This is a genomic window from Streptomyces sp. NPDC028368, from assembly GCF_055565615.1.
On the sequence record NZ_JBVHTY010000017.1, the window covers coordinates 112,182 to 166,921 of the forward strand.

General features: G+C 69.2%; 54 protein-coding genes and 4 pseudogenes (1 of these 58 only partly in view). 24 read left to right on the plus strand and 34 right to left on the minus strand.

Annotated elements, in window-relative coordinates:
- Positions 1 to 45: 45 nt before the first annotated feature.
- Both ACZ4S3_RS32210 and ACZ4S3_RS32215 read right to left on the minus strand, forming a co-directional pair.
- A complete protein-coding gene (locus ACZ4S3_RS32210) occupies positions 46 to 240 on the minus strand; it encodes a hypothetical protein (RefSeq protein ID WP_467940631.1) in 195 nt (64 codons plus the stop codon).
- Positions 241 to 743: 503 nt separating this feature from the next.
- On the minus strand, positions 744 to 1,715 hold the full coding sequence (locus tag ACZ4S3_RS32215; RefSeq protein ID WP_467940633.1) for a LysR family transcriptional regulator: 972 nt from the start codon (positions 1,713 to 1,715) through the stop codon (positions 744 to 746).
- Positions 1,716 to 1,791: 76 nt separating this feature from the next.
- Here ACZ4S3_RS32215 and ACZ4S3_RS32220 point away from each other — a divergent pair, with 76 nt between their 5' ends.
- Complete coding sequence (locus ACZ4S3_RS32220; protein ID WP_467940635.1) at positions 1,792 to 2,535, plus strand: CTP synthase C-terminal region-related (seleno)protein; 744 nt, start codon at positions 1,792 to 1,794, stop codon at positions 2,533 to 2,535.
- Between the two features lie 144 nt (positions 2,536 to 2,679).
- Here the strand turns inward: ACZ4S3_RS32220 and ACZ4S3_RS32225 are convergent, their stop codons facing one another.
- From ACZ4S3_RS32225 to cseB, 4 genes are all read right to left on the minus strand, one after another.
- Positions 2,680 to 5,217, minus strand: a complete 2,538-nt coding sequence (locus ACZ4S3_RS32225) for an ABC transporter permease (protein ID WP_467940637.1) — start codon at positions 5,215 to 5,217, stop codon at positions 2,680 to 2,682.
- A gap of 69 nt (positions 5,218 to 5,286) precedes the next feature.
- Positions 5,287 to 6,030, minus strand: coding sequence for an ABC transporter ATP-binding protein (locus tag ACZ4S3_RS32230; protein WP_467940786.1), 744 nt, complete (start codon positions 6,028 to 6,030; stop codon positions 5,287 to 5,289).
- A gap of 193 nt (positions 6,031 to 6,223) precedes the next feature.
- Positions 6,224 to 7,462 carry a sensor histidine kinase gene (locus tag ACZ4S3_RS32235; RefSeq protein ID WP_467940639.1) on the minus strand — a complete coding sequence of 413 codons (1,239 nt, stop codon included), beginning with the start codon at positions 7,460 to 7,462 and terminating at the stop codon, positions 6,224 to 6,226.
- A gap of 38 nt (positions 7,463 to 7,500) precedes the next feature.
- Positions 7,501 to 8,211 (minus strand): two-component system response regulator CseB, encoded by a 711-nt coding sequence (gene cseB, locus ACZ4S3_RS32240; protein WP_467940641.1) that lies wholly within the window; start codon positions 8,209 to 8,211, stop codon positions 7,501 to 7,503.
- A 505-nt stretch (positions 8,212 to 8,716) separates the two neighbouring features.
- Between cseB and ACZ4S3_RS32245 the strand changes: the two are divergent.
- Positions 8,717 to 8,845, plus strand: a pseudogene (locus tag ACZ4S3_RS32245) (IS5/IS1182 family transposase); the annotation flags it as partial.
- A gap of 193 nt (positions 8,846 to 9,038) precedes the next feature.
- Here ACZ4S3_RS32245 and ACZ4S3_RS32250 read toward each other — a convergent pair.
- The 3 genes from ACZ4S3_RS32250 to ACZ4S3_RS32260 all read right to left on the minus strand — a co-directional run bounded on the left by ACZ4S3_RS32250 (position 9,039) and on the right by ACZ4S3_RS32260 (position 11,627).
- Complete coding sequence (locus ACZ4S3_RS32250) at positions 9,039 to 9,794, minus strand: PE-PPE domain-containing protein (protein ID WP_467940643.1); 756 nt, start codon at positions 9,792 to 9,794, stop codon at positions 9,039 to 9,041.
- 423 nt (positions 9,795 to 10,217) lie between these two features.
- Entirely contained in the window at positions 10,218 to 10,496 is a 279-nt protein-coding gene (locus ACZ4S3_RS32255) for a hypothetical protein (protein ID WP_467940644.1), read from the minus strand.
- A 144-nt stretch (positions 10,497 to 10,640) separates the two neighbouring features.
- Positions 10,641 to 11,627, minus strand: a complete 987-nt coding sequence (locus tag ACZ4S3_RS32260; RefSeq protein ID WP_467940646.1) for an LLM class flavin-dependent oxidoreductase — start codon at positions 11,625 to 11,627, stop codon at positions 10,641 to 10,643.
- A gap of 360 nt (positions 11,628 to 11,987) precedes the next feature.
- Here ACZ4S3_RS32260 and ACZ4S3_RS32265 point away from each other — a divergent pair, with 360 nt between their 5' ends.
- Positions 11,988 to 12,305: a hypothetical protein gene (locus ACZ4S3_RS32265; protein WP_467940648.1), complete on the plus strand. Its 318-nt coding sequence runs from the start codon at positions 11,988 to 11,990 to the stop codon at positions 12,303 to 12,305.
- A gap of 89 nt (positions 12,306 to 12,394) precedes the next feature.
- Positions 12,395 to 12,751 carry a putative quinol monooxygenase gene (locus tag ACZ4S3_RS32270; protein WP_467940650.1) on the plus strand — a complete coding sequence of 119 codons (357 nt, stop codon included), beginning with the start codon at positions 12,395 to 12,397 and terminating at the stop codon, positions 12,749 to 12,751.
- 211 nt (positions 12,752 to 12,962) lie between these two features.
- Here ACZ4S3_RS32270 and ACZ4S3_RS32275 read toward each other — a convergent pair whose 3' ends face one another.
- The 4 genes from ACZ4S3_RS32275 to ACZ4S3_RS32290 all read right to left on the minus strand — a co-directional run bounded on the left by ACZ4S3_RS32275 (position 12,963) and on the right by ACZ4S3_RS32290 (position 16,242).
- Complete coding sequence (locus tag ACZ4S3_RS32275; protein ID WP_467940652.1) at positions 12,963 to 14,087, minus strand: tetratricopeptide repeat protein; 1,125 nt, start codon at positions 14,085 to 14,087, stop codon at positions 12,963 to 12,965.
- Positions 14,084 to 15,472 carry an ATP-binding protein gene (locus tag ACZ4S3_RS32280; RefSeq protein WP_467940654.1) on the minus strand — a complete coding sequence of 463 codons (1,389 nt, stop codon included), beginning with the start codon at positions 15,470 to 15,472 and terminating at the stop codon, positions 14,084 to 14,086. The genes ACZ4S3_RS32275 and ACZ4S3_RS32280 overlap by 4 nt, the downstream gene beginning before the upstream one ends.
- A 97-nt stretch (positions 15,473 to 15,569) precedes the next feature.
- Positions 15,570 to 15,776, minus strand: a complete 207-nt coding sequence (locus tag ACZ4S3_RS32285) for a hypothetical protein (RefSeq protein WP_467940656.1) — start codon at positions 15,774 to 15,776, stop codon at positions 15,570 to 15,572.
- Between the two features lie 136 nt (positions 15,777 to 15,912).
- Positions 15,913 to 16,242: a DUF6234 family protein gene (locus tag ACZ4S3_RS32290; RefSeq protein ID WP_467940658.1), complete on the minus strand. Its 330-nt coding sequence runs from the start codon at positions 16,240 to 16,242 to the stop codon at positions 15,913 to 15,915.
- A gap of 452 nt (positions 16,243 to 16,694) precedes the next feature.
- Here ACZ4S3_RS32290 and ACZ4S3_RS32295 point away from each other — a divergent pair, with 452 nt between their 5' ends.
- The gene (locus ACZ4S3_RS32295; protein ID WP_467940660.1) at positions 16,695 to 17,549 is read left to right on the plus strand and encodes an alpha/beta fold hydrolase; all 855 of its coding nucleotides are present in this window, start codon (positions 16,695 to 16,697) and stop codon (positions 17,547 to 17,549) included.
- Between the two features lie 537 nt (positions 17,550 to 18,086).
- Here ACZ4S3_RS32295 and ACZ4S3_RS32300 read toward each other — a convergent pair.
- Both ACZ4S3_RS32300 and ACZ4S3_RS32305 read right to left on the minus strand, forming a co-directional pair.
- Entirely contained in the window at positions 18,087 to 19,025 is a 939-nt protein-coding gene (locus tag ACZ4S3_RS32300) for an AraC family transcriptional regulator (protein WP_467940662.1), read from the minus strand.
- A 37-nt stretch (positions 19,026 to 19,062) separates the two neighbouring features.
- On the minus strand, positions 19,063 to 19,986 hold the full coding sequence (locus tag ACZ4S3_RS32305; protein ID WP_467940664.1) for an NADP-dependent oxidoreductase: 924 nt from the start codon (positions 19,984 to 19,986) through the stop codon (positions 19,063 to 19,065).
- Positions 19,987 to 20,565: 579 nt separating this feature from the next.
- Here ACZ4S3_RS32305 and ACZ4S3_RS32310 point away from each other — a divergent pair.
- The 4 genes from ACZ4S3_RS32310 (at position 20,566) to ACZ4S3_RS32325 (ending at position 24,063) form a co-directional block, all read left to right on the plus strand.
- Positions 20,566 to 21,378, plus strand: a complete 813-nt coding sequence (locus tag ACZ4S3_RS32310; protein WP_467940666.1) for an amidohydrolase family protein — start codon at positions 20,566 to 20,568, stop codon at positions 21,376 to 21,378.
- Between the two features lie 176 nt (positions 21,379 to 21,554).
- Complete coding sequence (locus tag ACZ4S3_RS32315) at positions 21,555 to 21,755, plus strand: hypothetical protein (protein WP_467940668.1); 201 nt, start codon at positions 21,555 to 21,557, stop codon at positions 21,753 to 21,755.
- A 17-nt stretch (positions 21,756 to 21,772) separates the two neighbouring features.
- Positions 21,773 to 21,946, plus strand: a complete 174-nt coding sequence (locus tag ACZ4S3_RS32320; protein ID WP_467940670.1) for a hypothetical protein — start codon at positions 21,773 to 21,775, stop codon at positions 21,944 to 21,946.
- Positions 21,947 to 22,353: 407 nt separating this feature from the next.
- On the plus strand, positions 22,354 to 24,063 hold the full coding sequence (locus tag ACZ4S3_RS32325; protein ID WP_467940672.1) for an amidase family protein: 1,710 nt from the start codon (positions 22,354 to 22,356) through the stop codon (positions 24,061 to 24,063).
- Between the two features lie 119 nt (positions 24,064 to 24,182).
- Here ACZ4S3_RS32325 and ACZ4S3_RS32330 read toward each other — a convergent pair whose 3' ends face one another.
- Entirely contained in the window at positions 24,183 to 24,608 is a 426-nt protein-coding gene (locus tag ACZ4S3_RS32330; protein WP_467940674.1) for a VOC family protein, read from the minus strand.
- Between the two features lie 139 nt (positions 24,609 to 24,747).
- A pseudogene (locus ACZ4S3_RS32335) lies at positions 24,748 to 24,920 on the minus strand (IS5/IS1182 family transposase); the annotation flags it as partial.
- A gap of 26 nt (positions 24,921 to 24,946) precedes the next feature.
- Here ACZ4S3_RS32335 and ACZ4S3_RS32340 point away from each other — a divergent pair.
- The 3 genes from ACZ4S3_RS32340 (at position 24,947) to ACZ4S3_RS32350 (ending at position 27,341) form a co-directional block, all read left to right on the plus strand.
- Positions 24,947 to 25,555, plus strand: a complete 609-nt coding sequence (locus ACZ4S3_RS32340; protein ID WP_467940676.1) for a GDSL-type esterase/lipase family protein — start codon at positions 24,947 to 24,949, stop codon at positions 25,553 to 25,555.
- Positions 25,556 to 25,842: 287 nt separating this feature from the next.
- Positions 25,843 to 26,829, plus strand: coding sequence for an alpha/beta fold hydrolase (locus ACZ4S3_RS32345; RefSeq protein WP_467940678.1), 987 nt, complete (start codon positions 25,843 to 25,845; stop codon positions 26,827 to 26,829).
- A gap of 218 nt (positions 26,830 to 27,047) precedes the next feature.
- Positions 27,048 to 27,341: a hypothetical protein gene (locus tag ACZ4S3_RS32350; RefSeq protein WP_467940680.1), complete on the plus strand. Its 294-nt coding sequence runs from the start codon at positions 27,048 to 27,050 to the stop codon at positions 27,339 to 27,341.
- A 125-nt stretch (positions 27,342 to 27,466) separates the two neighbouring features.
- On the opposite strand, the gene ACZ4S3_RS32355 is transcribed toward ACZ4S3_RS32350, so the two are convergent.
- A complete protein-coding gene (locus ACZ4S3_RS32355; RefSeq protein WP_467940682.1) occupies positions 27,467 to 28,459 on the minus strand; it encodes a quinone oxidoreductase family protein in 993 nt (330 codons plus the stop codon).
- 939 nt (positions 28,460 to 29,398) lie between these two features.
- Positions 29,399 to 30,070, minus strand: a complete 672-nt coding sequence (locus ACZ4S3_RS32360) for a VC0807 family protein (protein WP_467940684.1) — start codon at positions 30,068 to 30,070, stop codon at positions 29,399 to 29,401.
- A 536-nt stretch (positions 30,071 to 30,606) separates the two neighbouring features.
- On the opposite strand from ACZ4S3_RS32360, the gene ACZ4S3_RS32365 reads away from it, so the two are divergent.
- The 5 genes from ACZ4S3_RS32365 (at position 30,607) to ACZ4S3_RS32385 (ending at position 34,234) form a co-directional block, all read left to right on the plus strand.
- Positions 30,607 to 31,326: a response regulator transcription factor gene (locus tag ACZ4S3_RS32365; protein WP_467940686.1), complete on the plus strand. Its 720-nt coding sequence runs from the start codon at positions 30,607 to 30,609 to the stop codon at positions 31,324 to 31,326.
- Complete coding sequence (locus tag ACZ4S3_RS32370; RefSeq protein ID WP_467940688.1) at positions 31,323 to 32,813, plus strand: sensor histidine kinase; 1,491 nt, start codon at positions 31,323 to 31,325, stop codon at positions 32,811 to 32,813. The genes ACZ4S3_RS32365 and ACZ4S3_RS32370 overlap by 4 nt, the downstream gene beginning before the upstream one ends.
- Before the next feature lie 53 nt (positions 32,814 to 32,866).
- Entirely contained in the window at positions 32,867 to 33,385 is a 519-nt protein-coding gene (locus ACZ4S3_RS32375; protein ID WP_467940690.1) for a hypothetical protein, read from the plus strand.
- Positions 33,386 to 33,530: 145 nt separating this feature from the next.
- Positions 33,531 to 34,004, plus strand: a complete 474-nt coding sequence (locus ACZ4S3_RS32380) for a hypothetical protein (protein ID WP_467940692.1) — start codon at positions 33,531 to 33,533, stop codon at positions 34,002 to 34,004.
- Positions 34,001 to 34,234, plus strand: a complete 234-nt coding sequence (locus tag ACZ4S3_RS32385; protein ID WP_467940694.1) for a hypothetical protein — start codon at positions 34,001 to 34,003, stop codon at positions 34,232 to 34,234. Before ACZ4S3_RS32380 ends, ACZ4S3_RS32385 begins: the two co-directional genes overlap by 4 nt.
- Positions 34,235 to 34,553: 319 nt before the next feature.
- On the opposite strand, the gene ACZ4S3_RS32390 is transcribed toward ACZ4S3_RS32385, so the two are convergent.
- Positions 34,554 to 35,531, minus strand: coding sequence for an aminoglycoside phosphotransferase family protein (locus ACZ4S3_RS32390; protein ID WP_467940696.1), 978 nt, complete (start codon positions 35,529 to 35,531; stop codon positions 34,554 to 34,556).
- Positions 35,532 to 35,610: 79 nt separating this feature from the next.
- Positions 35,611 to 36,078, minus strand: coding sequence for a GNAT family N-acetyltransferase (locus tag ACZ4S3_RS32395; protein ID WP_467940698.1), 468 nt, complete (start codon positions 36,076 to 36,078; stop codon positions 35,611 to 35,613).
- A 36-nt stretch (positions 36,079 to 36,114) separates the two neighbouring features.
- On the opposite strand from ACZ4S3_RS32395, the gene ACZ4S3_RS32400 reads away from it, so the two are divergent.
- Positions 36,115 to 36,465 (plus strand): hypothetical protein, encoded by a 351-nt coding sequence (locus ACZ4S3_RS32400; protein ID WP_467940792.1) that lies wholly within the window; start codon positions 36,115 to 36,117, stop codon positions 36,463 to 36,465.
- A gap of 97 nt (positions 36,466 to 36,562) precedes the next feature.
- Here ACZ4S3_RS32400 and ACZ4S3_RS32405 read toward each other — a convergent pair.
- Positions 36,563 to 36,748, minus strand: a pseudogene (locus ACZ4S3_RS32405) (hypothetical protein); the annotation flags it as partial.
- The gene (gene ggt, locus ACZ4S3_RS32410; RefSeq protein ID WP_467940700.1) at positions 36,744 to 38,633 is read right to left on the minus strand and encodes a gamma-glutamyltransferase; all 1,890 of its coding nucleotides are present in this window, start codon (positions 38,631 to 38,633) and stop codon (positions 36,744 to 36,746) included. The pseudogene ACZ4S3_RS32405 and the gene ggt, both read right to left, overlap by 5 nt.
- A gap of 228 nt (positions 38,634 to 38,861) precedes the next feature.
- Here ggt and ACZ4S3_RS32415 point away from each other — a divergent pair, with 228 nt between their 5' ends.
- Positions 38,862 to 39,341: a diadenosine tetraphosphate hydrolase gene (locus ACZ4S3_RS32415; protein WP_467940702.1), complete on the plus strand. Its 480-nt coding sequence runs from the start codon at positions 38,862 to 38,864 to the stop codon at positions 39,339 to 39,341.
- Positions 39,342 to 39,389: 48 nt separating this feature from the next.
- On the opposite strand, the gene ACZ4S3_RS32420 is transcribed toward ACZ4S3_RS32415, so the two are convergent.
- A complete protein-coding gene (locus tag ACZ4S3_RS32420) occupies positions 39,390 to 39,848 on the minus strand; it encodes a hypothetical protein (protein ID WP_467940704.1) in 459 nt (152 codons plus the stop codon).
- Between ACZ4S3_RS32420 and ACZ4S3_RS32425 the strand changes: the two genes are divergently transcribed.
- Complete coding sequence (locus tag ACZ4S3_RS32425; protein ID WP_467940706.1) at positions 39,847 to 40,296, plus strand: hypothetical protein; 450 nt, start codon at positions 39,847 to 39,849, stop codon at positions 40,294 to 40,296. The genes ACZ4S3_RS32420 and ACZ4S3_RS32425 overlap by 2 nt on opposite strands.
- 177 nt (positions 40,297 to 40,473) lie before the next feature.
- Here the strand turns inward: ACZ4S3_RS32425 and ACZ4S3_RS32430 are convergent, their stop codons facing one another.
- Positions 40,474 to 41,262 carry an amidohydrolase family protein gene (locus tag ACZ4S3_RS32430; RefSeq protein WP_467940708.1) on the minus strand — a complete coding sequence of 263 codons (789 nt, stop codon included), beginning with the start codon at positions 41,260 to 41,262 and terminating at the stop codon, positions 40,474 to 40,476.
- A 101-nt stretch (positions 41,263 to 41,363) separates the two neighbouring features.
- Here ACZ4S3_RS32430 and ACZ4S3_RS32435 point away from each other — a divergent pair, with 101 nt between their 5' ends.
- Positions 41,364 to 41,759, plus strand: a complete 396-nt coding sequence (locus tag ACZ4S3_RS32435; protein WP_467940710.1) for a MerR family transcriptional regulator — start codon at positions 41,364 to 41,366, stop codon at positions 41,757 to 41,759.
- 157 nt (positions 41,760 to 41,916) lie between these two features.
- Here the strand turns inward: ACZ4S3_RS32435 and ACZ4S3_RS32440 are convergent, their stop codons facing one another.
- On the minus strand, positions 41,917 to 42,147 hold the full coding sequence (locus ACZ4S3_RS32440; RefSeq protein WP_467940712.1) for a chaplin: 231 nt from the start codon (positions 42,145 to 42,147) through the stop codon (positions 41,917 to 41,919).
- Positions 42,148 to 42,790: 643 nt separating this feature from the next.
- On the opposite strand from ACZ4S3_RS32440, the gene ACZ4S3_RS32445 reads away from it, so the two are divergent.
- On the plus strand, positions 42,791 to 43,510 hold the full coding sequence (locus ACZ4S3_RS32445) for a hypothetical protein (RefSeq protein WP_467940714.1): 720 nt from the start codon (positions 42,791 to 42,793) through the stop codon (positions 43,508 to 43,510).
- Between the two features lie 427 nt (positions 43,511 to 43,937).
- Here the strand turns inward: ACZ4S3_RS32445 and argG are convergent, their stop codons facing one another.
- The 3 genes and pseudogenes from argG to ACZ4S3_RS32460 form a co-directional block, all read right to left on the minus strand.
- On the minus strand, positions 43,938 to 45,383 hold the full coding sequence (gene argG / locus ACZ4S3_RS32450; protein WP_467940716.1) for an argininosuccinate synthase: 1,446 nt from the start codon (positions 45,381 to 45,383) through the stop codon (positions 43,938 to 43,940).
- A gap of 246 nt (positions 45,384 to 45,629) precedes the next feature.
- Positions 45,630 to 45,719, minus strand: a pseudogene (locus ACZ4S3_RS32455) (GNAT family N-acetyltransferase); the annotation flags it as partial.
- A gap of 65 nt (positions 45,720 to 45,784) precedes the next feature.
- Positions 45,785 to 46,825 carry a GntR family transcriptional regulator gene (locus ACZ4S3_RS32460; RefSeq protein ID WP_467940718.1) on the minus strand — a complete coding sequence of 347 codons (1,041 nt, stop codon included), beginning with the start codon at positions 46,823 to 46,825 and terminating at the stop codon, positions 45,785 to 45,787.
- A gap of 186 nt (positions 46,826 to 47,011) precedes the next feature.
- On the opposite strand from ACZ4S3_RS32460, the gene ACZ4S3_RS32465 reads away from it, so the two are divergent.
- Positions 47,012 to 48,154: an FAD-dependent monooxygenase gene (locus tag ACZ4S3_RS32465; protein ID WP_467940720.1), complete on the plus strand. Its 1,143-nt coding sequence runs from the start codon at positions 47,012 to 47,014 to the stop codon at positions 48,152 to 48,154.
- Positions 48,155 to 48,268: 114 nt separating this feature from the next.
- Here the strand turns inward: ACZ4S3_RS32465 and ACZ4S3_RS32470 are convergent, their stop codons facing one another.
- From ACZ4S3_RS32470 to ACZ4S3_RS32485, 4 genes are all read right to left on the minus strand, one after another.
- Positions 48,269 to 49,348: a CPBP family glutamic-type intramembrane protease gene (locus tag ACZ4S3_RS32470; protein WP_467940722.1), complete on the minus strand. Its 1,080-nt coding sequence runs from the start codon at positions 49,346 to 49,348 to the stop codon at positions 48,269 to 48,271.
- A 229-nt stretch (positions 49,349 to 49,577) separates the two neighbouring features.
- Positions 49,578 to 50,015 (minus strand): Fe-S cluster assembly sulfur transfer protein SufU, encoded by a 438-nt coding sequence (sufU, locus tag ACZ4S3_RS32475; RefSeq protein ID WP_467940724.1) that lies wholly within the window; start codon positions 50,013 to 50,015, stop codon positions 49,578 to 49,580.
- Positions 50,006 to 51,349, minus strand: a complete 1,344-nt coding sequence (locus ACZ4S3_RS32480) for a cysteine desulfurase (RefSeq protein WP_467940726.1) — start codon at positions 51,347 to 51,349, stop codon at positions 50,006 to 50,008. The genes sufU and ACZ4S3_RS32480 overlap by 10 nt, the downstream gene beginning before the upstream one ends.
- Positions 51,346 to 52,257, minus strand: a complete 912-nt coding sequence (locus tag ACZ4S3_RS32485) for a hypothetical protein (protein ID WP_467940728.1) — start codon at positions 52,255 to 52,257, stop codon at positions 51,346 to 51,348. The genes ACZ4S3_RS32480 and ACZ4S3_RS32485 overlap by 4 nt, the downstream gene beginning before the upstream one ends.
- Before the next feature lie 244 nt (positions 52,258 to 52,501).
- On the opposite strand from ACZ4S3_RS32485, the gene ACZ4S3_RS32490 reads away from it, so the two are divergent.
- Positions 52,502 to 53,113: an HD domain-containing protein gene (locus tag ACZ4S3_RS32490; protein ID WP_467940730.1), complete on the plus strand. Its 612-nt coding sequence runs from the start codon at positions 52,502 to 52,504 to the stop codon at positions 53,111 to 53,113.
- 675 nt (positions 53,114 to 53,788) lie between these two features.
- Here the strand turns inward: ACZ4S3_RS32490 and ACZ4S3_RS32495 are convergent.
- Positions 53,789 to 54,740: the 3' portion of a hypothetical protein gene (locus ACZ4S3_RS32495; RefSeq protein WP_467940732.1), read on the minus strand. 863 nt of this gene lie beyond the right edge of the window; 952 of the gene's 1,815 nt are visible here — the last part of the coding sequence; its start codon lies off the right edge, out of view — the gene reads right to left on this strand; the stop codon is at positions 53,789 to 53,791.

Below are 54,740 nucleotides of genomic sequence, written 5' to 3' on the forward strand. Positions count from 1 at the left end.
GCAGTCTGGCTGCGTGCTGCAGGGTGCTTACGGGCTGAGCCGGCCTCAGACGACGCCGAGATGGCTCAACATGGAGGGAATCAACCCGGAGTCCTCGGCATCGCTGGGGTCGTCGCCTGTGGGCATGTTGGCGGGGGCGTTGGTGGGCGCGGGGATGGGAGCAGCGACTGCGGCGCCTGCACCTCCAAGGATGGCGGTTGCGGCGAGCGCGGTGGCAGCGAGTGCGGTACGGATTCGCATGGTGTTCTCCCGGTGCGAGGGAATGGTCGCTCGGAGTATCCCTCGACGCCAAGTGACAAAAACGCCTTTAACTCGTAGGTAGCAACAAAAGCGCTCTCAGGTGCTTTCAGGTCGGTTTATCCGACCGCTGCCGCTGTTGTCCCAATTGGCGAGCACTGGGACGTCCAGGACTTGACCGGTCGATGGTCGATCATGTTCGAAGCCAGAATGTGAGGGCTGCGGCGGTGCGCCAGACGCATGCTGTTCTCGACCACCTCGTGCCACTCACCGACCTCCCGCGCCGGCTCGTGCTCGTGGAACGCAAAGACCAGGTGCACATCGCCGTGCTGGTCATGCGTCTCGACCTTCGCGGCGCGCCCCTTGCGCGTCACATCGATCCGAATGAACCGCGTGCTCCCCTTCTTCGGGTATCCGCCTTCCTGGGTTGGGGTCTGCTGACAACGGGTTTGGGACGTAAGCGAGTTCGGGACATGGCTGAACGTCTCCCGGAGGTGTCTCGACTTCTACAGTGCCGCAGGCACGCACACCGTTGCTGTGACCGTGGAGGTGGAGGGGGAGGTGGAGGGGGAGGTGTGGGATTGGCCGCGCGTTGATTGGGCCGAGAGGGCTGCTGCGAGGAGGGCAGGGGGACTGTCCCGTGCGGTGCTGTGCAGGGCCTCGGTGCGGTGCACCAGTCGTGGTGCGCAGACGGGGACTGCGATGACGCCGGGAATGTGGTCGATCACTGGCTGGGGCAGGAGTGCGAGCCCGTGTCCTTGGGCGGTGAGGGTGATGAGACCGCGCACGTCGGTTCCTTCGTAGCGCAGGGAGGCGCGGTAGCTGTCGGTTCCGCTCGCGGTGCGCAGCTGCGCGAGCGGGATGGCGGTGTCGGGGGCGTCGATCCATCGGGCTTCGGCGAGGTCGGCCAGGCGGAGGCCGGTCCGGCCTGCCAGCGGGTGGTGAACGGGCAGTGCCACGGCCAGCGGTTGCTCAGCGATGGCCGTCCCCGTAGGCGGGCCGACATCGGGCAGGTGGAGCGGGTCGTGGGGAGCGGCCATGCCGTCGACGAGGCCGAGGTCCAGGGTCGCGGTCGCGACGCCTCGTATGAGGGGCTCGCGGCCGAGGACGCGCACCGTCACGTCCAAACGGGGCTGTTGTCGGCGCATGTCGGCAAGCGTCCCGGCCAGCTGGGACGTCATGGCCAACGGTGAGACTCCGATGACGAGGCGGGTGGCGGGTGCTGCGGTCAGGCGGGTGATGTCCGCACGGGCGGCGTCCAGCCTCAGCAGCAGCGGCGCGGCGTGCTCGAGCAGCCGGACTCCGACCTCCGTCGCAGAGACCGGGCGTCGTTGCAGGAGGACCGCTCCGAGGTCGCTTTCGAGTGCGGCGATGTGCTGGGAGACCGCCGACTGGGTGTAGCCCAGTTCACGGGCCGCCTCGGAGAACGAACCGCAGCGGGCCACAGCCACGAATGTCCGGAGAAGGTGCGGATCCATGGGTATCAGTATCGCTAATGGAAGGGTCATAGATCATCGTTGGTGCTGGACTCGGTTGCCGGGTCAGGATGTCGACATGACTGAGCCTTCGACGTTCTCGACAGCCCGGGTCGCGCTGGTGGGCGACCGATCGCCCAGCGTCCGGGCCCACGCCCGTATCCCCGCTCTGCTCGACGCGCTGGCCCACCGCGACCAGTTGGTCCTGGATGCGTACTGGATCCCGACCCAGGACGCAGAATCCGCCGGCTTCCTCACCGGATTCGATGGCATCTGGTTGGTGCCCGGCAGCCCGTATCGCAGCGAAGCCGGGGCCATCGCGGCGGCCCGCACCGCACGTGAGCAGGGGATCCCGTTTCTGGGCACCTGCGGCGGATTCCAGCACGCACTCCTGGAGTACGCGCGCAACGTGTGCGGACTCTCCGGTGTTGACCACGCCGAGAACCAACCGGAGGCGGAGGACCTGCTGATCGTCCCGCTGGCATGCTCCCTGGTCGGTCACGAAGGCGTGGTCAGGGTAGCGGCGGGATCGTTGGCCGAGCGCGTCCTGGGAGCGGAGCGGACCGTCGAGCGCTACCACTGCTCGTATGGCCCCAGTCCGGCCTATCTGGAGGCGCTACGGGCTCACGGACTGCGCTTCAGCGGCGTCGATGAGTCGGGCGACGTGCGCATGGCCGAGCTGCCGGATCACCCGTTCTTCCTCGCCACCTTGTTCCAGCCCGAGCTCGCGGGAGACGGAACCCGTACCCATCCGGTCATCCGGGCACTGGCCGCCGCAGCGGCCGAACATGCCTCGGGGAGGGCCGCGGAGACGCTCACCTGACCCGAGCCCGATGACGGACCGCGCAGGGACATGGAGCCGTCGCGGCGCCGGCTGACGTCAGCGGCGTCGTCGGACGGTCCTCTGGCGGTGGCCGCACCTGGCTTCGGGCGAGGGGAGATCCGGCTGTGCGTTTCGGGCGAGTGGTTACTGGGCCGTCGTCGCGGCGGGAATGTCGATGCGGGCGGCCCTGCGCGCCGGCCAGAGCGAGGCGATCAGCGCGCCTGCCAGGGCGATGAGCACGCCGAGAGCGAGGCGCCCCCAGGGAAGGACCAACGTGTAGCCCGCGACGCTTTCCTGGAGGGTGCGCCCGAGCGCCCAGCCCAGGAAGACGCCCAGGGCCGTGCCGAGGGTCGCGCCGAGCCCGCCGAGGAGCAGGGCCTCCAGGCGGATCATCCGGGTCACACCGGCGCGGTCCACGCCGAGGGCGCGCAGCGTGCCGATCTCCTTGCGTCGTTCGAGGACGGACATCGCGAGGGTGTTGGCGATACCCAGTGCGGCGATCGCCAGGGCCATGCTCAACAGGGCGTAGAAGACGTTGAGTTGGTCGCCGATGTCCCCGCTGTCCTGGGTGCGAATGCCTGCCTGGTCGAGGACGGCCAGGGCGGGGTTGTCGCCGAGGGCGTGGGTGACGCTGCCGAGCGCGGCCCGGCTGGGTCCGCCGTCCGTGGCGACGAGGATTCCGGCGGTGTTCGGTGTGGAGTCGTAGCGGGCGACGAGGGAGTCGGGTGCGGTGATGCTGGGCAGCAGGTTGCTTTGCTCGTCCGCCTGGTAGATGGCGCCGATGGTGACGCTGCCGTGCTGCTTGTCCTGACGCTGCAGGGGGAGGCTCTGGCCGACATGCCAGCCGGCTTCCTTGGCCTTGAAATCGGCCACGGCGATCTGGCCCTTGGCGAGGCAGTCGAGAGAGCCCTCGACCATGTCGTACCGCAGCAGCCGGCCGATGGTGGTGGGGTCGACGCCGGTCAGGACGGAGGAGGCGCCCGCCAGGCGGTATTCGGTGGACTGGTTGAGCGGGCTGAGTGTGGCGCCGGGCAGCTTCTTGAGGGGCGCCGTGGTGGCGGGGGTCATCCGCATGGCGCCCTCGGCGGGCTTCACCAGGTAGTCGGCGGTGAAGTGGTGGGTGGTCGCGCGGTCGAGGTACTGGGCGGCGGAGGCCCCGAGGACGGACAGGCCCGAGGCGAGGGCGAGGGCGATGGCGAGCGCGGCGGCGGTGGCGCCGGTGCGACGCGGGTCGCGCACGGTGTTGCGGGCGGCGAGGTTGCCGTGCACCGGGTAGAGGCGGGTCAGCAGCGGCTGGAGCAGGGCGACGAACGGCCGGGACAGCAGCGGGATGAAGCCGATCGCCCCGGTCAGGGTGAGCGCCGCACCGAGGCCGATGACGGTCCGGGCGTCCTTGCCCGTGGTGAGGGCTCCGTACACCACGGCGGCGGTGCCGACGAGCACCAGCGCGGCGCTGAGGCCGTTGCGGAGGGAGCCGGCGCGCGCGGGCGCCGCGGGCTCGGCCGCGCTGAGCGCGGCGACGGGCGGGATGGCCATGGCCCGGCGGATCGGGAGCCATGCGGCGACCATGGGCAGAGCGGTGCCGACCAGCATGGACGTGATCACGGTGCCCGGGGTGAGGACCAGCGGGTCGGCCGGGGTGTCGGCGGGGGCGAAGAGTGTCTGAAGCAGGGCGGCGACCCCGGTGCCGACGGCGAGGCCGGCCGCGGAGGCGACCGCACCGACGAGGAGGGACTCGGTCAGCAGGATGCGGCGCACTTGCTTGCGCGAGGCGCCGACGGCCCGCATCAGGGCCAGCTCCCGGGTGCGTCGGGCGACAAGCATGGTGAAGGTGTTGGAGATGAGGAAGGTGGCGACGAACAGGGCGACCGCGGCGAAACCCACCAGGATCTGGCTCATGGTGTCGCTGTCGCTGGTGGCGAGGTCCGTCTTGATCTGGGCGAGCCGGGCCCCGGTGACCGCGCCGGTGCCCTGGGGCAGCACCGATTCGACGCGGCTGAGGAGCTGCTGCACGTCGGCGTCGGGTGCGGCCGTGAGCTCGACGTTCTGGTAGCGGCCGGGCTGGAGGAAGAGCCGCTGGGCGGCGGCGTTGGTGAACAGCGTCAGGCTGCCCCCGGAGGGGAGCTTGGTCCCGTCGGTGCGGAAGACCCCGCTGAGGGTGTAGGCGGCGGCGCCCTTGTTCGTGCCGACGCGCACGGTGTCACCGATGCGGTAGCCGCCCTTCGCGGCGGTGGTCTCGTCGAGGGCGATCGTGTCGTTGCCGGTCGGCCCGGAACCCTGGGTGAAGCGGTAGGCCGGGTCGGTGCCATCCGGTCCCGGGGCGAAGTTGGCGCCCTGGTGGGACGGGCCGTGGCCGATCAGCTGGCCGTCGCGGTCGGCGACGGCGGCGAAGCCGTCGACTCGCCCCGCGGCGACGGCGACGCCGGGGAGCTTGGCCAGGGTGGTCACGGTGTGGGCGTCGATGCCGGCCGGCCGGCCGCCGCCGGCGGGGGCGCCATCAGGGGCGACGTTGACGGCGATGCGCTCGTAGCCGTCGGTCGCTCGGGCGGTGGCGGCACGGTTCAGGCTGTCGCCGAAGACGAGGCTGCCGGAGATGAAGGTGACGCCGAGCATGACCGCGAATGCGGTCATCAGCAGGCGGGCTTTGTGCGCGAACACGTTGCGCAGGGCGGTACGGAACATGGGATGCGGATCCTGGGAGGCGGGCTCGGCGGAGGCGAGCGGGTGGCTGGTTCGGTGCCGGCGGGCGGGTCAGCTTGTGCGTGAGCGGGTGTCGAACGCCTTCAACCGGTCCAGGACCCGGTCCGGGGTGGGATGCGTCATCTCGTCGACCAGGCAGCCGTCGGCGAGGAAGACCACGCGGTCGGCGTAGCCGGCGGCGACGGGGTCGTGGGTGACCATGACCACGGTCTGGCCCAGTTCGCGCACGGAGTCGCGCAGGAAGCCGAGGACCTCTCCCCCGGCGCGGGAGTCGAGGTTGCCGGTGGGCTCGTCGCCGAAGATGATCGCGGGGCGGGAGACCAGGGCGCGGGCCACCGCGACGCGCTGCTGCTGCCCGCCGGACAGCTGTCCGGGACGGTGGCCAAGGCGCTGGGAGAGGCCGACCATGGAGACCACGCGGTCCAGCCACTGCCGATCGGGCCGGCGGCCGGCGATGGTCAGCGGCAGCGTGATGTTCTCCAGCGCGGTCAGCGTCGGCAGCAGGTTGAACGCCTGGAAGATGAAGCCGATCCGGTCGCGGCGCAGCGCGGTGAGCTGCCGGTCGTTGAGCGTGCCCAGTTCGGTGGTGCCGATGCGGACGGAGCCGGAGCTGAGCGAGTCGAGCCCGGCGGCGCAGTGCATCAGGGTGGACTTGCCGCTTCCGGAGGGGCCCATGATCGCGGTGAACTCGCCCTCCCGGAAGGAGACGCTGACACGGTCCAGGGCGACGACACGGGTGTCGCCGCTGCCGTAGACCTTCGACAGGTCGGTGACGGCGGCCGCGGTCCCGGTCATCGGGTGTGGCGTGAGCGTGTCAAGGGGTTCGGCGGTCACGGGGACTCCACTTCGGGTGCGGTCTTCGGATGCGGAAGGGTGCACACCAAAAGGTGTCCGGGGGACGTATCAGGACCTCAGCCGCCGTGTATCGGCGTCCGCTCCGCTTCGTAGCAGTTCTGTATTCGTAGGAGGTTCTGTAGGGGCCGGGCGGTCAGGTCGGCAGGCGCAGGGTGGCGACGGCGCCGCCGTCCGGGGCGTTGTCCAGGCGCAGTTCGGCGCCGAGGAGCCGGGCCTGGCCCAGGGCGATGGTCAGGCCCAGGCCGTGGCCCGAGCCGCGCTCCTTCGCGCCCGTGTGGAAGCGGCGCGGGCCGTCGCGCAGCAGGTCCGGGGGGAAGCCGGGGCCATGGTCGCGGACGACGACGGTACGGCCCTCGACGGTGACCCGCACCGGGGTGTCCCCGTGCCGGTGGGCGTTGACGACAAGATTGCCGACGATCCGTTCGAGGCGGCGCGGGTCGGTCTCCACGGTCTGCGCGGGCTGGGCGGGCTCTTCGTGTGTCGCGTCGGTGACGGTGACCTCGGTGTCGAGGCCGGTGCGCGTCACGGCCTCGGAGACGACCGCGTCGAGCGGCACACGGGCGCGGACCGGATGTTCGGCGCCGGCGTCCAGCCGGGAGATCTCCAGCAGGTCCTCGACCAGGCCGCGCAGATCGCGCACCCGGGCCCGGAGCAGATCCTCCGTCTCACCGGGCGGCAGCAGGTCGGCGGCGGCCAGCAGACCGCCGACGGGGGTGCGCAGCTCGTGGGCCACGTCCGCGGTGAACTGGCGCTCGGTGCGCAGCCGTCGGCTGAGACTGTCGGCCATGAGGTCGACGGTGGCGGCGATGTCGGCCACCTCGTCGCGGCCCTTGGTGGGCCCGGTCCGGGCATCCAGGTCCCCGGTCGAGATCCGGCCCGCGGTCTCGGAGACCCGCCGCAGCCGGCGGCCGAGCAGCCCGGCCCCGTAGACCGCCAGGGGCGTGGCCGCCGCGAGTGCGATCAGCGAGGCCACCACCATGATCACGTCGAGCCGGTGCAGCCCGTACAGCTCTGGGCTCATGTTGACCCGAAAGGCAAGCACCCTGCTGCCCGCGCCGTCGACCCGCTGGGCGGCCCAGACGCTCGGGCCCACATTCCCGTCGACGCGCCCGTCGTAGGCGGTATGCCGGTTGCCGTCGGCCGGGTGCCGCAGTGCGGCGGGCAGCTCGGCCGGATCGAGTTCGGCGCCGTCCGTGAGGGTTCCGGTGCGCCGGTAGACGTCCATGGCCGAGTACAGACTGTTGAAGGCCCGCATTTCGGCTCGGTCCCGGATGTCCTGCGCGGTCCATACGTGCACGAGCACGCCCACCGCCGCCGCGACCAGGCAAGCCGTGGACGCGGCCAGCGCGGCGATCTTCCAGCGCAGGGGCACACGGGCCGACCGCGGCCGGTGGAAAGGGCGCACCGGCCTCAGCGCCTGAGCTTGTAGCCGAAGCCGCGGACCGTCTCGATCCGATCCCGCCCGAGCTTGCTGCGCAGCCGCTGCACACACAGGTCCACGACCCGGCTGTCGCCGTCCCAGCCGTACTCCCACACGTCCCGGAGCAGGGTGTGCCGCTCCAGCACGATGCCTGGGTGTGCGGCGAACTCCAGCAGCAGCTTCAGTTCGGTCGGGGTCAGCGCCACCGGGCTTCCGGAGACGAACACCTCCAGGCCGCCGGTGTCGATGGTCAGGTCCCCGAAGGCCAGAACCGTCCCCTCGGACGGCGGCGGCCCTTCGCCTGGCGTTGGCTCGCCTGGCGTTGGCTCGGTTCCCGGGGCGGGCGCGTAGGTCGCCCGCCGCAGCAGCGAACGGATGCGTGCCACGAGCACGTAGGTGTCCACGGGCTTGACCACGTAGTCGTCCGCCCCGGCCTCCAAACCGGCGACGATGTCGAGCCCGTCGCCGCGAGCGGACATCATCAAGACGGGCACCAAGCTGGTCTCCCGGACTCTGCGGCACAGGCCGATGCCGTCAAGACCGGGCAGCATCACATCCAGAATCAGCAGGTCGAAGCTTTCGTCGCGGAAGATCTCCAGCCCCGCCAGCCCGTCGGCCGCGGTCTTCATCTGGTAGCCGTAGCGCTCGAGGGCGACGGTGAAGGACCGGCGCATCAGGTCGTCGTCCTCCACCAGCAGCACGCGAACAGGTCGCGGAGAGGCCGGAGCCGGGGCGGACGAGGACACGGGCAGATGACTCCTGTTCGGACGGTCGTGCGGCACAGGCCCCGTGTGCACTGTGTGTCCTCACGCGCAGACGGCGGCCTGAAAGGAACGATAAGGCAGACATCGGTCGTGGCGACTGCGCAGCACAGCGGACGCGCGTCACACCCCGCACGGCGCCTTCTCTCCGTGAATACCCAGGTCAGACCAGGTCAGATCGGATGGCACGGCTCGGGCACCCGCCGGGTCCAAGGCACTCCGGCTCCCTGTGGCACCCCTTCGCCATGGCCCGGCGCACTGATTCGATGGACAACCAAGCGCTGCCTGATACCCGCCTGATACAAAACCCGCCCAGGGCGGCACGTCGCTCCGAGATCAGGGCACCGGTCGGGCGCGAGAGGAACGCGGCACCAGTGCGCTGGCATACCGGCTTTCCCCGACGTGAGGGCCCGCCTGCACGTTCCTCGTCGCCGCGGTGACCTTCGACCAGAAGGCGAACCGGCCGCGACGCGGCAGCCGACGCGACAGCCGAGGCGGCAGGCCACCCGCTTTCGACCGCGAGGCAGACAAACAACGCAACACCGTCGAGCGGCGCATCAACCGCTGGCGGCGCGCGTCATCTCCCTGCCATTCCCACATCTCCCTTGTCGCCCTCGTCTCCCTCATCCCAGGCGTTCGGCCCCAAGCGCCACGACACAGGCGACGGGACACCGGACCGCGAGCGCCACGCCCATCGGCCCGGCCGTACTTCGCCGGCCGGGCCAATGGGTCCGCCGCCTCCCCCGCGGGCGGCGGACGTCGTCAGGTCAGGAGTCCAGCCAGGTGATCCCGTTGCCGCCGTCGTTGGCGATGGTCCGGGTCATGACGTTGCCGTCCTTGGGGTAGTTCCCATGCTTGGTGAAGTACCCGGCGATGGACTCGAGCGAGGTGGCGTCGCACACCCCGTCGCCGCGAATGCAGAACCGCTCGACCGGAACGCCCGGGAATTCCTCCGGCCCGGCACCGGGAGAGGTGAACCCGAGCGCGCTCCAGCCCTTCGGCACGCGGGCCGCGGCACCGGTGCCGGGCTGCATCGGGTCGGCGTAAAGCATGCCGTTGACCTGCGAACGCGGGACGGCGGTCTCGTTGTTGGCGATCTTCTGGAGCACCACGTCCGCGACCTGCGCACCTTGGGAGTAGCCGACGATCGTCAGGCGGGCGCTCGGGTCGCGGCGGTAGGTGTCCTCGGCGGCGGCCAGCAGATTCTTGTACCCCTCGTTCACGCTGGCGTCGTAGCTCGGTGCGCTCGGGTCCGGTTGGAACGCCTTGCTGCCCACCCACGGTCCGGCGCTCGCCGGGTAGCAGACCGGAACGACCTGGTCGCCCTCGTCCAGGTGCTGGTTCGCGAATCCGTAGCTCGTGGTGCACCCGGGCGCGTCCGCCGAGGCGCCTGTGCCACCCACCTCGAGGTAGTAGTGGTGGACGTCGTCGGCCTGCGCGACGGTGGGTGCTACGACGGCGGCGCCGGCCACCATTGCCGCCGTCATGGCGGCGGTCCCCACCGCCCGTGTCAGCCTGCTCATCTTCGCCATTTCCTGGGTCTCCCCCTTGGGTTGAGCCGTGCCTGCATCGAACGGCGTTGACGTTAGCCACAGCCGTTGAAATTGCGATGACACGGCAATGACTGCGCTGGTGGGGCGGCCGAGGGACGGAACTGTGGCGAGGGGGACCTCGTGCGGCCCATGCCCTGGAACACCAGCCGTCCTGATGCCGCCTGCGTCCCGGATGCCGGGTCCGGCGCTCGACCCATTGGCTCGCCCGCCCCGGGCTCCAGGCGCACTACGTCCAGCACCGCCGTCCACGATGTACGGCCAGTCCCCAGCGCGGCCACGTCGAGTACGGCCCGCCAGGCGCCATTTGGTGCATGCAAACCCGACGCTTCCGTGGATCCTCATACCGGCGATCACGTTCGAGGCGTCATCCGAGATCAGCCACGCAGTGCAGACTCAGAAGGGAACGGTCAGTCCGGCCTCTCTCAGTCGATGCAGTGCCCTGCCCATGCACTCGGCAACCGAGGCCCCGTCAGCCCTCAGTCCACCACCTGGCAACGCTCCCCCGCCGGCGGCGAAAGTCCACGCCGGCCGGCCCTCCCGCAGGCGCTCCGCGTCGACCCGGATCATGGCCCCTACGCCCTGCTCGCCGAGCCATTCCAGGATGAGCAGCGTCGCATCCTCGACGCCGCTGTCCAGGTCCAGCTTGGGCCACCGCCCCCGTGCCTTGGTCATGGCCACAACCCTACTCAGCGTCCCATGGGGCCCAATTGCACATTGCCGAAGCCGGACGACCGCAACCGGGAAGCTGTGGCCGTGGTTGTTACGGAGCTCGCGGCGGGAGAGGGCAGCAGCACCAACTTCATTTCTGCGTGGTTCCTACGGTGCTGTCGTGGTCTCGGAGTACTTCTTGATGAGTTCGTAGGAACGGATGCGGTCGCGGAGGTCGTAGACGGGTGTGGTCAGCATCAGTTCGTCTGCTCCGGTCTCACCGGCCAGTTGCGTGAGCCGGTCTACGACGGTCTTGGGGGTCCCGACGGCTTGCTGTGCACGGAAGCCGGCCAGCGCCTGTCGCTCCTTCGCCGTGAAGGAGTGGGCGGCCGCATCCGCAGGTGTGGGGAACGGGATCTCGCTCAAGCCTTTGAGGAGTCCGGCTTTGACGACGTCCATCGGTCCCACTCGCCACGCGGCCTCTTCTTCCGTCTCGGCACACACCGCCTCCACGCACAACAGCACCCGGGGTTGCTCGCACCAACGGGACGGGGTGAACGCCGCCCGGTAACGCTCCAACACCGCAAGGGTGTTGTCCGGCCGGATGTGGTGTGCGACGGCGATCGGCAGGCCGAGTCTTGCGGCGAGAGCGGCACCTGCGGTGCTGGAGGCCAGCAGCCATGGCTCCGGCAACGGGCCGAGTGCGACTTCGTCGACGAGAAAGGACAGGATCGCGGCCACGTCGCCCTCGTACTCCGCATCCGTCGCCGGTCCGGCTCCGCGGCGAAGTGCCTGTGCGGTGGCTTCGTCGAAGGTGCCAGGGCCGCGGCCAATACCCAGGTCAATGCGGTCCGGGTGCAAGGCGGCCAGCGTTCCGAACTGCTCCGCCAGCGTGAGGGGTGCGTGGTTGGGGGCCAGTACGCCGCCCGAACCGAGGCGGATGGCCGAGGTCAAAGCGGCGGCGTGCGCGGTCAACACGACTGGTGGGAAGGCGCCGATCGCGGGCGAGTGGTGATGCTCGGCGTACCAGATCCGGCGGTAGCCCAGCGCTTCCAGTCCCTGTGCGAAGGCCGCGGTGTCGCGCAGGGTGTCCACGGCTCGGGTGCCCGTTTGGACCATCGCGACTTCCAGCGCTGAAAGAGGTATATCGATCATGTCGTCAGCATAGGGATCGAGCGTTCGACGAGGGTGCGGTGATCTCCACCTTCTCACCTTGTTGCTCACCTATTGGGTCCCTGCGCTTCGGAGCAAGGCGGCGGATCGCATACTGGGGTGGTGGCCTCGTTATCCTCGTCGTCCTCCTCGTCCTCCTCGCCTCGGTTTCGGGACCCTCAGCACACGAAGGAATCGTTCGTCTACGCCGTCCTTGTGCAGTGTCCGAAGTGTGCCAAGGTCGCCCACGTAGTCCCGGCTTCCCGAGATCTCGGCAGTGGGCCGCCGTCAATCTTCGATCAGCGGAATCTCGTCTGCCGCAGCTGTGGCCTGTGCCGGCAGTCGGGGAGGGAGAAGTCGGGGGTGGTGCTGAGATTCTCCTGGGGTCCGGGGCCGATCACCGACCCTTATTTCCAGGTGCCGCTGTGGTTGCAGACCGAGACGCGGCACGGCCGCATCTGGGCCTACAACCCGGAACACCTGGAGATGATCAGGCAGTTCGTACAGGCACCGTTGCGGGAGCGGGCACCTTGGTACGAGTCAGGGAAGAAGATGACGTTCATCGCCCGGTTGCCGGCGTGGATGAAGCGGGCGAAGAACCGCACCGAGGTCTTGCGCGCCATCGACCGCACTCGGGCCTCGCTGGTGAACCAGCAGTCACTGGTCCGCTTCCCCGGCTGAGGTGGAGTCAGCCGACCGCCGGAGTCTGCCCTCGTGGTGATCGAACGAAGTCAGCCCAGCTCTGGGCACTGAGCTGCTGTAATGCAGGCATGAGTATCTTTGTGCGCGCGCGATTCGATGTCCGTGACCAACGACAGGCGGGGGACTTCGAGGAGTTGGCACTCGCTTTGCGTAAGCAGGCGTCCAAGGAACCCGGCACCCACAACTACCGTTGGTTCTCGGCCGGTGCCGGCAGCTACCTGGTACTGGAGGAGTACGCCGACGAAGCTGCGGCCCTCGAGCACAACGAACGTGCGGCACAACTGCTGGCACGTGTGGACGAGTGCGCGGAGATGGTCCACGCAGAGATCTATGGCCCCATCGGGCCCGGGATCCGTGCATGGGTTCGGTCACGTCCTCAGGTCACTACGTTTGCGGACTTCCCCGATCACGGCGTCGAAGACTGAAGCACGATCCGTCGGCCTCCCCGCGCCGCCAACTGCGGTTCGTGTGTTGCGGCGTGGGATCCGTACTCTCCCGTGCTCTTCCGTACTCTCCCGTGCGCTGCACTCCGGCGGCAGGCGTTCCTGAAGCGACAGCCGCCGGAAGGCGCTGCCCGCTACGGACGGATGGTGAGGAGTGACCAGCGGCCCAGACGCACGCGGCTCGAGTCGCTGGTCACCGGGTCTTCGTCCGGTCGAACCAGATTGTGGCGAACGTCGGCGCGAGTCCTGCCCAGAACAGCACCTGCGGCAACAACCGGTCCGTCCAAGGCACTTGAGAGATCAGCAGAGCACACAGCATGGCCCAGGCCGCCTGGGCCACCACGACGCGGGCCCACCGGCGGCGGCGTATCAGTGACTGCACATTGAGCTGAACGCCGGCGCGCCGCCGCCGGTAGCGCAGAAGGCCGCCGGCCAGCCAGATGGCAGTCGTCGGCACGAGGTACCACAGGCGCTGGCCGAGCGGCAGCGGCAACTCCCGCTGCGCCTCACCCTCGACGGCGAACAGGTCCATCATCGTCCCGGCGAAGCCGACGCAGAGCAGGGCGAGCCATCGCACCCCGCGCAGCATGCGGTATGTGGCCTGGTCGAGACCGCGCTGCATCTCGGTGGAGTCCGGTGCGGCGGCCAGCCCGGTGGCGTAGAGGTCGGCGGCTCGGGCGGCCTTGACGCCCGGGGCCTCGGCGGCCCTCCGCGTCTGTTGGGCCAGGGCCTCGGCATGGGTGGGGTCGAGCCGGAGGATGGCGCGTTCGACCTGGTCGGCGCGGGTGGCGTCGCCCGACCAGCTGGCGATCCTCAGGGCGACTTCGTGGGCGTAGATCTCCTCGGGGTCCAGCCGCAGTGCCTCCATGACCAGATCGGATGCCTCGCGCAGGACGGGGCTGAGGTCATGGTTCTGGAGGTCGGTGATGCCGGCGCCCGCGGCGTATCGGAGCACCGACGTGCGGGCTACGGCGTCGGCGAGCATCGCATAGCCCTTCCACTGGTCCGGGGCGACGCGGACCGCCTCGCGCAGTATGGGCTCGACCTCGCGCCAACCGCTGGGCCCGCTGGTCATCGCCAGGGCGCGCAGAATGAGTACGACGTAGTTCCCGGGAGCCAGCTTGAGTGCCTCGTCAGCCGCGTGAAGGGCTTGTTCCGGCTGCTCTGTGTTCAGGTGGCAGTAGCCGATCTCGACCCAGGCGCGTAGGTCACCGGGGTCTTCGGCCAGGCGCTGCGACAGCAGGACCCGTGCCTGGTCATAGCGTTTGACATCGATGAGGGCTCGGGCCTGTTCGACGGCCGGGTGCAGTTCGGTCACAGCTTCCGCTTCTTCTTCAGATAGGCCACCAGGTCGTCGTACATCCCGCCGTCGTTCGCGTACATCGCCACATTGCGGGCGGCCGCGAACCATGGCTCCGTCGAGGGCGCGATCTGCCCCGCCGCGGCCATCAAATCCTTCATGCCGATCAGGCGAACGGTCCCGGTACGGGCCGAGTCCAGCAGCGCATGCTCGGCCGCGGCCTCGCAGACATGGGCCAGATCGGCGCCGGACAGGCCGTCGGTGGCCTTCACCAGCTTGCCGAGGTCGACGTTCTCGATGGGCCGCTCCCGCAGGTGATAGCGGAGAATCGCCTCCCGGGCCGGTGCGTCGGGCGGCAGCACCAGCAAGGTCCGGTCCAACCGGCCGGGGCGGCGCAGGGCGATGTCCACGTCCCAGGGGACATTGGTGGCGGCGAGCACGAACACGCCCTCGTTGGCCTCCGCCTCGACGCCGTCCAGCTCGGTCAGCAACTGGTTGACGGTGTTGCGCATACCGCTGCTCTGGCTGCGGCTGCGCTTTCCGCCGAGCGCGTCCAGTTCGTCCAGGAAAACCACGCACGGGGCCTGGCGGCGGGCGGTCTGGAAGAGCTCGTGCATGTTGCGCTCGGAGTTGCCGATCCACATGTCGAGCACGTCGTTGACCGACACGGACAGGAAGTTGGCCCCGAGTTCGCCCGCGACGGCCCGCGCGATGAAAGTCTTGCCGCAGCCGGGCGGCCCGTACAGCAAGAGCCCCCCGCGCAGGCTCTTGCCGTACAGGCGGCGCAGTTCCGGGTTACGCAACGGCGCCAGAAAGGCGGCCTCCAGTCGCTCCTTGACCTCCTGCATGCCGCCCACATCGGCGAGGCGGATGGCGCCCGGCCGTTCCACATCCCAGGCGGCGGCATCCCCAGGATCGCCGCTGCCGTCGACGGTGAGCGGCGCCTGAACGAACCGGGGCGGGACGGCATCGCCGACCTGATCCTCGGCTGCCCTCCAGTCGAAACCCGGGCCCGAGGTGGGGGCGAGCGTCGGAGGGTGCCCGGCCGCGGGTTCCTGCGGCGGCACGGCTGCGGAGACCGGAGATTGCTCGGGCGCCGGGGCCTGCGGCTGCGCGGCGGCGGGGACGGGAGGCTCGCCGGGCGCCGGGGCCTGCGGTGGCACGGGAAGCGCGGCGTCGCCGGGCGGGGTTGCCGGAGCACCTGTCAGGGCCCGGACCATCAACTCGCGTGCGTGGACATCACCGGGCGCATGCTGCAACGCCACAGCAACCTCCCCCACCGCGGCGTCGCCGTGCCCCGCGGTCAGCAGCAACTCAGCGAGGTGCAGCCGCAGGGGTACGTCATCCGGGGCCGTCGCAACGGCCGTACGCATGCTCTGTATCAGGGGGGATTCCGCCAGCATGACCCCCACTTTACGGAGCCGACGCGGGTCACTTGCAGGTGCCCTTGATGCACTCTGCGCCCAACCTGCTGCGGGGACGGGAACGGGAATGGGTGGTTCAGGCACAGGAGACAGCTTCGGCCCAGGCGTCGCTCTGCGCGACCACGGCCGGGGAGTGCCCGTACAGCATTGGTCGGGCCTTCGGATCGTCCGCTTCCACGGGCACCGAGGCGTCCAACTCACCGGCTTGCACCAGGTCCAGTAGTTCCTCGGCACGTCTGATCGCGTTGTCCCGGCGGTCCTGTTCTGCCTTTTGGACAGCCACCCACGCGCCCAGGGCTATCTGCTCGCGTCGTCCGGGCTCTTCCGCGATTCATGGGGCCAGAGGGGCCGGAATCCTTGCTCTGTCCTCAGGCGCTCGGTATCCGCCAGGAAGTGAGTGGAACCGCCCGGCCAAAGGGTCACCGAACGGGCGGCGGGTCGCCGTCGCAGATCATGCCCGCATGGCAGGCATCCCGGTAGGAGTGCTCGTAAGCGCGGTCTCCGGGAGCTCTCACGCCGAGCATGATCCCGCAGATGACGACGAAGACCACGGCCTGCCCAATGGCGACCGCGCGTACGCGCCGGACCGCGGCCACAACCGTCGCCACCAGGGCCACAATCGGCACGACCGCAGCCTTCTCCAAGTAGGGGCCCGGCGGGTCGCCATAGTGCTGCGGATCCCACGACCAGTAGGACGAAGCCCAGGACAGGCCAATCACGGCAAGGACCACCAGCTCGATGACGGCCAAGGCCACCGCTATGCCCCTACCGGTGCGTTGTGCGTTCCCCTTCACCAGGGGACCATCCCCCGGACCGATGCACGGTGTCGTGAGTACCCGTACTCAAACCCGGCCGGGGCATCTCCCCACCTTCAGGATGGCCAGATTGGCTTATGCATCGGCTTCTTATGCATTGGCTTATGCATTGGCTTATGCATTGGCTTATGCATGAGTAACGAAGCCATGCAGATCTTCGTCATTGGCTCAGGCGGCATCGGCGACTGCCGTAAGCGGCTCGTCGGGCTGTGGATCCGCGTGTAGAACGCCGCCTGGGCGTGACGCTGCAGCGTGGCCGCGACGACTGAACCGGCCACCGCACCACGCCGCCCAGTGGCCGACGGGCCGCTAGTGCGGACTTGGCGTTCGACGAAGATCCTTAATCCGGTATTCGAAATGCCGTGTGCCTCTTACAGTGACGTCTAATGACACTCCTACATGCTCATGACTACGGGGGCGATGGCCCTCAACTGGTTCTCCTGCACGGTTACGGTCGGTCGCTCGCCGACTGGGACGCCTCGGCCGCCCTCCTCACCGCCGGGCACCGTGTCCTCGCCGTCGACCTTCCCGGGCACGGTCGCTCTCCCAGCAGCTCCCCCTGGACCATTCCCACCGTGGTGCAGGACATCGCGGACACGCTCGACGCGCATGGCGTGCCGGAGGCCGTTGTGGTGGGCCATTCCCTCGGCGGAATGGTCGCGGTCGAGTACGCCCGAGCGAACCCGGGCCGTGCCCGTGCCTCCGTGAATCTCGACGGCTTCTGGTGGCGACGCGAGTACCCCGGCGCTGACCGGGTGAGTGAGGGGCTGCTGGCGTCGGTCGGGACCATCGCGCCACCCGAGTACATCGAGGAGAAGGTCACCTACTCCGCCCGGCTCGGGATTCCCGCCGACCGTGCGGAGGCCGCTGCCCGCGCGGCCGCACGCCCGTTGCCCGACGGCAAGTGGCAGACACTGCCGGAACGGGTGGAGGCGCTGGAGATCTTCGACGAACTCCACAGGATCTTCGCGCTCGGTGTCACCACATGGCTGGACGGGGTCGACTGCCCGCTGCTGCTTGTACAGGCCGGCCGACAGATACCGCCTGCGCCTGGCATGGAGTGGTTCGCCGAGTTCAGCGCCCGGTTCGCAGGAGAGGTCTCCGACGAGCTGGCCGCGCTCTCCCGCACCCGGCCGACGATCAGCGTCAACCGGATTGACGCCACCCACCCCATGAACCTGGAGACTCCAGAAGAGGTGGCGACGCTGGTCACCGAGTTCGTTCGAGGACTGCCCGACTAAGAATCCGGCACAGCTCACGAACGCCGTTTTCGCCCGTTTTCCCGCCGCTCGAATGCGGACTTGAAGCAGCCCCGTTGACCTGTTTGCGCAGATCAACGGGGCTGTCTGCCGTGAACTCGTTGTCTATGGAGGGGGGTTCGCGGGCCTTGGAACCCCCAAAATCTGAGCTGCCATACGCTTGCGACCCCCGACCAAGGTCATGCGGGTATCCCCCCAGGGCGGAGGCTTGAAGGGGGCGGAGGCTTGAAGGGGGCGGAGGCTGCGGGCTTCTGCACGTCGGCCGACTCACCGCCCGACGTGCTGTGTGCGCCTCGCTCGCTTTCTTGCGCGCATGGTGCCAACGTCACAGCGGCTGAGGATTGATGGAGTTCCATCGAGTGGCGGTAGCTACCGGTCGAGTTGACTGGGTTCCGGTTGTGTGGGGATCCGCCGTTGGGCGTCGCTCTGCTTGTTGTCGGTACAGAGTTCGGCCCTGGAGGCTTCGGAGAGGTAGCGGCGGTGTCCAGGGGCGCACGCGATTGGCTTTGCGGACCCCCTCTAGGCCGTCCTGGCCTGGCGCCGGTAGCTGCCTGGGGCCAGGCCGTATTCCCGCTTGAAAGCCTTGGCGAAGGCGAACTCCGAGCCGTATCCCGTGCGGCCGGCGACCGTCACCAGCGGGGCATCGGACTCGCGTAGCAGACGGGCGGCGGTCGTCATGCGCCAGCGGGTCAGATACGCCATCGGCGGTTCGCCCACCAGCGCGGCGAACCGCCGGGCGAAGGCGGCGCGGGACAGCCCCGCCCGCTCGGCCAGCGAGGCGACGGTCCACTGGACCGAGGGGTCGTCGTGAATGGCCGACAGGGCGGGCGCCACTGCCGAGTCGCTCAGGGCCGCGGCCCAGCCCTGGGCGGCGGCCGGGGGCTGATCGTCGAGCCAGGCCCGCAGGATGTAGAGGAGCAGCGAGTCGATCAAGGCGGGCACGATGCCGTCCGAGCCGATGCGCGGGTTCTCCAGCTCGGAGCCGAGGAGTTGGACGGCGGCGCTCAGCTCCGGATGGCGGCCGTGCCGCGTCGGCAGATGGATCATCTCGGGCAGCTGGCGCACGAGGGGGTGTGGGCGGCCCTGGTCCAAGTGGTAGTTGCCGCACAGCAGGCTGGTCTCGGGACCCTCGCCACCGATCGTGATTGAGCCGATCGGTGAACCCCCTTCGTACTGCTCGTCCTTGATCTCCTCGGCCACGGTGGAGGGATGGTCGGCGAGGATATGTCCCCGCCCGTCGCGCAGGAAGATCACATCGCCGGGGCTCAGCGGCACCGGCTGCAGATGTGGTGGTGCGTCTTCGAGGGGGACCAGCCAGCAGGTCCCGTACAGCACCACATGGAACCCTGCGCCCGCGACCGGTGGCAGGCGCAGGCCCCAGGGGGCGCGGCCGTTGGTCCGTAGGGACGCTGGGTGCCCGGTACGCATCGAGGCCAGCGCCTCGGTGAGGATGTCCATCCGTCCTCGCCTCCCTGGTGCGGCCTGCCCCTCGCGGTCAGACCGTCAGGACAATCTTGCCTTGTACGTGTCCCGAACCGACGAGCTCCTGTGCCTTGCCGGCCTCCTCCAGGGGGAACGTTTCCTCGACGTACGGACGGATCAGGCCCGCGTCGACCAGCTCGGCGATCGCTTCGAGCGCGGCGTAGTCCGGCTCGACCGAGACGCCGGCGAAGCGCCGCCCGGCAGCCTCGACGCGTGCGGCGAGCTCCGGGTCGCCGTGTTCCAGGATGCTGATGAGTACGCCGCCGGGGCGCAGCACGCCGAGCGAGAGATCGCCCTGGGCCGCGGAGTCGAGAACCACGTCGGCGTCCTTGACGATCTCGGTGAAGTCGGTGGTCCGGTAGTCGATGACCTCGTCGGCGCCGAGGTCACGGACGAAATCGTGCCGAGCCGCGCTGGCGATGGCGATCACATGGGCGCCGCGTATCTTCGCGATTTGTACCGCGAAGTGGCCGACGCCACCGGCCGCCCGCTGGATCAGCACCCGGTCGCCCTCCTTGACACCTGCCGCCTGCACCAGGCCCTGCCAGGCCGTGAGCGCCGCGAGGGGGATGGCGGCGGCGTGCACATGGTCGAGCGAGGCGGGCTTGCGGGCCACCTGGCGGGACGGTACGGCGACGTACTCGGCGTACCCGGTGGCGGCCCGGGGAAAGAACGGCATCCCGTACACCTCATCGCCCACCGCGAACCTGGCGCCGGGGCCGGTCTCTTCCACCACCCCGGAAATGTCCCAGCCCACGCCGAAGGGCGGCTCGCCGAGCAGCGGCAAGGCGCCGGACCTGACGGCCACGTCCACCGGGTTGACCGCACTGGCGTGGACCCTGACAAGGACCTCGCCGGCCAGCGGCTTCGGCCGCTCGGTCTCCACGACCTCGAGTACCTCGGGGCCACCGAAGGTCTTCTGGATTATTGCGCGCACGGTAATTCTCCCTGGAATTCGTCCGGTTCCCGATGACCGGCTCAGTGGCCTACTTGAAGTGCTGCTTGATGTGCTGCTTGATGTGCTGCTTGATGTGCTCAACCCTAGGGAGATCGAATGAGCGGGAGAATAGCCTTCCGTCTCGGTTGCATGTCCCAGCGTCTTTCTCGCGGGCACTCTTGGCCATACGTGCCTCGAATGTCGACGAAGCCCCTTGACGATCACGAAGCGGATGATCAGGACACCGGCATCGGCACCGGCACCGGTACTGGCATCGGCACTGGCAGCCGGGCCGCACTGCCGTGTCGCCTCGCCTCCGCCTCCGCCTCCGCCTTCGGCACAGCGGCCAAAGCCCTCGTCTTCAGGCAACGTCCTGAGCAACGAACCTCGCCTCTGCTCAGAACGCCCCTTCAGCATCCACCGACAAACCCCCTGGCCACAGACACGGCCATGGCAGTGGGGCGGTGCTTCCTCGGGGGTAGCTGTGGGTGGCTTGTAGCGGCTGGGGTCCGGGTAAGCGATCGCTTAGCCGCCCCCCGTGCGGTAAGGCTGGTGGCGCGAGGAGAGAGGCGGCGAGCCGTGCCGGTCATCGATGTGTGGATGCAGCACCCCACGCTCCGTCACTCGAACCACGAGATGTTCGAGTCGCTGCGCCGGTGGACAGGGCAGGGGCTGCTGGAGGAGCCGTTGCCGGTCAATGCCACGGTGGCGGCAATGGCCGCGGCCGATGTCGAAACCGCGCTGGCCGCGGCCTGGTACGGGCCGCAGGGGCCGCTCATCAGCAATGATGAGGTGGCCGAGTTCGTCGCCCAGTCCGAGGGACGGCTGCGCGGGGTCGCCGGCGCCGACCTCACCCGGCCGGTCCAGGCCGTGCGGGAACTGCGCCGCGCCGTCGACGACCTCGGCTTCGTGGCCCTGCGGATCGTGCCCTGGCTGTGGCAACTCCCGCCCACCGACCGGCTGTACTACCCGCTGTACGCCGCCTGCGTCGACCTCGGCATCCCGTTCTGTACCCAGGTCGGACACACCGGCCCGCTGCGCCCGTCCGAGACCGGCCGTCCCATCCCCTACATCGACCAGGTCGCGCTCGACTTTCCGGAGCTGACGATTGTGTGCGGGCACATCGGCTACCCGTGGACCACGGAGATGATCGCGGTGGCCGACAAGCACCCCAACGTCTCCATCGATACCAGTGCCTACTCCGTCCGCCGCTACCCCCGTGAGCTGGTGGACTACCTGCGCGGACGGGGCCGCAGAAAGGTGCTTTTCGGCATGAACTACCCCATGATCAGCCCCACTCAGGCGCTGGAACACCTCGGCGACCTCGACCTGGACGAGGAGACCACCGAGCTCTTCCTGTCCGGCAACGCACGACGAATCTTCAACCTCTGACAGCACGGCACGGCACGGCACGCCGCAGCATTGCGGTCAGTTCCGCGGCCCACAAACGGATCGCCGGGAGGTGGAGAGATCGCCCGCGACCAGAAGCCGACCCCGCCTCGCCGCTGCCCGCTGTCTTCAATACACTGCCTGGCTGGCAGGATCTGCTGACCGTCGGCCCACGTATCATGATCACCGGGTCGACGGCCGAGGACGAGTCCCAGCTCCTCGCCGACACCGACGCCTGGTACGACGTCACCCAGGACGGATACGACAGCATCGTCACCATCCACGGCTGCGCCCACACGAAGGGCAAGGCCAACGGACCTGCTACTGCATGGGCCGCGCCGCCAAGGCCGGCCTGCCCCACCGCCGTATTACGGCCGTAAAACACCAAGGAACTCTCATGCCCCCCTCAGTGCCGCAGCCGAACGGTCAGCTCGCCGCCAAGATCGCTCGGCCGGCGAAGCCCGACTACAGCAACGTGTTCATCGAACCGGTCTACGCGCCGAACGGCTTCCTCGAAACCGAACCGGACGACGATCCCGAGGTGCCTGCCACCTCCCGCTTCGACTACTGACCTCACCGCGGACGTGGAACCCCCGGCGACGATGCCGCCCCCGGAACCCCGGACCCGAGCTTTGTCTTCCCCAAGGGCCGCGTCCGCATCTTCAACGGCGTTGAGGGGAACGGGCTGAGCGTCACTCCGCTGAGCCTTCATGAGCAGCCCTACGCCGTCCGTTGAAACGGCCGAACGCAGCGCACCCCGGGACGCGAGGGGGCCGCACTCTGGCCGCGCTGCGCCGCACCGTGCAACGCCACCGACACCGCCACCGCACGCCGCCAGCGGGCCCGCCCGGCCAGGTCGCTGGCGGCGGGTCGCCGGGGCGGCGGGTTGGCGGGTTGGCGGGTTGGCGCCGAAGCGTGCGTAGGCGTTGCGGCGGGCGCCCTTGCGCCGGATTGCCGGCATGTAGTCCGCTACCCCTCATGGGAAAGAGGAGCATTGCTACGCTGATCGCCGCCCTGGTCACCGGGTCCCTCTTAACGGGGGCACCGAATCCGCGTGCCGAAGCCGCAGAGCACGGCGCCGGCAATTCGCCGCCGCCGGCCGGTTCGGCCTCGATGCCAGGGTTCGCTCTCGACACGGCGACGATCCCGGAGTTGCAGGCTCGTATGGCGGAGGGTTCGCTGACCTCGTCGGCGCTGACCCGTGCGTACCTACGGCGGATCAAGACGATCGACCCCAAGATCCACTCGGTGCTGCGTACCGATCCGACGGCCCTGCGCCAGGCGGCCGCCAGCGACGCCAGGCATCGGCATGGCGACACCCGTGGCCCGCTCGACGGCATCCCCGTCCTGCTCAAGGACAACGTGAACACCCGCGACATGCCGACGACGGCTGGGTCGCTTGCGCTCGCCGGGAGCCCGCCGGACACCGATGCCGCGCTGGTGACCCGGTTGCGGGACGCGGGGGCGGTGATCCTCGGCAAGACCAACCTGTCCGAATGGGCGAACTTCCGTGCGGCGAAGCCGACATCAGGGTGGTCGGCGGTGGGTGGACAGACCAGCAACCCGTACGTACTGGACCGGAATCCGTGCGGGTCGTCCGCCGGTTCGGCCGCCGCGCTCGCCGCGTCGTTGTCGCAGGTGGCGATCGGCACCGAGACGGACGGCTCCATCGTGTGTCCGGCCGGGATGAACGGGGTGGTCGGCTACAAGCCCACCCTCGGGCTGGTCAGTCAGTCCGGCGTGGTGCCGATCTCCGCCGAGCAGGATACGGCGGGGCCCATGGCGCGCAACGTGATCGATGCCGCGCTCACCCTCTCGGTGCTCAGCGGCGGTGACACCTCGCGTTCCGGCGGCCCCGCCGGCCCTGGCAGCCCTCTCGCCCTCATCGGCCCTGGCAGTCCCTTCGGCCCCGTCAGCCCGGCCGGCCCCGTCAGCCCAGCCGGCCTCCCGGAGGTCCGCCGACAGGTGGATGCGCCGCTGACACACCCCGCCGATCTGCACGGTAAACGGATCGGCCTGTGGCGACTGCCCTCGCTCGGGTCGGACGTGGATTCCCTGATGACCCGTACGGCGGAGAAACTGCGCAACGCGGGGGCCGAAGTCGTCGAGGTGACGCCGCCGCACCAGAAGCGCCTCGCCGAACTCGAATTCCCGGCGCTGCTGAGCGAGTTCCACCGGGATATCGACGCCTACCTCGCCACCCGCAAGGGGCCCCAGAAGCTTGCCCAGCTCATCGACTTCAACCGCACCCACCCGGCGGAGCGGACCTGCTTCGCCGGGCAGGAGCTGTTCGAGCAGGCCTTCGCCGCACCACCCACCACCGACCCGAAATACCGGGCCATACGCGCCGAGTTGAAGGACCTTTCCCGGCGTTCCATCGACGAGACCATGGCCGCCCATCGGTTGGATGCCATCGCCTCGCCGACGAACCCGCCCGCCTGGAGAACCGACTGCGCGCGAGGCGACAACGACGTGATCCCGTCCTCCACCCCCGCGGCCGTGGCCGGGTACCCGTCGTTGTCGGTGCCTGCCGGGTTCGTCGACGAGTTGCCCGTCGGCCTGCTCCTGATGGCCGGTGGCCACCAGGACATCAAACTGCTGTCGCTGGGGGCCGCGGTGGAACACCGACTGGACGCCTGGCGAGCGCCGCGTTACCTGCCGTCGGTGCGGCCCAGCACCTCCCGGTGAAGGGGCCGGCCACGGCACCCGCCCGGCGCAGCAAGGGCGCCCCGCCGGCCCGACTCCGATCGCGCTCAGCCCTGCACTTGGGAGTCTGATGACTTTGTGACGCAGGTCAGGTGGCCCGCTCAGACAACCGGCTCGCCGATACCCAGCATGTTTCCCTCGCAGTCGCGGAACCAGGCGCCGCGTTCACCTCGTGCGCCCTTGCTCGGGTAGTTCCCGTCGACCTCGGCGATCCCGTCCCTCGTTCGAAACCCGGGCGCGTCGACCTCCTCGAACACCACGCCGCGCCGTTGGAGTTCCGACATGACTGTCTCAATGTCGTCGACTTCCCACGCCATCTGAGTGAAGGTACCGGGCGAGGCTCCCGTCGATTGGAAGAGCACGAAGTCCGCACCTCCGCACCGGTAGAGCAGCCCGCCAGGCCGTTCGTCGACGGGCTCCAGACCTAGCTTTTCGGAGTAGAAACGCCGCGCCCGGTCCAGGTCCTGGGCTGGAAGCCTGGTCGCTACGCGTCCCCGGGCCAGAAGGTTCCTGTCATCTGCGTTCATGGCCCCACTGTGCCGTGAGGGGTGGCCGGAGCGTGGAGGCGACAGGCACATGCCGCAGTGCGGGCACGATGACCTCGCCGACACAGCACGGGACCTCTGAGCACCCAGACCGGCGAATGCGTTGGGAGTTCACCGGCTTGACCTGCACGTTCACCGAGAACGGGTAGTTGCCGAGGAGGCGCCGACCTTCCAGTCACGCACCGGGATCAACGTGCCGCCCACGATCCACAGCCGTTCCATCGTGTCCCCGGGACGGGCGGCCGGCGCGATGGCGAGCAGTGGCCTCCCCCTTCGCCCCGCGATGTGCCGGCATCGGGCTCGCTCGTAAGGTTGGGCAGGTGACTGGGGACCTACGCGTTTGTTTCATCGGTGACTCCTTCGTCCAGGGGATTGGCGACCCGGAGTATCGGGGCTGGGTCGGCCGGGTGCTCGCGGCCACCCGCGGCGACATCACGGCCTTCAACCTCGGCATCAGGCGCAACACTTCCGAGGACGTTCTGCGTCGGTGCTGGCAGGAGGTCCTGCCCCGTATCCTGCCTGATGCCGACAACCGGCTGGTCGTCTCCTTCGGCAGCAACGACACCATCGAGGAGAACGGCACGGTCCGCGTCGACCCGGCCCGCTGCCTGGACAACCTGGCCTCGATCCTGGAAGAGAGCCGGCGCCGTGCGATCGCCCCACTGGTGGCAGGCCCCCCACCGGTTATCGGCGCAGGCGAAGCGCATCTGCGACGGACCACGAAAGTCGCCGACGAGATGGCCGTCCTCTGCCACTCACAGAACGTCCCGTTCATCGGCACGACTCTGGACCTGGCCAACGACCCCATCTGGACCCAGGAAGCCATGGCCGGCGACGGCGCACACCCCGGCAGCGGCGGCTACCAGAGGCTGGCCGACCTCATCCTCGCCAGCCAGTGGCACGAATGGATCAGCCACCCGCGCCCATGACGGGCATCAGCCGCCGCCACGCTCACCCTCCGTCACCGTCACGGCCAGATCTGCCCCCAGCCGGCACTCCTGTGCCTGGCGGAGCGCCGTAGTTCGGCCGTCAGCTCCAGACCGTGACGTGGCTCCCGAGGCCCGAGATCCCGGAACCGATTTGCCGAACCGGCAATAAGGCTCGCGGTACCCCCGCCATCCGTCAAAGGATCGTCGCCCGAGCCGTTGGACTGCGGCCAGCCGGTACCAGCCGGTGGTGCATGCGGCGACGGCAGATCGGCAACCCGGGAGGAAGCATGTCGCAGCCCGTCCAGGCCACGGCCGTCACCCATCGCCTGGTCCCCTCTCCCGTCGGCAGAACCCACGTGGTGGAGCAGGGAGTTGGGCCGCTGGTACTGCTGGTGCACGGTTTTCCCGAGTCCTGGTATTCCTGGCGCCATCAGCTGCCGGTGCTGGCCGCGGCCGGGTACCGGGCGGTTGCGTTCGACGCTCGCGGCTACGGGCGTTCCTCCAAGCCCGAGGGCGTGGCCGCATACCGGATGCTCGACCTGGTCGAGGACGCCGTCGCCGTGGTGCACGCGCTCGGCGAGCAGACCGCGGTGATCGTCGGGCACGACTGGGGCTCGGTCATCGCCGCGAACTCCGCCCTCGTCAGGCCGGACGTCTTTCGTGCGGTCGGACTGCTGAGCGTTCCCTACGCGCCGCCTGGTGGGCCGCGACCCAGTGAGATCTTCGCGCAGATGGGCGGGGACGAGGAGTTCTACGTCAGCTACTTCCAGGAGCCCGGCCGGGCCGAGGCCGAGATCGAACCAGATGTCCGCGGCTGGCTCGCCGGCTTCTACGCCGCCCTGTCCGCCGACACCATGCCCGCCACCGACGCCCCGGACCCGCACTTCGCGAGCCGTGGCGGGACGCTGCGCGACCGATTCCCGGCCGGATCGCTGCCCGCCTGGCTCAGCGAGGACGACCTCGACGTCTACGCTGCGGAGTTCGAGCGGACCGGTATGCGTGGAGCCCTCAACCGCTATCGGAACATGGACCGCGACTGGGAAGACCTCGCCCCCTTCGAGGGGGCGCCCCTCACCCAGCCGTCCTTGTTCATCGGCGGCGCCCTGGACGCCTCCACGACATGGCTGGCCGACGCGATCAAGGCGTACCCCACCACCCTGCCCGGCTTGGTCTCGTCACACGTCCTCGACGGCTGCGGCCACTGGATCCAGCAGGAGCGCCGCGACGAGGTCAATCAGATCCTGACCGGCTGGCTTGCCTCCCTGCCCACCTGAGCCCCTCCCGGAGAACCCCGGGTCCCGGCCCCGCACCGGGAGACTTTCACCAACACCCCCAAATCACACCAACGCCCTGCCAATTCAAGGGAATTGGATGATTTTCCCGCATCTTCCCAGGCCAGCCTGCCTCAACCACCCCCTCAATTGCAGGAACGCAAGATCGTTTCGCGTATGCTTATCAACAAGTAACCGCTCTTTTCGACCAGGGGGACCCTATGCGTCGACACATTTCCGCTTTCGCCGTCACGGCCGTAATGGCCGGAGGTGTACTGTTCGCGGCCCTGCCCGCACAGGCCGCCACCACGATCACCAGCGGCCACGCCGCGGTGGCCCGAGGCGCCATTCAGGTCAACATCAACGAGCTGCGTCAGCAGTCCGCCGACCTGAAGTCCAAGGCAGACCGACTGGACCAGGAAGGTGAGCACGCGGCGGCCGACCGCGCCCGCACCGAGGCCCGCGCCATCGACCAGAAGATCCAGGCATACCTCGATGCCGAGAACAACGCCTGATCGCTCCGGCACCGGCACATAGCTGCAGCCAGTTCAACGCCCGCCTCGACACCATCGGGGCGGGCGTTGTCGTGCAGCCGCAGTCATCCGGCGTAGCCGGCGGCGGAGCACGCCGCGGCGCGAGGTCAGACCGTGCCGGCGCCCCCGACTGCGAGCACCAGTTTGCCGGTGGTGGAGCCGGACTCGATACGGCGGTGTGCCTCGGCGGCCCGCGCCAGCGGCAGCGTCTCGGTCTGCACGCGCAGTTCCCCGCTCGCCGCCGCGGCGACCGCGCGGCGCAGTGCCCGGCCCGCCTCCGCGGGGAAGGCACCGGAGAACGCGGCAAGGTTGAAGCCGGAGACCGTCTTGTTGGTGAACCACAGCTCGTTGGCGGGAATCGCGACGTCCTCCGCGCCCGAGGCGTTCCCCATGGCGACCAGCCGGCCCATCGGGGCCAGGGCGTCCAGACTGGCCCGGCGGGCCGGCCCGCCCACCATGTCCACCACGATGTCGAACTCGCCCACACCGGCGAGCTGATCGCGCAGGATCGCTTCGTCGTAGCCGAAGCTCTTGGCCGTCTCGACCTTGGCCGCGCTGCCGACCGTGCCGACGACCCGGCCCGCGCCCAGCAGCCGGGCAACCTGGCCCAGTTGGCTGCCCACGCCGCCTGCAGCGGCGTGCACCAGAACGCTCTCGCCGGGCTGGAGGCGGGCCACCCGGTCGAGCACCAGGAACGCGGTGGTGCTGTTCGACGGGAGCGCCGCCGCGACATCCAGCCCCAGGTCGTAGCCGTCCAGCGGGGCAACCAGCTCGGCCGCAGTGGTCACCACTTCCCCGTAGCCGCCGCCGTCGACAATGGTCAGCGCGGCGACCGGCTGCCCCACCGTCAGCCCCTCGACCCCCGGGCCCAGAGCCCGGATATGGCCGGAGACCTCGATGCCGGGCACGAAGGGCAGCGGCACGTCCACCACGCCCTGCCGGAAGAGGACCTCGGCGAAGTTGGCACCCGCGTACGCCACGTCGATCGCGACCTGCCCCGCACCGGGCTCGGGCACCCGCACCTCGGCGGGACGGAGGACGTCGGCGGTGCCGAACTCGGGGATCGTGATGGCCTTCATCTGCATGCTGCTGTTCGTCATGGTGACCATGGTGCTGGCCCGGCACGGCGGCAGACAGTGCCGGTTCATCCTGGGTGTGCCACCACCAGGCTGCGCCCCTACGGCCCGGCTGCTCCAACTCGCCAACTACCGTGCTCGGTCAACTGGTTCGCGCGACCCTAGCGTGACCCTCCCCTGACCTTCGTATGACCTTCGTGTGGCCTTCGCATGACCTTCGTTTGACCGAGGGCTTCAGTTGGCGGGGGAGCGCTTGGGTGGCAGCTCTGAGCGCTACGGGTTCGACCAGCATCCTCTCTCCCGTCGACGACTGTCCTGTGTCAGTCCTGAGTCACTCCTGAGTCAGTCCTGTGTCACCGGACCTTGACTGAGTGCCATCCAGGTTTGAGTAGCGGTACTCAGGCTCGAGGCGGCCCTGCTCACGGAGCATGGTGAACATGCTGATGTGGGTCGTGGACCTTGGCTCGGCAGCCTTGCTCACAGCGCTGGAGGCGGCCGCGCTCACCGCGTTCTGGTTTGCCGAAGGCCTCAAACAATGGGCCGCAGGGGGAACAAGCCCACCTGGTGCTGCGGCCCGGTTCCGCCTGGTGCTGACCGTCGGGCCGACGAGCTTGGCGGCGGTCAGCTACGGCTTCTACCGGGCTGGCCTGCCCGTGGCGTGCGGTTCTCAGGCCCTGCTGGCCGCCGTCCTCACCCTGCTACTGATTCTGGGGGAAGGAACGGAGTGCATCCGCTGGATTGCCCGTCGTTCCTCAAGGAGGCGTCGGGTCCGTGAGCGCCGTCGCCAGCGAGGGCGAACTGCTTGGCGGGGCGGCAAGCGACGGCCACAATCATCCCGCGATGGCGGCCGCAGCGGCTCCCAGACTCACCATTGATCACGGATCACACCGCCGGTGATCACGGATCACGCCGCCGGAGAGTGAAGTGACACCCGAGGTCGTCGGCGTCGTGGCGCCGGACCCCTCAGGCCGGGGAAGCGGCCGAGGCCGGCAGGCCGAACAGTGGTACGCCGTACCTGCTACTGAAGGTGCGGCTGCGGCGCACGGTGAGCGCCGCCACCGCACCCAGAATCGCGAGGGACTGGAATCTGCCGATCATGGGCACCAGGTCGACGGGCAGGGCCAGCGCCTCCATGGTGCTCAGTATGGCGTCGAGCAACTGCGCGCCACCCCACAGCCACGTCAGTCCCCGCAGCGCAGAGCGCAATTCCGGCAGGTCATGCCAGGCACGCTCCGCCGCCTCTTGCGAGGCCGGCCCGCGCAGTCGGCGCCCGAAGTGGTACGGAAACGGCCTGGACGCGAACAGCGAGCTCAGGATCCACACCCCCAGCACGGCGGGGATGCCCGCGTCCTTCAACAGCAGCATCCGCGGACTGCCGCTGATCAGTGAGGTAGCCGCCGATGCCGCGAGCAGGACAACGACCAGGAGATCGAAGTAGTCGACGCGTCGGTGCACTACGGCCGTGACCAGCAAGTGCGCCGCCGGTACGACACTGCTCAGCATCAAGGCCTGCCACTGGGCGATGCCCTGCGCCCGGAGCGCGTAGTAGAGGACGAGCGGCAGCAGGATATTGACGATCAGCGGCACGAAAGACGCGCGCCAACGGTGCGCGCTCCGCGCATCCGCAGCTTCCATGAGAGCCTCCAGCGGTTCGGCGGCCGGGCGATCCGGCACTTCGTCGACCTACGTCGACCTGCATCGACCTGCATCGACGTTAGGAGCCGGGCGGGTGCAGAATCATCGACCCCTAGGCCGGTCCCGGTGAGGGCGCTCTCCACCTCGCCTCCACCACCGGGTGGAGATGCGGCAACGCCGCGCGTCGAGGTGATGGCGCCATCCCTCGGAGCCGGTGCCGGAGCCGGAGCCGGAGCCGGAGCTGAAGCTGAAGCCGGTGCCCGGCTCACCACGGCGGCCAGGAGCTGGTGCGAACGGCATCCCCGCCCGCGAGGTGACCAAGCCACGCATGCCCGACGCGTTCCACTCCTCGCGCGTACGGACACCGCAAACACCCCAAACTTCGCAAACCCCCAGAGGCGGAGATCGTGGACCGAGACCCTTCGCCCGGTCGGCCGGCAGCCTGGTTCCGCCGGCGCCCGCTGCCCGGTCGCGGCCGTGGTGCATGATTCCCGGTGGTCAATGACGGTGGCGTGCGGAGGCAGGCGGAGGCAGGAATGGATGCGAGGGCCAGCCAGGGGCGGGTCTTGCTGGTGGATGACGATGCCGCGATCCGGCGGTCGCTGGGACGCGGACTCCGGTTGAACGGGTTCACCGTCGACCTGGCGGACGGTGGCCGGAGCGCGCTGGCGAACTTGGCGGAGACGGCGCCTGATGTGGTGGTCCTGGACATCTCGATGCCCGACCTCGACGGCATCGCGGTGTGCCGGAGCCTGCGGAGCGGCGGCAACGACATACCGGTGCTGATGCTCTCCGCCCTCGACGAGGTCGCGGACCGGGTGGCCGGCCTGCAGGCGGGCGGGGACGACTACCTCGTCAAGCCGTTCGCCCTCGATGAGCTGGTGCTGCGCCTGCATGCGCTGCTGCGCCGGCGGCCGCCGGCCGCGACGGACGCCGTACGGGTCGGGGGCCTGGCACTCGATGCGGCGGCGCGCACCGCCCGCCTGGACGGCCGGCCGGTGGAGCTGACCCGGCGCGAGTTCGAGCTGCTCGAAGTCCTGGCGCGCAATGCGGGCCTGGTCCTGACCCGCGACCAGCTGCTGGACCGGGTGTGGGGATACGACTTCGAGGTCCGTACCGACGCAGTGGACACCTTCGTCAGCTATCTGCGCCGCAAGCTGGAGGCGGACGGGCGGGCCAGGATCGTCCACACGGTGCGCGGCGTCGGCTTCGTCCTGCGCGACGACGAGAGCGACGAAGGGGGGCACCGGTCGTGAGGTTGTCCACCCGGATCGCGATCGTGGTGGGAATTGTCGTGCCGCTGCTGGTGATTGCTTCCGGCTGGGTGCTGGTGGGGCTGGTCGGCAAGGATCTGCACGCCCAGGCCGACCAGCGGCTGAACGAGCGCGCCCAGAGCGTGGCCACTGCCGCTCGCGGTCTGCTACGTGCCGCGTCCCACGGCCGGCCACGCGCCGAACAGGCGCACCAGCGCAAGCTCTTCACCTCGGCTTTGGACGTGGGCATCCGTCTGACCGGCCCGGCCGGCACCGTCATGGACGGCCCCCAGCCCGACCCCTCCGTGCACCTGCCGGCTCAGACCGAGCGTCCGGTCACCGTCCGGGCGCACGGACAGACGTGGCGCGTCATGACCGTGCCGGTCACCGGCAGCCGGCCCGGGGTGCGCGGGACGCTGTGGCTGTTCTCCCCGGACAGCGCGAGCCAGGCGCAGATCCAGCTCGTACGCAGCAGGGTGATCACCGTCGCGGTGCTCGCCGCTCCGTTGTCCGCAGCCCTGGCCTGGGCGCTGGCCGCCGGCGCGGCCCGGCCGCTGCGGCGCCTGCAGCAGCGCACCAGCGGCCTCGACCCGCACACCAGCTCGGCCCGCCTGGAGCACACCCCGACCAGGATCACCGAGGTCGACGACCTCGCGCACACTCTGCAGACCGTCCTTGCCCGCTACGACGAGCAGGCGACCCGCACCGCCGAGGCCCTCGCCACCGCACGGTCCTTCTCGGCCGCCGCCTCCCACGAGCTGCGCACCCCGCTGATGAGCATGCAGACCAACCTCGACATCCTCGACGCCTTCCAGGACCTCGATCCCACGGACCGTTCGGAAACGGTGGAGGATCTGCGGCGTGGGCACGCCCGTCTGCTGGGGTTGTTGGTGATGCTGCGGGCGCTCGCCCAAGGTGACCTCGTCGAGGCGGACGCGTTCGCGCCTGTCGATCTGGCCGACCTCGCCGACGCCTCCGTGTCCGAGCTGCGCCGCAACCATCCCGCGGCCGAGGTGACGCTCCGCAGCGCCCCGGGCCTGACGGTGCACGGATGGCAGCCGGGGCTGCGTTCGCTGCTGGACAACCTTCTGGCCAACGCCCTGGCGCACGGCCGGTCCACCGACGGCAGCGCCCACGTCGCCGTGAGCCTACGGGCGGCTGACGACGGCGGCGCCCCGGCGGCCGTCCTGACCGTGGACGACCAGGGCCCCGGCGTGCCACCCGAGCAGCGGCAGTCAGTCTTCCAGCGGTTCCACCGCCGCGCCGACAGTCCCGGATCCGGCCTGGGCCTGACGCTGGTAGCCCAGCAGATCGCCCTGCACCGCGCGCACCTCCGTGTGCTGGACGGACCCGGCGGCCGAGGCGCCCGCTTCGAGATCACCTTTCCCCTCACGCGCGCCGGTGACCTCGGGGCGGCGATGCCGCAGCACCGGGACTGGCTGACGGACACCGCCGGGCATCGACAGGAATTCCACAAGGAACGTCACTAGTTTCCTCACCGCGTGGACGGGCGCCGTGCCCGTCGCGCGCGGAGGAGGACGCCGTGGGCACCGGGAAGATCGTGGACCCGTCCCAGGCCGCGGGGGCGGCTGCAGCGGGCAGCGGTGCTGTCGGCCAACGCTTCCGAAGCCGAGTACGCGAAGCGCTGGTACGCGACGCCCCAGCACGCGAAGCCCCGGTACTCGAAGTCCCACCACGCGAAGCGCTGGCACGCGACGCCCCGGTGCACAAGACGCCGCACGATGCCCGTATCCACGCTGCGGCGGTGGCCGGAAAGCCCGCGCACGGTGGCGTGCTATCCGCCCGGTCCAGGGCGCGACATGGCCTCGGCGGGCGGCGCGATGCGTGGATCGCCGGTCTGGCAGCGGCCGGTCTTGCCGTAGCCGCCCTCGTCTACGGTGCTCTGGTCACCGCAGACGGCAGCGGAGTACGCCTCGAACGGCCGGTCACGAACCCCACCGCCCCCACTTCGGTGCACCCCACAGACAACAGCGCTGGGCGACTGACCGAGCGACTGGCTGCTCGGCTGACTGAGCGGCTGACTGAGCGGCCCGGTATCTGAGCCCGCCGCTGTCCGAGCCGGCCGGCCTCCTCACAAAGAAACCACAAGAACGGCTCCTACCTTCGCGCTCACACGGCCTCCGCTGTTTCCCAGCCGGTGGTCCGTAAGCCCGTATCCGCGCAGCACACAGATGGGAGACACCCTCATGCAGCGTCGTAAGACGACCATGACCGCGGCCTTCGCGGGACTCGTCCTCACCGGCATGGTGGCCGCAACCGCCCCCTCCTTCGCAGCCGACAGCACGGCCCCCTCGGCCTCGGCCACCGCACACACCAAGGATCCCCAGCACGCCTCCCGGCACGCCAACGGCCCCAAGGGTGACGGCGCGAAGGCGTTGTGCCGTCGGGTGCCGAAGCTGGAACGCCGGATCGATCGCCGGATCAAGCGGATGGAGGCGGGGGTGGGTACGCGCGGCTCGATCAAGTTCCTGGAGCAGCGCATCGCCCATGCCAAGAAGAAGAACCACGCGGCCATCGCGAAGTTCCTCGGCGACCGCCTCACCACCCGCAAGGCACTGCTGCCCGCTCTCCAGCAGAAGCAGCCGGACCTGAAGGACGTCGCGACCTGGTGCAAGGCGAACAACAACGGCAAGACGGCTCCGGCCAACCCGACGTCATGAGCCGCCGCCGAGGCCTGCCCGCCCTGGTAACGGCTGCTCTCGTGGTACCCGTCCTGGCCACCACCGCCTGCTCGCACTCCTCCGAGCCGGACCACGCGGCGCCGACCGCGAGCACCAGTTCCTCGGCCTCGAAGGACCAACTGCCCGCGATGCAAAAGAAAGTCGACGACGCCGAGCACGCCGCCGACTCGGCGGACGCCAACGGCAACGCCGACAACGCCGGAAACTGACACCTGCCGCCTCCGCCGGGCCGCCCCAGAGACACCCGGCGGAGTCGGTCAGCTACGGCCCGGTCGCGACCGGCGCCGGCACCCCCTCCGCGTCGCCGTCCTTGTCAGGTTTGAGCATGGTGTCCACGGTGAGTACGCCCGCCAATATCAGCGAGCGCAGGGGTTCGGGCCCACCGGGATAAAACCATCGACATCGACCAGGCGTTGGCCACCTTCCAAGGACTCGGAGCCGAGAACCCAGCCAGCCCCACTGCCTTTGCCCCTGCCTCTGCCCCTGCCCCCTCCCCCGTTCCCCCTTCCCCCTTCCCCCTTCCCATCGTCAGCCGCGGGCCAGGGCCGTCAGAAATTGCGTCTCCGAGTCGTGCCGCCGCGCGGCGATCCTGGGGACCGCGACGAGGGCGGCGAGGGCCCGGCACCAGCCCAGCACACGATCGGGAGACAGCCCGGGAACCAGCGCCGCCAGCCTCTCGATCCTTTGCTCCAGCTCCGCGAGATCCGCAACTTCCGCCAGCACCCAGTCCACCGTGTCGAAGTCGGGGTCGCCCCAAGCAGGCCGTGGATCGATCGCGACCATGCCGACACCCGTACCGGACAACACATTGGCCAGATGAAGATCACCGTGCACAAGCCCCACGGGGCCACTGGTGGCAAGTTCCAGGGCTGCCGTTCGGACGCGATCGAGCGCCGCCGAGTCACACAGCCCGCTCGGGTCCGCTGCGGCCGCCCGGCGGCCGGCCAAGTCGAAGAGGAAATCGACCCGGTGTGACAGCGGCCGCACCACCGAGTGCCGGCCTGGCGCGGGAGAAGCGACCCGCAAATCCCGAAGCAATGCGGCGGCCTCGGGCAACCGCCAGGCCCGCTGATTCAACGGTACTCCCGGCTCCACGCCCTCCAGCAGCAAGGCTCCAGCGGCAAGATCCTGCGCCAGCAGAGTGACCACCGACGGAGCCGCCGCCCAGGCCTGCAGAGCTTCGGCTTCCTCTGAGGCAATCACGGGGTCGGGTGTGAGCTTCAACCACACAGAAGTGCCGTCAGCACGCCGCAGACAGCGGAACACCCGCGAGGTGCCGCCCCCGCCTGCCTGGACAGGATCCAGATTCCAGCGAGCGGCGAGTCCGGCCACGAGAGTCGGCAGTTCGTCGCACCAGGCAAGCACCTCAGCCCCGAACCGAACGACGAGCCGGTCGCGGGCCGCTGGCGCGACACAGGCCATATTCCTCAACACGTCCCCGTCCCTCTCAGGCGGCTGACCCTTCTCACGTTCCAAGACCTTGCCGCGCGCCAGAGCCTGTCCCATGAACAGAGTCCTCGCGCAACTACGGCTGGAACTACGACTGGAACTAGGACTGGAACTAGGACTACGACCAGGACTACAACTACAAGTCGAGCTCCCCGACTGTCTGGTTCCCGCTCGTCTCGCCCGTCGGCCGAAAGCCGAGTCCCAAGTAGAAGCCTTCAGGGCCGCCCTCGCCTGGATGCCAAGTGGTAGTCAGGCGAGTGCCGCCACGACGGCGGATCTCGGCAGCCACGGACTCGACTGCGAAGCGTCCGTATCCTCGGCCCTGCTCGTTGGCTGTGATGTTGAGACGCCAGAGGCCGGAGCGGATGTCGGTGCCCATGCCATCGCCGATCCAGTCGAGGTCGAAGAAGGCCATGAGAAAGCCGACGGGACGGTCGCCGTCAAGGATGAGGCGGGGCCAGGCTATGTCGGGATAGACGTAGGCCTCGGCCAGAGACTTCACGACCGGCGCGACCAGGTGCTCCTGATCTGGACGGACCCGTAGGCCGACCGCGACATCGAAGTTCTCCGGGCTGATCTTCTCCAGACGGAGTGTGCTCGTCATGCAGAAACCATAAGACGGTTGATCAAGTGAATTCCGATGTCATGTCGTCAGAGCCGGAACCCCCTGGTCGAAGGCGGGCTCTTCGCCGAGCTGCGGACGGTCACGGACGTGCGGCAGATGGTCGCGGTCTTGCCTGAGGCGAACTTCAACTACGCGGATATGCGTACCGGTCCAGCGGGTGAGGACATCTGGTTCGACCTCGACGTGACGACGACGGACGACGCCACACTGCAGCCGCACCTGTCGCTGGACATCATGGAGGACGCCCCGACGGGGAGCGCAGAAGAACGCTTCGTAGCGGCTCTTGGCCAGGGCACGGCCGCCATCGACTGGCACGGCTTGTGGCCGGACGAGCCGGAGGCGGACCGATACGGCGTTGCCAAGTAGGGACACTCACAGCAACGCCGTCGGAAGCGCACCATTGGACCAGCGCGCAGGCACTGGTCAGCGTTCCGTCGATACGCCGTGACTTCAAGATTGGGAAGCCTTCAGTGCCTCGGCGCCGGCGGTTGGCCCGCCGGCGCTTCGGCTCCGGGATGAGGTGCTTGAACTGGCGCCGTCGCAGGTGGCGACGGTTGCAGTGGTTGCGACGGTTACAGCAGTTGCAGCGGTAACGACGGTTGCGGCGAGACCCGTACGCCTTCCGGTGACCGGGACGAAATGGCCTAGTGTGCAGCCCCCGCACCGGGGACCTCGTGGAGAACCATCGCGGACCCACCACCCCTGCGCTTCGGTTCGGCGACCGCCTGGGTCCGGCCGTCGGGGAGGAACTCCAACGCGGCGACGGCGCCGATCTCCGGTGAGGGGGTGAAGGTCTTCGGGGCCTCGACGAAGTGCTGGCCAAGCCGTTCCAGCGCGGCGCGCTCCGGGGACTTGAGGAACGCCGGTTCGGCCTCGGTGTCCGTACGGTTGCGCTGCGAGATCCGTGGTGCGGCGACCGCTTCGGGCAGGGTCATACCCAGGTCGACGCGGTTGACCAGCGTCTGCAGCACGGTCGTGATGATCGTGGCGCCGCCCGGCGAGCCGACGGCGAGGAGCGGCCGGCCGTCCTTCAGGACGATCGTCGGGGACATGCTGCTGCGCGGGCGCTTGCCTGGGCCAGGCAGGTTCGGGTCGGGCACGTCCTTGGCGAGCGGGGTGAAGTCGAAGTCGGTCAGCTCGTTGTTGAGCAGGAAGCCACGTCCGGGCACGGTGATCGCGGAGCCGCCGGTCTGCTCGATGGTGAGGGTGTACGACACCACGTTGCCCCAGCGGTCCGAGGCCACCAGGTGCGTGGTCGAGGGGCCTTCGTACGGTTCCTGGTTACCGGTCCCCTTCGTGCACCCGGCGCCGGGACTGCGGGGATCCGCAGGCGCGACCGGGCTGGTCAGGGCGGTGGTGGGGCTGATCAGGCAGGCACGGTCCTTGGCGAACTTCTTGGACAGCAGCTCCCTGGTGGGAACGTCGGAGAAGGCCGGGTCGCCCACCCACCTGTTGCGGTCGGCGAACGCGATACGGCTGGCTTCGAGGTAGTGGTGGAGTGCCTGGACGCGGTCGGCCGCGGACAGGTGGAAGTTCTCCAGGATGTTGAGCGCCTCGCCGACGCTGGTGCCGCCGGACGCGGAGGGCGCCATGGAGTACACGTCGAGGCCGCGGTAGGTGGTGTGGGTCGGATCGCGGCGCAGCGCGGTGTACTTCGCGAGGTCGCCGGCCGCCATCAGGCCAGGACGTACCTTCGTGTCGGACCCAGGTGCCACCGGCGGGTGCTGGACGGTCCGGACGACATCGCGCCCGATGCCGCCCCGGTAGAGCGCACCCATCCCCTCACGGGCCAGTTGCCGGTACGTACGGGCGAGGTCCGGGTTGCGGAAGCGCGAACCCACGACCGGGAGTTGGCCGTGCGGCAGGAAGAGCTTCGCGGTGGAGGAGATGTTCCGGAAGCGCTTCTCGTTCATCTCGGTCTGGGCGCGGAATTCGTCGTTGACGACGAAGCCGTCCTCGGCGATCCGCGTCGCGGGCCGCAGCGCCTTCGCCGGCGATATCGTTCCCCAGTCGCGCAGCGCCTTCTGCCAGGTCGCGGGGGTACCCGGTACGCCCACGGAGAGGCCGGAGTTGACGGCATCGGGGAACGGAATCGGCTTGCCCGTCGAAGGGTCGATGAACGCGTCCGACTTCATACGGTCCGGAGCGGTCTCCCGGCCGTCGATGGTGCTGACCTTGCCGGTGCGGGCGTTGTAGTACGTGAAATAGCCGCCTCCCCCGACACCCGCGGAATACGGCTCTACGACTCCCAGAGCAGCCGCGGTGGCCACCGCGGCGTCAACGGCATTGCCACCGTGCCGCAGCACCTCCATACCGGCCTGGGAGGCGTAGGGGTTGACGCTGGAGACCGCACCGCCGCTACCGGTGGCGACGGACTCCTTGGCGGGCGGCTTGAGTCCGGTTTCCGACGCGGCCACATCGGCACGGGACGGGGAGCCGATGCCCGGCTGGGCACCTGCACTGAGGGAGAGAGCGAGCGGGACGGCGAACACCGCGACGGATGCGGCGGCGATCACGGTACGACGGGCAGGCAAGACGCCTCCGGGTATCTCGAAGGGAGCTGAGATTGCCGAAACCCTGACAGGACGCGATCGGTGCAGCAACGCCTGACGGGAATAATTGCGCTACTTCTGAGGTTCCCCCTCGGTAACTACGTCAGCGGGGGGACAGTGCAGGGGCAGTGCAGGGTGGCGGCACTGCTCTGCGGGCGGTGACGCTGAGCGTGCTGGGGGGGCGCGCTCATCCGCGGCTATGTTCCCGTCATGAGGGAAGCATGGAAGCTGGATCGTATCGGCAGCGCTCTGCGGGGCGAGAACCCTGCGGTGTTGCGACGCCTGGATGCTGGGTTCGCCGTGATCGGGGATGTTCAGTTCCTGCCGGGGTACTCGGTGCTCCTGGCTGAGGATCCGCAGGTGCAACGGCTGTCGGAACTGCCGCGCTCGAAGCGGCTGTCCTTCCTGGCCGACATGGATCTGCTCGGCGAGGCGGTCGAGCAGGCTTGTCGCCGTACGGATCCAGCGTTTCGCCGCGTGAACCTGGAGATCCTCGGGAACACCGACAACTTTCTGCATGCGCACGTATGGCCACGCTTCGAATGGGAACCTCCCCACCTGGTGGGCAAGCCGGTCTGGCTCTACCCGCGTGACCGATGGAGTGACGAGCGCTTCGCGCTCGGCGCGCGGCACGATGCCCTGCGCAAGGCGATCGGCGATCAGCTGGATCGTCTGCGGGCAACGCCCTGAAGGCCGACTGCCCCGACCGGTTCCGCTGAACTCTCTTGGCGCCGCGACTCAGGCCGCGAGCACCACCGGCTCACCGAGCCGTTCGGCGGCGGTCCGCCAGGCATCGGTGACTGCGGCCCGGACCCGGGCCGTGGCAGCGGATCTGCCGCCGTTCAGCCGCAGCGGTGCCCCGATGTGAACGTGCAGGTCTGGCCGGCGCGCGGGAGCGGTGAGGAATCCGGCGATCTGCTTGACCTTGGTGCCGCTGGTGATGATCGCCTTGAGGCCAGGCGTACGGCCTCCCCCTCCGGACCTCGCCCACGGCCGCTCGACTCCCTCTCCCGGGGCGGTGGTGACGGCAACGGTCCGTGCCACCTTCGGGTGGCCTGCGCGCTCCCCGTACACCGAGGCGAAACGGCGTCGCTCACGTCCGGCCAGCGACAACGGCCGGACGAGCCGCTCGCCGCGCGCCTTCTGCCGGAACGGTGCCGCCACCCGGCCCTTCCTGCGCGGCACACTGCGTGCCATGCAGCCCTCGCCGTTCGCCTCGCCAATCCCCTCTCCCCTGCCTGCCGCCCTCGTTCCGGACGTCTCCGGTATCGAGGCGTTCAACGCCGCCTATGCCAAGGCCCTGGACACCGGCGCGGTGTTCGTGGGCATCAGCCGCAGCGGACGGCACTGGGCGGTGAAGGCGGACACCCTCACGGCCCCGGCACACACCGTCGACGAGCCAACGGCCGCCACATTGCGCGATGCCGTCGCCCTGTTGGTCCGAGGCCGCCTTGCGGGTCCCGGCTCCGCGGCCGGTCCGACGTACGTGGTGTTGTACGGCGTGGCCGGAGAAAGCCGGGCCCGTGCGCTCGCCACCGCCGTTCACGCGGCCCTCTGCCGGAACCCGGGGCCCTTGAAGCGGCTGGTGCCACCACTGCATGCCCACGGCGAGCAGGGCTCAGCCCTGCATCGCCATGGCGGTTGACATCGGCGGCGGGCGGGCGGACGTCCGTACCGGATTCGCAGACCTGGTGGGGACCCGGGACGAACGCACGGGCCACGTCAGGGCCGGCGACCCCGGGCGGGGCTGGATCGGGTCAATTCGGTTCAGTTCAGGTCGGTTCGATTCGGTTCGGGTCGGTTCGGTTCGGTTCGGTTCGGTTCAGAGAATGTCCACAAGCTGTCCCAGGGTCCCGCCGAGCACCCTGTCGCGTATCTCGCCCGGAGACGTGACGCGTTCGACGGTGGTGCGGGCGAGCACGGGATCGCCATACGGGGCGTCCGAGCCGAACAAGGTGCGCTCGGGGATCTCTCGGATCGCCATCCGCACGGCGAAGATGATGTTGGCGGTGGACAGTTCCAGATACATGCTCGGGGTGTCCCGTACCAGCTCGATGGCTTCCATCCAGTTCGTACCACCGAGCTGGCTGACCACCAGCGGAACGGCCGGGTACCGCGCGGCGAGACGGGACAGGGTGCGCAGATCTTGCGCGGTGGTGGGGGCGAAGCCGTGCACGACCACCGGCAGCCCGCCGTGGTCGTGTGCCGCCCGGAGCACGGGCTCGATCCGGTCGGCCTGTCCCGGAGGAGGCGTGAGTTCCCCGATGCCGTGCAGCCCGCGGCCCACCACGTCCCGCTCGATGAGTGCCGCGGTCTTCTCTTCGGGCAGACCGAGCGGCACGGAGCCGAACCCGATGAACCGGTCCGGATACGCGGCCAGCGCTTCGTCCATCTCCCGCCAGGCGGTGCGGTAGCCGTCGGCATCGGCGCCGCGGCCGGACAGAGCCTGGTCGAGGACACTCATCTCACGGCGCAGGGAGGCCAGATCGACGGCCCGTTCCGGGTGCGGGCGGGTGAGGAAGAGGACCGAGCGGTCCACCCCCGCGTCGTCCATGTCGGCGAGGTGGCCGTCCACCGGGTCGTGGACATGGCTATGCGCGTCGATGATCACAGGTTCCTCCGAGGTAGTGCAGGCCGCCGGAATGCGGTCGATGGCTGCACTGTTGCTCCCTGACACCATGGGAAGGTCAAGTACAGAAGGAGGAACGGACAGTGCTCATCGGGGAACTGGCCGAGCGGACGGGTACCAGCGAACGCCTGCTGCGCTACTACGAGAAGGTGGGGCTGCTGCACCCCGAGCGTCAGCCCAACGGATACCGGACATACGACGAGATCACACAGGAGACGGTCCGACGTATCCGGTCCCTGCTCGCGGCGGGACTGCCCACCCGCGTCATCCGCGAGGTTCTCCCCTGCACGACCGATGCCGCCGTCGAGCCATGCCCTGGCGTGCTCAACGCGTTGCGTGCCCAGCTACGCACCCTCGACCAGCGGTCAGCCGAAATCGCCACGGCCCGGCAGGCCCTGCTGCAGACCATCGCCAGCACCGAGACCGCAACCGTCGGTCCAACCACCCCGTCGCCTGGGTTGGCATCGTCTCCGCCCTGAGTGCCGGCCACACCATGACCTCTGCCGCGCCTGAGAAAGCGACCGGGAGCGGATGCCGTGCCGGGTCGCGCCCGGCCGTGCCATGTCGCTATGTCGTGCTATGCCGCGCTGTGGTGCCCCGGGATGAACCCAACGGCACCACAGCAGGGCCAGACCGTCAGCTGTTGACGCAGTAGTTACCGAATGTCGGGTTCAGCAGACCGATGACGTTGACGCTATTGCCGCAGATGTTGATCGGAGCGTGGATGGGGACCTGGACCGTGTTGCCCGAGATCACGCCCGGTGAGTTTGCCGAGCCACCAGCCGCCCCGGAGTCGGCGATGGCCGGCGCGGCGAGGGCTCCGAGGAGAGCGGCGGTTCCGAAGGCGACGGCAGCGATACGATGCATAGGAATTCCCTTTTTGATCACGAGAGTTGGCGTTGACTCGGCGGCTGGACGAGTCGCCCCAGAACTGCCCGAGCCGACGTATGAACATGCGCTGATCACCCGAATGAGGGGAGCGTCGAAACTCCGCCCGTACGGGCCCTGACCAGGCTTGTACGGGTGCGCAAGGGGCGCAATACAGGCGCGCACACTGCGCTACTCCGCATTACTCCACATTGGAAAGATCCCCCTGTCTCACATCAGCCGGAACAAGCTGAAAAATGCCTGGTCACTCGACCCGTCGGACAGGCCCTGGTGACCCGAGTCGGAGATTGACCGGGTGTGTTGGGGCGTGTGGGTTGGGGTTACTCAACCTGGATCCGAGCACACCATGGGCTGCTTCGCGCGGCTCTCCGACAGCACGAACGTGGTGGTCGGCGCGCGGTCACAGGAGACCGCATCGGTGCGAGGCGGCAACGCCCCGCCTCCGCCAGGCGCCCGGCTCGCTTGACGTTCCCCTGTTCGCAGGGTGACGGCCGAATCGGTCGCACAACGCAGTCTCACAGGCCTGAAATCTCCATTGCCTCGGCCTCGTTCCCTACCTTATGACTGTCAAGGTGGGTACGGTGGCTGGAATCATTCCATTGCGGCGAGGGCAGGGAAGAGTATGTCTGACTCCATTCTCCATCAGACCATCGAGAATCTCGAAAGTGCCTTGCCCGAACTCGAGGCGCAGGAACGGCAGTTGCGCAGTCAGCTCGACGATGTGGTCCAACGTGTTATTTCCGCCCGCCACGCCCTGGAGCACTTGCGTGTCCTGACCGGCTCCGCCGTTCATCACTCAGAGGCCTCAGCTCCCGACGTGGTCACGACGTCGTCTTCGTCTGCAGGAGTGCCGTCGCCGTCTCCTGACACGGCCGACACCGCAGCTCGCCAGGTTGCCGTCGAGACCGAGGCACCCGCCCCGGCCGAAGCTGCTGCTGAACCGGAAAGGGCAACTGCCGTACCGAAACCGCGCGCAGCGGCGGCTTCGCGGACCAAGCCGGGTAGCGCTACAAAGCGCGGCGGCAAGAAGGCCGTTTCGAAGAAGGGGGCGCCTGCGAGTCCGAAGCCGAAGAAGGCCGCTTCAAAGCCAGAGGCGAAGCGAGAGGCGAAGCCGGCCGTGACCGTGCCGTCGGCGTCCAACGGGGCGGAACGGCTTGTGGATGCCGCGCTGGAGGTGCTGAGGAATTCGAGCGAGCCGATGCGCCCGCGCGATATCAACGCGGCCCTGGGGCGAGAGGCCACCGCAGGACAGATCGAATCTGTGCGGAACACCCTTGAACGCGCCGCGAAGAAGGACAAGTTGGTCACTCGTCCCGGGCGCGGGACTTACGCTGCGGTCTGACACCGCACGTGGCGGGGCTGCGCACAGCCGGCAAGGTTGTGCGCAGCGTCGCCTTCCGGGTTCCGGGGCAAAGGACTGACGCGGACCCGCTTTTCTGTCTGGCACGTGTCATGCGGTATGCGGTGGGATGGGTTTTCGCGGGACGTGGAGACGGCCTTCGCCTGATCATGCGCTCCGGCCAAGGGCGCACGTGATCACCATGACTGCGGTCGGACGCCGCGTGCTCACCGAAGCGGCCGGCGGCGGTGCGGAGCGCGTCCATGCCGGCCTGGGGGAGGTACGGCATCGGTGCGGCGGAGTCTCCGACTCCTCGTGACCGCCGGCCCCGGTAATGGGAAAGGCCGGCGCGACGCCGTTGGCGCCGAGCCGGCCTTTCCGGTGGTGCGTCCCCCTAGAGGGTGCCGAGCCTTCCGCTCGACGGGGCTGGTCAGTCCGTGCCGGACTCCATTGCGGCGCGGTCCAGCAGCTCGTCGTCGTCGGAGACCTGGCCGCGGGAGGCGATGGCCTCGGCGCCGCCCTCCGGCATGGTGCCGATCAGCCCGGTCGCGGCGGCCTGGGCGGCACCGATGGCGGGGCTGCCGGTGCCGATCAGGCCGAGCCCGGCGTACTGCTCCAGCTTGGCCCGCGAATCGGCGATGTCGAGGTTGCGCATGGTGAGCTGGCCGATCCGGTCCACGGGGCCGAACGCCGAGTCCTCGGTGCGCTCCATGGACAGCTTGTCCGGGTGGTAGCTGAACGCCGGGCCGGTCGTGTCGAGGATCGAGTAGTCCTCGCCGCGCCGCAGGCGGAGGGTGACCTCGCCGGTGACGGCGGCGCCGACCCAGCGCTGGAGCGACTCGCGCACCATCAGGGCCTGCGGGTCCAGCCAGCGGCCCTCGTACATGAGGCGGCCGAGGCGCCGGCCCTCGTTGTGGTACTGGGCGAGGGTGTCCTCGTTGTGGATCGCGTTGACCAGGCGCTCGTACGCCGCGTGCAGCAGGGCCATGCCGGGCGCCTCGTAGATGCCGCGGCTCTTGGCCTCGATGATCCGGTTCTCGATCTGGTCGGACATGCCCATGCCGTGGCGGCCACCGATGGCGTTGGCCTCCATCACCAGGTCGACGGCGGAGGAGAACTCCTTGCCGTTGATCGTGACCGGGCGGCCCTGGTCGAAACCGATCGTCACGTCCTCGGTGGCGATCTCGACCGCGGGGTCCCAGAACCGCACGCCCATGATCGGGTCGACGGTCTCGACGCCGGTGTCGAGGTGCTCCAGGGTCTTGGCCTCGTGGGTGGCGCCCCAGATGTTGGCGTCGGTGGAGTACGCCTTCTCGGTGCTGTCGCGGTAAGGCAGGTCGTGGGCGAGCAGCCACTCCGACATTTCCTTGCGGCCGCCGAGCTCGGTCACGAAGTCCGCGTCCAGCCACGGCTTGTAGATCCGCAGGTGCGGGTTGGCGAGCAGACCGTACCGGTAGAACCGCTCGATGTCGTTGCCCTTGAAGGTCGAGCCGTCGCCCCAGATCTGTACGTTGTCCTCGAGCATCGCCCGGACCAGCAGGGTGCCCGTGACGGCGCGGCCGAGCGGCGTGGTGTTGAAGTAGGCACGCCCGCCCGAGCGGATGTGGAACGCCCCGCAGGTGAGCGCGGCCAGGCCCTCTTCGACCAGCGCCGCGCGGCAGTCGACCAGGCGCGCGATCTCGGCACCGTAGGTCTTCGCACGGCCGGGCACCGAGGCGATGTCGGGCTCGTCGTACTGGCCGATGTCGGCGGTGTAGGTGCACGGGACGGCACCCTTGTCGCGCATCCACGCGACCGCGACCGAGGTGTCGAGGCCGCCTGAGAAGGCGATGCCGACGCGCTCGCCGGCGGGAAGGGAGGTGAGGACCTTAGACATAGGAAGATTATGCATAATCACGCATGATCATGCAACGCCATGGCCGTTCGGGTTCCGTGTCGCCAATCGAAGAGACTCACCAGGGCGCGGCACTCCGGTGCGGCAGGCCCGTCGTCGGCGAACCGTCCACGCCGCCCCAGCGCGGGCTGAGCGGTCCGGCTGATCACTCGGCCGCTCGCCGGGCGGGCAGCCGACGGGCAGGCGGGCAGGCAGACGGGCGGGCGGGCGGGCGGGCGGGAGAAGCGCACCTCGCCCCGCCCGTACAGGGGCAACGTAGACGTCGCACAGCCACGCGAAGGTCGCCCAGTCGGTGACGACTCGCGCGTAAGCGACCTGCTGAGGCAGCGTACCGACGTGACGCTGCGGCCGAACGAGCTGTAGCACGCGTGAGCTCGCCATCGTCACGGACGCGGCGCCTCGCATGCCCGGTCCGGAGCCCTCGTCCGGGTGGCGGGAGGTCCTTCGATGAGCACGGCCAGGCCATCGAGCATCATGGTCAGGCCGATCTCGAACAGCTCGTCCAGGTGCAGGTCGTAGCCGGATTCTTCGAGGTCTTCGATGACACGGGTGAACGTCGGATGATCGCCGGACGCCATGATGGACTTGAGGGTGGCTGACTGGTTGTCCAGCCACTCATCATCCGACAGGCCGGTGACGCTCACGGCCTGGGTCGCTCGTTCCATCTGGACCGCGATGCCCTGGATGTGGCTGTAGATGAGCACGTTCAGGTTCAACATGGTCGTCGGGTCGAGGCCGTGGCCGTCAAGGGCGCTCAGCATCCACTCGGAGTAGGTCATCAGATTGGGCAGCAGCAAGGGGCGGGAGATCGGGCCGATCTGCGCCAGCCAGGGATGCGCGCGGTGCAGCGCCCAGAGCGACCGGGCGCCCAGCTCCAGTCGCACCCTCCAGTGGCCGACGGTGCCAGGCGGCGGACAGGGCAGCTCGCCAAGGACGGTGTCAGCCATCAGGAGCACCAGGTCGTCCTTGCTCTTCACGTAGCGATAGGGCGCCATGGTGGCGGAGTTCAGGCGGGCCGCGACGGCCCGCATGGACAGCGCGGCCAGTCCTTCCGCGTCGGCGATCTCGATGGCGGTGGCCACGATGCGTTCACGCGTCAGCTCACGATTCGGCTCACGGATCGGCTCACGGATCGGCTCACGAGCCGACTCGCGCTCCGGGGCGACGGTCGTGCGCGGGCGGGCCGGGTGGGCGCGGCGGTGTGGGGCTGCCACTACGGTGCCCACCCGCGCCTGGGCCTGCACGAGGCCCTCCTGGCGCAGCTCGTTCAGCGCCTTCGTGGCGGTGGCCAGTGCGACCTTCCATTCCCTGGCGATCTGGCGGGTCGAGGGAACCCGGTCGCCGGGGGCGAGTTCTCCCTCGGTGATGCGTCGCCGGATCTCGGCCACGATGCGCAGATAAGGCGGGATCAATTTTTCTGCCACCCGACTCCCCTTTCGTCCTGTACTAGGGCAGAGATTACCAGCGGAGACGGCTGGCCCATCTCCTTCTGACCTAGTACAGATACAGAAACATAGCAGTTGGCGAGCCTTCGAGTACGGCGTACATTCAGCTCCTACCGCATCCAGCGCGCACCGAAATCAGTGCGTACACCGTATGAAGGAGCGTCCATGAAGACCGTACTCATCTCCGGCGCGAGCGTTGCCGGGCTCACTCTCGCCTACTGGCTGCGGCGTCGCGGCTACGCGCCGACCGTGGTCGAACGCGCTCCCGGCGTACGCCCGGGTGGCCAGGCGATCGACGTCCGCGGCGTTGCGCTCGACGTCCTGGACCGGATGGGCCTCTTGGCGGAGGCGCAGCAGGCACGTACCCGGATGCGCGGCATGTCGATGCTCGACGGCGACGGCAACGAGCTCTGGCGCTCCACCGAGATGACGTTCAGCAGCGGCCGGCTCGACAGCGAAGACATCGAGCTGCTGCGCGAGGACCTCACGCAACTGCTGTACCGGCAGACGTGCGACGACGTCGAATACCTCTTCAATAACTCCCTGACCGCCCTCGATCAGGACGCACGCGGCATACACGCCGACTTCGAGCGCGGACCGCGCCGGACGTTCGACCTCGTGGTCGGGGCGGACGGTCTGCACTCGAAGGTGCGGCAGCTGATCTTCGGCCCGGAGCAGCAGTTCCTCCGTCCTCTCGGCCCCCATGTCGCCGTCTTCAGCACCGACAACTTCCTGGATCTCGAAGACTGGCAGGTGTGGCTCCAGGACGGGGCCGCGAGCTACTGCTGCTATCCGGTCCGCAACAACACCGAGATCAGGGCGATGCTCGGCTTCACGTCGGAGCCCCTCGACTACGACTACCGCGACATCGAGCAGCAGAAGTCGCTCCTCGCCGACCGGATGTCGCAGCTGCGCGGGGACACCCCGCGACTGCTGGAAGCCATGTGGGACGCGCCCGATTTCTTCTTCGATGCGATGGCTCAGATCCACCTGGACCGCTGGTCGGACGGCAGGGCGGTGCTGATCGGCGACGCGGCGCACTGTCCGTCGCCGATGTCCGGACAGGGCACCAGCCTGGCCCTGGTGGGCGCCTATGTGCTGGCCGACGAGCTCGCCAGGGCGGACGACGGCCACCTTGCCGCGCTCGCGCGCTACGAGGCGCGTCTGCGCCCGTTCGCCAAGCTCAACCAGGCACTCGCCACCGAGAATCCGGGCGGACCGGCCGCCGAGGAATCCATCGAGCGGGCCAAGAACGCGTTCTCCCTCGATGGCCGGCCGTCGCCTGCGGGGGTACGGGCGCAGGTGTGACGTGATGGGGAGGGCGTGGCGTGAGGGGGAGATGTGGCGTGAGGGAGAGGTATGACGGGGGCGCTGCCCGGCCCCCGGCAGCCGCCGCCAACCACGCCCGCGCAGACCCGCCCGTCAAAGCCCCTTGCCGGTAGCGTCGTTACGGCGATCCGGCAGTGGTGACGATGCCGCTGGGCCGGTCGGCCGGCCGGCGGCGGACCGGGCCGCTCCCTGATACGGCTCCCCGGTGACGGCGTCCGGTGCGGGGAGTTCCGGACGCGACGGCCCCTCCAGATGGCATTGCCGTGCCCCGCGGGCCCTCAGCCGCATGCCGAGGAAGACCATGGCGGTGGCCCCCAGATAGCCCAGTACGAGGATGGCGGCATGCGGCGGAGCGACGTCCGCCGACCACCCCGCTCCCCGCCGTACCCCCTCGAACACGACCCGGTTGACGCTCAGGAAAGCCAGGTGCGTACCGATCGCGGTCCATAGCGGGGCGGGGCCGGGTACCGTACGCGCGGCTATCAAGGTGAGGCCGAAGACGGAGAGCAGCACCAGGTAGGCGAGGGGGTCCTGGCCCCCAGGGCTGAGCCCGACCGGCGGAGACGCCACGCCGACCAGACCGCCCACCCAGGCCTGCACCACCGTGGACGCCGCGGGCACAAGGAGGAAGACCGCCGTCGTGCCCAGCGCCGCGGTCACACCACCCAGCCGGTCACGCAACGAGACCCAGGTGTAGCCCCGCAAGGTGACCTCCTCGGGCAATGCCTCGAGCAGCAGCGCGATCAGGGCGTTGCTCACCAGGAACCGGGCGAGCGAAGCCGGGTCGAGGCCGGACCAGCGGACCCAGCCGGCCGCCGTGCCGGCTCCGAACACAAGGGCCGCGCACGAGCCGGTGACGAGCACACCGCGGAGGACACCACCCAGCGCTCGCGATGCGGGACCAAGTCCCATACGTAGTCCGCGGGTTGGGTGACCGGCGCGTAACACCGGCCTGGTGCGTAACCACCACACCGTCGGCACGGCCAGGGCGCTTACCAGGGTGGCGGGCAGCAATTGTTGCGGAAGGCCGTCGGCGCCGAAAGTACGGGCAAGCGCCGCGCCGAGCGCGTTGCCCGCTCCCAGCGCGCACGCCATCACCGCGCCGCCGAGCAGGGCTCTTGCCCAGACCTGCCACATGGCACCACGAGTATCCGGTTTGTAAGCCGTGGTCATGATTGCTCCGTTCGCTCGCGGCGGGCCGGGAGGTTGGGTGAGGGTGTCCGGTGTCCAGTGCCCGGTGTCCAGTGCCCGGTGCCCGGTGCCCGGTGCCCGGTGCCCGGTGCCCGGTGCCCGGTGCCCGGATGTCAGCCTGGGCAGTGCAGTGCCGGTCACCACCGACGGGCCGGTGCGCCGCTCATTTGGCTGACGACGCTGCCGCCGGTCAGTGGCCGGCCCGCTTGGCTCACGACAGTGCCGTGCGCAGGGCCGCCCAGCCCAGCAGTGCGCATTTGATCCGCGCGGGATGGCGGGCGACCTCGCGGAACGCCGCGGCATCACCCAGTCGCGGTGGCCAGGCTTCCGCCTCCGTACCGCGCCCGCGCAGCAGCGTCGCGAACTCCGTGTGCAGCGACTCGGCCTCCTCTACGGGGTGGCCGAGGACGAGCCCGGCCATCACCGAGGCCGACGCCTGGCTGATCGAGCAGCCCTGCACGTCGTACGAGAGGTCGGCGACGACCGCCTCCGCACCCGATCCGGTCACCTTGACGCGCAGGGTGAGTTCGTCGCCGCAGGTCGGGTTGATGTGCTTGACCTCGGTGTCGTACGGCTCGCGCAGGCCGATGAGCTGCGGTGCGCGGTAGTGGGCGAGGATGACCGCCTGGTTCTCCGGCGTCAGCCGCATGCCACGGCCTCCGCTCCGTCTCCCGTGGCGAAGAGTGCCTGTGCCGCCTCGATGCCCGCCGCCAATGCTTCGATGTCCGCGAGGCCGTTGTAGAGGTAGAAGCTGGCGCGCACGCTGGCGGGCACGCCCAGGCGGCGGTGCAGTGGCCAGGCGCAGTGGTGCCCGACGCGTACCGCGATGCCGCGTGCGTCCAGGACCTGGCCGACATCGTGCGGGTGGACCCCGTCGACGACGAAGGACACCGCACCGCCACGGTCCTGCGTGGTGGCCGGCCCGAGGATACGTACCCCTCGCATGCCCGCGAGGGTGTGCAGCGCCGCCTCGGTGAGCCGCTGTTCGTGGGCGGTGACACGATCCATGCCGACCTCGGTCAGATAGCCGATCGCGGCCGCCAGCCCGACCGCCTGGGACGCCATCGGGACGCCCGCCTCGAAGCGCTGGGGCGGCGGGGCGTAGGTCGCATCCGCCATGCGGACGACCTCGATCATCGAACCGCCGGTGAGGAAGGGAGGCATGATCTCCAGCAGCTCGCGCCGGCCGTAGAGGACGCCGACCCCGAAAGGGCCGAGCATCTTGTGCCCGCTGAACACCGCGAAATCCACGCCCAGTTCTCGCAGGTCGACCGTGGCGTGCGGCACCGACTGGCAGGCATCCAGCAAGGTGAACGCGCCGACCTCGGCCGCGCGGGCCGCGATGCGGCGCACGGGATTCACCGTGCCGAGCACATTCGACTGGTGGGTGAAGGCGACCAGCCTGGTCCGTGCGTTCACCACCTCCTCCAGGTCGGACAGGTCCAGCCGCCCGTCGTCGGTGATGCCCAGCCAGCGCAGGGTGGCGCCGGTACGCCGGCACAGCTCCTGCCACGGCACGAGATTGGCGTGGTGCTCCATCTCGGTCACCACGGTCTCGTCGCCGGGTCCAAGCCGGAAGCATGCGGCCTCCTCCCCCGCCGTGGTGGCGTTGTTCAGGGCGTACGCGACGAGGTTGATGCCTTCGGTGGCGTTCTTGGTGAAGACCACCTCGCCGGGATCGACACCGACGAAGGCCGCGACCACGGCGCGGGAATCCTCGTACGCCTCGGTCGCCTCCTCCGAGAGCTGATGTGCACCGCGGTGGACCGCGGCGTTGGAGGTCTCGGTGAAGGCCCGTTCGGCGTCTAGGACGGCGGCGGGGCGCTGGGCGGTCGCACCGGAGTCCAGGTAGATCAGCGGCCGGCCGTCGGAGACACTACGGCTGAGGATCGGGAAGTCCTTACGAAGCAGGGCGGGGTCCAGGGCCGGCTCCCGGGCCGCGGTTCGCCGGGCGGGGCCGGGCGCGGGCGTCGACGCGGTCATGCCGAGGCACCGGTGGCGGTGGTCTCACCGGCGGTGGCGGTCTCGGCGCCGCCCGTGGTCTCGCCGGCGACCGAACCGAGTTCTGCGAGCACCTTGTTGGTGGTCTGCAGACACAGACCACGCGCGCACACGGTCACGCCGTCGCTGTCGGCTTCATCCGCCAGGTCCAGGAACTTCGGGTTGAAGCTCTCGATGCGCTTGGTGCGCACACCCGCGGCGTAGTCCTGGGGTGAGGTCCAGCACAGATCCTTGTAGGACGAGGTGTGTTCCGGGATGACGGCCGGGTCCTCCACCTCGAGCACCGCACCGAACATCAGCAGCGGTTCGAAGAGCGGTTCGGGCGACTCGGGGTCGGCCGTGGGCCGGTCGGCGACATAGCTGAAGCCGGCTCCGATCATCGAGAACCGGCAGGTGCCCAGCGGCTTTTGCCGAGAGGCGGCCTCCATGGCGGCCTCGCAGCCGAGCTTGCGGGCGAGCAGATCGCCCACCAGAAACGAGAGAGCCGACGACGGATCGGGGATCACGTGCCGTTCCCCCTGCTCGGGGAATCGGGCCACGGTCCGCAGGTCGTCCGCCCTCAGCTCGGTGAGATGAATCGGCGCCAGCTCGGTCGCCGATGACGCGATGCCGTCGGCGTAACATCGGGCGAATTCGAGCGGCAGCATGCTGGTCGGCGTGCTGATCACGTTGGGGTGGGTGGGGTTGGTGTCCGCCCGGCGCGTTCCCGTTAAGACACTCAATCCATTACCGGCGATTGATCTCCGGCTGGTGTTTGCCAGGACGGTGCACTGGAATACCGGCTGCCACAGCGTACCGGGCGCCAGGCATTCAGCGAGTGTCGCCGGACCGCGGGAGCGAAAACCGGTCAATATTCCGTCGAGTTCAGACTCGGCGTAGAACTTCGCCATGCAAGCTCATCCCCTCGATGATAATAGGCTTCACAGGAACGTAATAAGTTGGCCAGAACACTGTCAACGATTATTTCTGGACAGGCGAGACGGAGCAGCAGGTCGAAGTACGTGATGACCACAGGCCATCCGCCGCCCCCCTCTCAACTGACCGAAAAATGCCATTCATGGCGTCGGTGCTAAAGTCCGGCGCGGCGGCAACTGTGGCCGCATCAAGGATGCGTAGAGGATTGGGGAATACGGCATGCGGAGCGACCTCAGGGAAGTTTTCGACTTCATCGCTTTCAGCGCTCGCCTACGAGGAGTTGAACGCCACAACAACGCAACTGCCGACCGCAAGGAGAGCGTGGCGGAACATTCCTGGCACCTGGCAATGATCAGCTGGCTGCTCCACCAGCAGTTCGAGCGGGAATTCGGTCATGCGCTGGATCTGGAGAAGATGCTCAAGATGTGTCTGATGCATGATCTCGTGGAAATCGAGGCGGGAGACCCGTCGGCGTGGACCACCCAGCACAGCGCCGACCACACCAACGAAAAGGCCCGTATCGAGGAAGAGGTCGCCCAGCGCCGCTTCACCCCCCTCCCGGGCCCGCTCGGCACGGAATTCCTGGACCTGTGGCACGAGTACGAGGCGGGGCGCACACCGGAGGCGCGGCTGGTCCGCGGCGTGGACCGCCTCAACCCTGCTCTCATGCGCCTGCTCACCGGCCAGGGATGGCAGGACGTCGGCGCGGACGCCACGGCGCTCGACCGCCTCCAACTCCCGCGAGTGCAGGTCAGTGAGACGCTCACCGCGCTGTACGAAGAGGTCCGGGATGCGGCGGTGAAGCAGGGCCTGCTCCCCGCCGCATCCTGACGACGCGTTAGGCCCGGATCAGCGGCGGGGCCCGGAGCAGCGATGAGGTCAGCGATGACTTACGGCACTTCGCTGCGACACGGCAGCGCAGCTTCGCATCGCAGAGCTTCGTATCGCAGCTTCGTAGCGCAGAGCTTCGTAGCGTGCCTCCGCGCGAGCGGGGCGCCATCGGCCCCCGCGCCTGCCGCCATGCTCGCGCTTCCCCACCGCGGTGCACCGACCCGCAGTCCCACCGCACCCGCTTGACCACTTGGCCACTTGGCCGTTCTCAGGCCACGGGCGGCCGGGCCCGTCCATCCGGGGGAACAGTCGCAGCGTGGGGCACAAACAGGCTCAACCGGTAGGTGGTCGGCTGGACCAGGCGCCCGCAGAGCGTGTCGATGCGGGTCATTGACCAGTCAATCTCCGGGCGCCCGGCCTTTAGGCGTGCCACCTGGGCGCGCCACTCCGACGGATCCTGGGTCTCGACAACCACTTCCCAGTGCCCCGCCTCAGCAGCGAAGCGGACGGCTGCCTGCTGACGAGCCTCCTGCTGTCGCTGCTTTCTCTTTCTCTGCCCTGGCATGGGCCCAGCATCGCGGCCGACGCTCACCACGGCAAGTTCTTTGCCCTACACCGCAGTTCAGCAGGCCGCCCCTTGTGTCGGTCTTTGGCCGTGCAGCGCACCTACATGCGTTATCCGGGCCATGGGAAGCCGAGCGCCTCGGCGTGCTCGCGGCTGCCGCCCCTGACCTCCGCGTACGTCTTCGGGTCCGCCGTAGCAAGGAGACGTAGTGCGGCGGCGGCCCGGTCCTCGGGGGATGTGCCGTCGTACGGGAGGCTCCAGATGAACTGCAGCCAGGGTCCGTCCTTGTCCCTCTGCCCCGCGGCGAGACCCGGCCAGTACGTGAAGGACAGCACGGTCAGGTCGGGGTCGGTGAAGTCGGTGCCGACCCACCCCGGGCGGGCGTCCCACCGGGTGAGGAGGTCCGGCCGGTCGCGCAGGCCTGCGGCGATGAGCCGCGCGGTGCTCCGGGCCGGCCACGCCCAGGAATGGTCATTCTCGGCACGCGCGATCTCGGCATCGTAGTCGGCAGCATCGAAGCGGTACTCGGGGAGTTCGGGCGGGGGCTGCCGGGAAGGCGGCGTGACCGGGCGGCGCCAGTCGCGCCATACGACGTGTTGGCCTTCGCGGCAGATCGTGACGTAGAGCGCACCGCAGCAGCCCTCGGTGCAGTAGGCCTCGGCGAGCTGCACTTCCCGTGGATCGTCCGTGGCCCGCAGGCGGCCGGTGTCGAGCAGGTACTCCGGGGAGTTGGCGGGGCCCTTGCCGAACGCGTCCGGCACCAGGGGACGGCCGTCGATCAGAACCCTGGCCTCGACGGTGTCCGGGTCTGCCGGATCCCGCACGGCGACGTCGACCCGGAACCGGGCCGCCGTCACTCGGCAGTTGAAGGGCTGACGTGCGGTACGTCGTATCCAGTGGGTCCGGCGGCGTTCGGCGGCATCGGTGGGTTCGCCGGCCGGTACGGCGGCCCAGGCGGGCGTATTCAGTACGGACTCCAGGGCGTCCAGCAGTGCCTGGCGCTGTCCGGGCCGCCAGTCGAGGAGAGCGCTGGGGCCGCTGTGCAGGTCAAGGGCGAGGGAG

Bases quoted from the DNA above. Each gene is read 5' to 3' on its own strand.
- argG (WP_467940716.1), bottom strand. From the start codon at position 45,383: ATGTCTAAGGTCCTCACCTCCCTTCCCGCCGGCGAGCGCGTCGGCATC.
- ACZ4S3_RS32215 (WP_467940633.1), bottom strand. From the start codon at position 1,715: ATGGATCCGCACCTTCTCCGGACATTCGTGGCTGTGGCCCGCTGCGGT.
- ACZ4S3_RS32350 (WP_467940680.1), top strand. From the start codon at position 27,048: ATGCGTCGACACATTTCCGCTTTCGCCGTCACGGCCGTAATGGCCGGA.
- ACZ4S3_RS32320 (WP_467940670.1), top strand. From the start codon at position 21,773: ATGCCCCCCTCAGTGCCGCAGCCGAACGGTCAGCTCGCCGCCAAGATC.
- ACZ4S3_RS32490 (WP_467940730.1), top strand. From the start codon at position 52,502: ATGCGGAGCGACCTCAGGGAAGTTTTCGACTTCATCGCTTTCAGCGCT.
- ACZ4S3_RS32260 (WP_467940646.1), bottom strand. From the start codon at position 11,627: ATGATCGATATACCTCTTTCAGCGCTGGAAGTCGCGATGGTCCAAACG.
- ACZ4S3_RS32485 (WP_467940728.1), bottom strand. From the start codon at position 52,257: ATGGCGAAGTTCTACGCCGAGTCTGAACTCGACGGAATATTGACCGGT.
- ACZ4S3_RS32225 (WP_467940637.1), bottom strand. From the start codon at position 5,217: ATGTTCCGTACCGCCCTGCGCAACGTGTTCGCGCACAAAGCCCGCCTG.
- ACZ4S3_RS32360 (WP_467940684.1), bottom strand. From the start codon at position 30,070: ATGGAAGCTGCGGATGCGCGGAGCGCGCACCGTTGGCGCGCGTCTTTC.
- ACZ4S3_RS32445 (WP_467940714.1), top strand. From the start codon at position 42,791: ATGTCTGACTCCATTCTCCATCAGACCATCGAGAATCTCGAAAGTGCC.
- ACZ4S3_RS32315 (WP_467940668.1), top strand. From the start codon at position 21,555: ATGATCACCGGGTCGACGGCCGAGGACGAGTCCCAGCTCCTCGCCGAC.
- ACZ4S3_RS32480 (WP_467940726.1), bottom strand. From the start codon at position 51,349: ATGACCGCGTCGACGCCCGCGCCCGGCCCCGCCCGGCGAACCGCGGCC.
- ACZ4S3_RS32210 (WP_467940631.1), bottom strand. From the start codon at position 240: ATGCGAATCCGTACCGCACTCGCTGCCACCGCGCTCGCCGCAACCGCC.
- ACZ4S3_RS32470 (WP_467940722.1), bottom strand. From the start codon at position 49,348: ATGACCACGGCTTACAAACCGGATACTCGTGGTGCCATGTGGCAGGTC.
- ACZ4S3_RS32395 (WP_467940698.1), bottom strand. From the start codon at position 36,078: ATGACGAGCACACTCCGTCTGGAGAAGATCAGCCCGGAGAACTTCGAT.
- ACZ4S3_RS32420 (WP_467940704.1), bottom strand. From the start codon at position 39,848: ATGGCACGCAGTGTGCCGCGCAGGAAGGGCCGGGTGGCGGCACCGTTC.
- ACZ4S3_RS32425 (WP_467940706.1), top strand. From the start codon at position 39,847: ATGCAGCCCTCGCCGTTCGCCTCGCCAATCCCCTCTCCCCTGCCTGCC.
- ACZ4S3_RS32465 (WP_467940720.1), top strand. From the start codon at position 47,012: ATGAAGACCGTACTCATCTCCGGCGCGAGCGTTGCCGGGCTCACTCTC.
- ACZ4S3_RS32250 (WP_467940643.1), bottom strand. From the start codon at position 9,794: ATGAGCAGGCTGACACGGGCGGTGGGGACCGCCGCCATGACGGCGGCA.
- ACZ4S3_RS32255 (WP_467940644.1), bottom strand. From the start codon at position 10,496: ATGACCAAGGCACGGGGGCGGTGGCCCAAGCTGGACCTGGACAGCGGC.
- sufU (WP_467940724.1), bottom strand. From the start codon at position 50,015: ATGCGGCTGACGCCGGAGAACCAGGCGGTCATCCTCGCCCACTACCGC.
- ACZ4S3_RS32330 (WP_467940674.1), bottom strand. From the start codon at position 24,608: ATGAACGCAGATGACAGGAACCTTCTGGCCCGGGGACGCGTAGCGACC.
- ACZ4S3_RS32390 (WP_467940696.1), bottom strand. From the start codon at position 35,531: ATGGGACAGGCTCTGGCGCGCGGCAAGGTCTTGGAACGTGAGAAGGGT.
- ACZ4S3_RS32400 (WP_467940792.1), top strand. From the start codon at position 36,115: ATGTCATGTCGTCAGAGCCGGAACCCCCTGGTCGAAGGCGGGCTCTTC.
- ACZ4S3_RS32440 (WP_467940712.1), bottom strand. From the start codon at position 42,147: ATGCATCGTATCGCTGCCGTCGCCTTCGGAACCGCCGCTCTCCTCGGA.
- ACZ4S3_RS32365 (WP_467940686.1), top strand. From the start codon at position 30,607: ATGGATGCGAGGGCCAGCCAGGGGCGGGTCTTGCTGGTGGATGACGAT.
- ACZ4S3_RS32415 (WP_467940702.1), top strand. From the start codon at position 38,862: ATGAGGGAAGCATGGAAGCTGGATCGTATCGGCAGCGCTCTGCGGGGC.
- ACZ4S3_RS32385 (WP_467940694.1), top strand. From the start codon at position 34,001: ATGAGCCGCCGCCGAGGCCTGCCCGCCCTGGTAACGGCTGCTCTCGTG.
- ACZ4S3_RS32295 (WP_467940660.1), top strand. From the start codon at position 16,695: ATGACACTCCTACATGCTCATGACTACGGGGGCGATGGCCCTCAACTG.
- ACZ4S3_RS32270 (WP_467940650.1), top strand. From the start codon at position 12,395: ATGAGTATCTTTGTGCGCGCGCGATTCGATGTCCGTGACCAACGACAG.
- ACZ4S3_RS32345 (WP_467940678.1), top strand. From the start codon at position 25,843: ATGTCGCAGCCCGTCCAGGCCACGGCCGTCACCCATCGCCTGGTCCCC.
- ACZ4S3_RS32380 (WP_467940692.1), top strand. From the start codon at position 33,531: ATGCAGCGTCGTAAGACGACCATGACCGCGGCCTTCGCGGGACTCGTC.
- ACZ4S3_RS32325 (WP_467940672.1), top strand. From the start codon at position 22,354: ATGGGAAAGAGGAGCATTGCTACGCTGATCGCCGCCCTGGTCACCGGG.
- ACZ4S3_RS32220 (WP_467940635.1), top strand. From the start codon at position 1,792: ATGACTGAGCCTTCGACGTTCTCGACAGCCCGGGTCGCGCTGGTGGGC.
- ACZ4S3_RS32230 (WP_467940786.1), bottom strand. From the start codon at position 6,030: ATGACCGGGACCGCGGCCGCCGTCACCGACCTGTCGAAGGTCTACGGC.
- ACZ4S3_RS32300 (WP_467940662.1), bottom strand. From the start codon at position 19,025: ATGGACATCCTCACCGAGGCGCTGGCCTCGATGCGTACCGGGCACCCA.
- ACZ4S3_RS32280 (WP_467940654.1), bottom strand. From the start codon at position 15,472: ATGCTGGCGGAATCCCCCCTGATACAGAGCATGCGTACGGCCGTTGCG.
- ACZ4S3_RS32355 (WP_467940682.1), bottom strand. From the start codon at position 28,459: ATGACGAACAGCAGCATGCAGATGAAGGCCATCACGATCCCCGAGTTC.